This is a genomic window from Pseudoalteromonas rubra, from assembly GCF_005886805.2.
GTDB classification, from domain to species: domain Bacteria; phylum Pseudomonadota; class Gammaproteobacteria; order Enterobacterales; family Alteromonadaceae; genus Pseudoalteromonas; species Pseudoalteromonas rubra_D.
Map to the genome: position 1 here is coordinate 115,343 of NZ_CP045429.1, position 57,671 is coordinate 173,013.

Below are 57,671 nucleotides of genomic sequence, written 5' to 3' on the forward strand. Positions count from 1 at the left end.
TCTAATGAGCTGGGCAACGAAATGAGCATCGAAGCGCAGGTTGGTTGGGATAACTACCAGCTTGGTATCAGCACAGTAACTGACTCACTGACTGGTAACGCAATCTTCGGTACTTCAGCTGCAACGTTAGTAGATGCAGACGGCAACGCTGTAAGATCGCTAGCGCCGGGTGAAAAAGCGTATGTGAATACAGCAGCACCATTTGCAATTGCAGAAGCAAGCGGTACTGAAATTCTGGCTGCGGTAACTGAAGAAGTACTGGCGGGTCCAGATGCTGCGACGCCTCCTGCGATTGTAAGCATGATGCATGAGACGCCTGAGCACACTGAAACAGGTACCGTGTTAGGTCAGGTAGAGCTTGTAGAGCAAGAAGGCACAGTTGATGTTTCTGAATTCTATGTCCGCTTCCAGTCTAATGAAGGCATCACAGTAACTAAAGAAGGTGACATTGTTGTAACCAACGGTGACCTGCTAGATTACGATGCTGGCGTACACCAGGTTGAGCTGGTTGTTGTAGCGATTGACGTACAAGGTAACGTGTCTGAGCAAGGTTACATCACAGTGATGATTACCAACGAAGCAGATACTGTTGAAGAGCAGACGCCAGTTATTGCTCCTGACCAGACCTTTGAAGTGATGGAAAATGCAGAAGAAGGCACTGAAGTTGGCATGCTGATGGTGATGGATCAGGACGATGACCTGGTATCTTTCAGCGTTGAAGGCAGCTCTTCATTTGCAATCGATGAGGAAGGTTACATCACAGTTGTTGGTCCTATCGACTACGATGCAAGCGACATGATCACGATTAAAGTTACTGCGCACGATAAAGCGGGTAACATGTCTGAGCCTGTAGCGGTTGTTTTCTACATCCTTGAAGACGAGTATGAAGGCACGCCAGTTGTTGAAATGAACCAACGTTTCTCAGTGAACGAGAATGCTGCAATCGGTACTGAGATTGGCCGACTAGCATACTCTGATATTGATGGTGACGTGACTCAGTTCGTAGTGACAGGTACTAACCTGGTGTCTATTGACGAAGACGGTATCATCACTGTGGCTGGCGACATTGACTTTGAGTACGAGCGTGTAATCAAGTTCAACGTTGTAGCTGTAGATGAAATGGGTAAATCGTCTGAACCTGTGATGGTTGAAGTTCGTGTGAACGACCTGACAGGTGGTGATGACAATGATGACGACGACTCAGGTTCACTGGCTTGGTTGACGTTACTTGCAGCTCCGTTTGCAGCACTACGTCGCCGTAAGCGTAAATAAGCAGCTAATACATCATTAGTTGAAGAAACCGTCTCGGGGTAACCCGAGGCGGTTTTTTTATAGGGTTACTTTTATACTATTGGTGTTTTGGGCACCCTGATATTGGCTTTGTCGGTTGTGAGTAATACCCATTTGCTTAATTAAGTGTTCTATCTTGAGGCGAGACAATAGGGTCGATAATACTGCTATCGTTGAGGCACTTAAGTCCACATAGGCGAGGCAAAAATTTGCGAATTGATACCTTAGGTAAAGGTTTTAAATGAGAAACTTTTAACGCCGTTAGCGTGATAGGTGCTCCTTGAAATAGAACAGATATTGTTTGAGCTTGGTATAAAAGACGGTCAGGGCTTAAAGGAATGGCGTCAGGCTGTTTATAGCCTGACTTATGCGTTTACGGACACGTGCCTGGAGTGGCTGCGGGTACTCTGTGCCGGGTTATTCCCCGATATCTTTAAAGATCATACCCCGGCGCATACTCCGGGTGGCCAGAAATACTTCGGCGAGTAAGGCTAAAAAGGCGCAGATCAGTAATAGCATAGCGGCTATAAAGCAGCTCGACAGGGTCACGCCCAGCGACAACGAATAAAGGTGGGAAATAAACAACACCATGACGACGGCGCACACCAGCAGTGCAGAGAGTACACTCATGCTAAAAGCAATGTGAATATAGCGTGAGCGTTTGAGTAATGCGCGCATCTCGCGGGTGAGGTGACCTTTCAGCTCTTCGTCCGGACTGTTGTTTAACTTTCGATCCAATAATCTGGCTCTGTCGGTGATCCGTGCCAGCCGATTTGACAAGACACCCAATGTGGCTGCAATTCCTGTAATTAAAAAAACAGGTGCAACGGCCGTTTGGATCACCTTCGCCATCGTCAGTATGCTTACTACATCCGTATTCATTACCAACGTACCTGTTCAATAATACCCGCCTGTTCGCCAATCAGTGTTTTTACAACCTGATTTTGTTTATTTAGCATAATCAAACGTGGGATCCCCTTATTGGCATACTGACTGTAAATGGCTCTGTCGGGGTCGGCCACTATGTTAAAGTCGATACCAAAAGAGGTGCGGAAGGCCTTTAAGGTCTCGACATCTTCTTCGCGGCCTATGGCAATGATTTGTAATTGCGGATCGGCTAATAGTTCAGATGCTTTTAATTCGTTCAGCGTACGCTGAGAGTCCGAGCACCAGCTGGCAAACAGGATAATCAGCTTGTTTCCCTGAGCTAACTGGACGGGCTCACCGTCTATATTGATTAGCTGAGTGTGCCTGAAAGTGTCGCCGGGATTGATATAAGTTTCATATCCCTTGGGGTGAGCGTCTGGCAATGGGGTGGCGTTACAGGCACTCAGTTGACTGCCTAGCGCGGTTACGAGAGCGACGATAGTGAGAGGTTTTATCATTATTATGGTCCTTGCGGTACAATACCCTCATTAATGCGTATTTTTAAGGTGAGCGCAAGTTTCAGTGGTGTCTGAACTGCTGCGATGAGACAGGCTGTCATGGCATCCTGGCAGACCAGCACCGAGTGTAATTGCTATGTTGTATATCTCTTTGTTTTTTTCGGCCCTGATCTCCGCCACCCTGCTGCCAGCTTCTTCTGAGTTGTTGCTGTCCGGATTGGTGGTAAAGCAGCAGGGAGAGCTGTTTTTACTATGGCTCAGCGCAACCACCGGCAATGTGCTCGGTAGTGTGATTAATTATTACCTCGGTACCATTGTCAGCCGGGTAGAAGACAAGCGCTGGTTTCCTGTTTCCAAACCGGCAATGAGCAAAGCGCAGCATCAATTCGAAAAATATGGGGTATACAGTTTGTTGTTTGCCTGGGTGCCCGTAGTCGGAGACCCTCTGACTCTGGTTGCGGGCGTCTTTAGAACCCGGTTCAGTCTCTTTCTGCTGTTAGTCGCGGCAGGTAAGGGGTTGCGTTACGCGGTGGTGATAGGGCTGGCAGCCGGTTTTATGTAAGTGGCTGCCAGAGTATGATCAGACGGGTTTACGCCATTCGAGCGTCAGTGACACGGAATCCGCAAAGCGCAGCGCATGAGGCTTATCGACCTTCACTTTCGCATAGCTCACATCAGGGTGTTGGTGGCACTCTGTCAGAATGTCTGCGACCAGTTTTTCCAACAACAGAAAGTGGCCTTCCTCGACTTTAGCGATCACCGCTTTGGTAATGGTTTTGTAGTTCAGAGCATGGCCAACTTCATCGTGAAACAAACACTCCGCATCGGCCGGATAGTGGATCTCGATGTTGATCACAACATCTTGCTTTTTCTCTCTTTCTTCCTGATTGAACCCGATGAAGGTGCGTAACCTTAGGTTGGTAATATTGATGATCGCCGTGTGCATAAGCGGTCCTTAGCGTTTTAGTAGTTGTAAGAATTCATTACGTGTTTTGGCATCTTCACGGAAGTTACCCAGCATCACTGAGGTACGCATCTGCGAGTTTTGTTTTTCAACGCCACGCATCATCATGCACATGTGTTTCGCCTCAATAACCACACCAACACCACGGGCGCCGGTCACTTCCTCGACGGCTTTGGCGATTTGATGCGTAAGTTGCTCCTGGATCTGAAAGCGACGCGCATACATGTCCACGATGCGTGCAAACTTAGATAAGCCTAACACCTTGCCATTAGGAATGTAAGCGATGTGGGCGCGGCCAACGAATGGCAACAGGTGATGTTCACACATAGAATAAAGCTCGATATCCTGGATCAGGACCATGTCATCGGCATCAGAGCTGAATACGGCGTTGTTGGTCACATCACTGAGCTCCTGACGGTAGCCCTGAGTCAGGTATTCCATGGCCTTGGCAGCACGTTTGGGGGTATCAAGCAGCCCTTCACGGTCTTTGTCTTCGCCTACGGCGGTGATGATCTGTTGGAAACTGCTTTTTAATTCGTCATGCATAATAAAACTCACTGTAGTTAATTCGCTCAGGCCTGCTATTTCAGGTGGCGGCCTCCGTCCACGGCCAAAGTGCGGCCGGTGATGTAATTACTTTTACGCAGCAACTCTACGGCGTCGATCACTTCGCGACAGCCAGGTTCAATACCCATAATGGATTTTTTCAGGGTTTTCTCTTTGTACTCGTCGCTGTCATCGTCATTAAAAATGATCAGAGACGGGGCGACGGAATTCACTTTGATATGCGGTGCATACTTGGCGGCAAAAGAGCGGCTGAGGTTATCCAGCGCAGCTTTGCTCGCGGCATAGGCGATATGTTTCGGGCTGCCTTTTTCAACCACATAATCGGTGATATGAATAATGTCGGCCGTACCTGGGTAGTTTTGCAACAAAGGTGTCAGACCCATATTGAGCAGATACGGCACTTTGGCATGAATATGCATCATGGCATCGAATAAGGCATTGTGATCCAGGTTCAGCGCTTCACAATCCCAGCTTGAGGCATTATGTATCACCGCGCGCAATGTGTCGGTATGTTGCTTAACTTGGGCAATCAGCGACGCGATTGCGTCTGTTTGATTGAAATCTACCTGGATACAGATCACGCCTTGTTCTGTCAGGGTATCTATGATCGGGCGTTGTGTGCGATAGGTCATGATCACTGGAATGTCTTCAGCGATAAAGTGCTGAACCATTGCCAGACCAATACGCTGTGCGGCTCCGGTGATTAAAATGGGCGCTGTCATTGGCATGTGTCCTTTTTTGCAGAGTTAACGGGTGGCGGGTGACCCCGCGACTGTACCCGTAGTGCGTCTGGCCTTGTACGTGGTGTATCGCAGGCCAGATCACTGAGACTATGTCGGGGTATTACTCATCGTCGTAAATAGTGGGGATGGGCTGACGCTTGTGCTGGGTCTTTTGATAAATATCAATCAGCAGTTGCTCGACATCCAGGCTAATGGGCTTGCCTTCCAGGAAGTCATCAATGTCATCATAGCTCAGACCCAGGGCTTCTTCGTCCGCGAGGCCTGGGCGGTCGCACTCCAAATCTGCAGTGGGGGTTTTATGGACCAATGACTGAGGTGCACCCAGATGATCAGCCAATGCCCTTACCTGGCGTTTAGACAGGCCAAACAGTGGCGCTAAATCACAGGCACCATCTCCAAACTTAGTATAGAAACCGGTGATATTCTCAGCACTATGGTCAGTACCGACTACCAGGCCGCGTGTCAGGCCGGCGATTTCATACTGGGCAACCATGCGTTGTCTGGCTTTCACATTGCCTTTCACAAAGTCGACCAGGGCTGCGCTCGGCAGCTCGGTTTCAGTGGCTTGCATTGCTTGAATCGCTTGCTCATGCATGGCGTCAGCTGCAGCTTTAATATTGACCGTTAAGCGCTTTGTGGGTTGAATGAAAGACAGGGCCTGTTGGGCTTCATCTTCGTCAGCCTGGGTACCATATGGTAAGCGCATGGCAATAAACTGATAACCCTGTCGGCCTTGCTCGGCATTCAGTTCATCAATGGCCAGTTGGCACAAACGGCCACAGGTAGAAGAGTCAACACCACCACTGATCCCCAGTACCAGGCTGTGACAATGGGCTGAGATCAGCGTTTGTTTGATAAACTGAACACGTCGGGCGACTTCCGCCGCGACATCAATGGTTGGCTGAACTTTCATTTCAGCAATGATAGCTTCACGCATGGGATTTCCCTCTGGCCAACGTTATGTTATCTGGCTGGCCTAAATATGATTGATTGCCCTAAGTTTACTTGAAATTGTTACCAATTAGATCTGTTTCTTACCCTGATTGCGTGGTTACAGACCAAGATGTTGCTTGATAGTCTGAAGTTCCTGCTTAAGCTGATCGATTTCCTGTAACAGCTCATCCAGGTTTACAGCGGGTTCAGTCGCGCTGCTCTCGGCCTGTTCCAGGTCTTCTGTATCGCCGAATAAGTGTTGGTAGCGTGCCTCGCGTTTGCCTGGCTCTCTGGCCAGGCGAGTGGCGAGTTCTTGCTGTATGAGCTCATTCAGTGCGGTCTCAACTTCAACAACCGTGCTAAATTCGGCTAATCGGCCGCTGCGGGTACGTAGTTCGCCAGGCGTCTGTGGTCCGCGTAATAGCAGCAGACAGACAATGGCGCGTTGTTGCTCTGTGAGTTTCAGACTACCAAATTCGCTATTACAAAAGCGATGTTTGTACTTACTTACTCGACCGGATAAACCCTCATCACAAACGACAATACGTTTTTGTTCGAGTTGTGTCAGAGTGTCCAGAACGTCTGACTCAGACAAGGCCATGACCGGCTCGCGATTAGATTTTTGGTTACAGGCATTAGTCAGCGCGTTAAGTGATAAAGGGTACTGATCGGGGGTGGTGGTTTGCTTTTCCAGCAGACAGCCGATGATCCGTTGTTCAATCTTGGATAAGTTCATCTCTATTCCCTATATGAAGTGCTATGATACTTTGCAGCAGATCAGGTTGATTTTCATGACTTTACTCTATGCGATTTGCACGACCTTGCATAGTGGCCTCAGGTGAATAGCGGGTATTTTCAATGTGTGACTCGGCACGCTTTGGTTTCATCTACCCAACGCTGCAGCATTTTGCTCAGTGCGGCAAAGTTGATTGGTTTGCTCAGATAGGCATCCATACCGGCAGCCAGACATTTTTCTTCATCGCCTTCCATCGCATTGGCTGTGAGGGCAATGATAGGCGTTTGTTGGTGTTGTTCTCCTGCCACGCCGGCACGGATTTCTTTGGTCGCTGTGTAGCCATCCATTTCGGGCATCTGGCAATCCATCAAAATAATCGCATAGGCCTCTTCGCGGACTTTAAGGTGTTTAATGGCAGCAAGGCCATTATGTGCGCAAGTGACATGTGCCCCCAGCTTCTCAAGCAGTGTGGTTGCCACAGTTTGATTTATCTTGTTGTCTTCTACCAGTAGGATATCCACATCCAGGCAGACGTCCTCTGTGGTATTCGCTGCCAGCGGTTCTTTGCGTTTAACTAAGGATAGTGCGTTGGCAGGAGTGAGAGGACAGAGTAATAAGTTGTTCGCTGAGAACTGCGGCCAAGCCTGGGTTTCTTGCATGGTATGGCACAACAGGGCATAGCTGAGTTGTTTGGCTTTGATGTGTTTCAGCAGATTTTTGAGATCCGATTCAGGCGTCGTACTTAGTACCTCTGTGGCAATGATCAAAGCAGGTTTGTGTGAGGTATCTGCATCGTATGCTGCAAGCATCTGTGCAACGCTTTCAAAATGCTCTGTGGGTATATGCCAGGCATCCAGCATGTGTCGTGCAGCGAGATCGGACGGAGAGTGCGAATCTATCACATACAGGCTGTCATTGTTGGTATCGAGTGCCCGAATAGGCTGTGGCTCTTCGAGCGCAACATAAAATGTGAACGTGCTGCCTATATTTGGCTTACTATAGGCATTCAGTGCCCCACCCATTAGTTCGCACAATTGTCTGGCAATGGTGAGGCCTAGCCCGGTACCACCAAACTTGCGGGTGGTGGAGGGGTCGGCCTGAGTGAAGGAGTCAAAAATTTTGCTTAATTGTTGCTTGCTTATCCCGATCCCTGTGTCTTCAACACTGCACCACAGGCGAGACTGCTCACTGGTTCGTTCCGTATAACAGGTGAGAGTAACTTTCCCTCCTTCGGTAAACTTAACGGCATTGCTGATCAGGTTATTGAGGATCTGCTTGAGCCGGTGGGGATCTGTTTTGGCATATTGATACTGCATGTTTCGGCTATCAATGAACAACTCGGTCTGCTGGTCGTTTGCACGAGGTGCAAAGGCAGCAAAACAGTCGCTAATTATTTGGATCAGGTCACATTCGATTTGTTCAATATTGAGCTTGCCAGCCTCAATTTTTGAGAAATCCAGTATGTCGTTAATAATGGTGAGCAGAGATTCTGCTGAGCTTTGCGCCAGCGCCAGGTTACGTTGCTGTGTGTCGGTCAGCTGCGAATTGCCCAGGATCTCGAGCATGCCAATGATGCCATTCATGGGCGTGCGAATTTCATGACTCATACTGGCCAGAAAGTCCGCTTTGATTTTTGCGGATTGCTCTGCCAGCTCTTTTTCTATGATCGCTTTGCGTTTAGCCTGCTGTTGTTGCTGGCCACTAAACAGGCTGGCTAACATTGCAGCGATGGCCTGAACAAAGCGCCGATCACTGTCAGTCCAGTCGGGGTAAGGATCGCCGTATTCAGTGCACAAAATGCCACAAACAGCACCGCGATGAAGGATAGGGATGATCAGCATCGCTTCGACTTCAAACGGCTCAAGGTATTGATCAGCCAGAGGCCGGGTTATTGGGTGTTTAGTGGCGGTGCTTGCTTCTATGAGCTGCTTGCTGAGTACCGCCGAAAACAAGCCGGGTAGTGTCGCTTTGCGCCAGGGCGGGAAATGTTGCAGGCTGTCTCGTCGAGTATTGCTGAAGCACGTGGGGTAGAGCTGAGCATGATCTTCGCTAAGCAGCCAGATACTGGCACGTGATGCGCGGGCAGCCTGGCAAACCGCATCGGTGCACAGCTCCTGTGCGCGTTCTGTGTGATTGTTAAGGATGGCTTCATGCGTACTGAGTTGTGCCAGCAATTCATTGTTCCTGGCCACTTTTTCATGTTCTATCGCCATCAATTTACGGTCATTGATGTTTTGCACCGAGCCAAATACTTGTAACGTCCAGCCATTTTCTTGTTTTGCCTGCGCTTTAATGAGTACCCAGCATTCCAGGCCTTTTTGTGGCTGAACAATGAATTCATCCTCAAAGGGCCTGCCATGTTTGATTGCCTGGTTCATGTAATCCTGAAACTTCTTGCGATGGGGACCCTCTTTAAAGAACTCAGTGCTGCTCATCCAGGTTGGCTGATAATAGGGTGAGATGGCAAAAATCTGACGTGTGACTTCCGACAAAGTGATTTGATGACTTGCCAGATCAACAGACCAGGCACCAACCTGGGCCAGAGAGCCCATGTTGGTTAGTGCACTGGTTTTGCTTTTTAGCTCGGAGAGTAAGCGTGTGTAAAAGGAAAAGGCGAACAAAAAGAACAGCACTATGGTCAACAGTGCCAGGCGAAATGGCCATAAGGCGGCGGAAGAGGCTTTCCAGCCGTAACGCGGAGCAGCGTATAATACCCAGCTGCCCGATGGGACATGGATCGTGAAAGCGAGGGGGTTATGCTCTTGTATCGTGGGTGACCCATAGAAATATTCACCACTGTCACCCAGGCCATTTCTGCCCTGAATGGCAATCAGGTAATCACTCTCGAGGTTATTCAGCGACACTTGTTCGTACAGTTTGGGCATATCAATCACAACCGACAATAGCCCCCAAAATGTGTCATTATCAACATAGACCGGGATGCGGGCGATCAGCGCCACCCCGCCCTGTACCAGCTCAAGCGGGCCAGTCAGTACAATGGTGCGGGAGTCTCTGGCTTTGATGGCGTCTTTTTTTTGTTGTGGGTGAGTGAGGTAGTTGAGCCCTATCGCTTTTTTATTTTCTTCGAGCGGATATATCATTTGCAGCACCATGTCTGGCGCGGCGCCAACATTGCGGAGCACTTTGCTGGTCTCAAAGAGCGGCGCTGCAAAGCGTTCAAACTGCTTTTGATCGGGGTGTTCTTGAGGTGCCAGTGCAATGGCCAAACCCCGTACCAGTTGAATATTGGCGGCCAGTGTTCCTTCTAGTTGAGTCCGATAGACATTGAGCTCTTCAAATGTGCGGTTTTTTTCGACTTCGATCAGGCGACGTTCGTTCACCCCATCTATGTACCAGCCAGCTGCCAGGATCACCAATAGTAATCCCCCCACCATAAAACGGGTTAAAAAAGCTTTCCTTGACGACAGCACGTGTATGGTCTGCATGTGAACGTGAAAAAGTATCCTTGAATCATTTAACTATAGTTGTCTGTGTGAAAACTCGCCAAGACTCGGACGAATTTATGATGGAAAACCTTCCGCTTGCTAACCTTTGATACCTATCTGGCCGTCTTTGTTATTGATTAGACTTCGCGGGGTTAGATGTCACTGACATGTAATGCAATCGAGCTTAATTAACGCTAAGCTGGCTAAGGTCATTAATCAATCAAGTGAGGGAAAAATATGCTGATTTGGCTGAAACGCGGGATTGCGGTGCTGGTGTTACTCGCACTGGCTGCCAGTGCAGTGGTATATGGCATTTTATCACTGAGTTTGCCCGCGCTCGATGGGCAGGGTCAGTCGACGGCGTTGAGTGCAGAAGTGACACTGGAGCGGGATGCGATTGGTCAGGCGGTGATCACCGCGCAGAACCGGCAGGACGCTGCTTTCGCGCTCGGCTTTGCGCATGGTCAGGATCGTTTCTTCCAGATGGACTTGTTGCGCCGTAATGCGGCCGGTGAATTGAGTGAATTATTTGGTGAAGCAGCCCTTGGACTGGACAAGCGGTTGCGGTTTCATCGCTTTCGTGCCCTGAGCCAGCGTATATTACAACAGCTGCCAGTGTCAGAGCAGCATTTGCTGGCGAGCTACTCTCAGGGTGTTAATGAAGGGCAAGCGCAAAGTGGCGTGCAGGGCTTTGAGTACCTCCTGCTCGGTGCAGAGGTCCGGCCCTGGCAACCAGAAGACAGCTTGTTAGTTATTTTTAGTATGTACCTGGATTTACAAGAAAGCACACTAAAAAGAGATGAATCACTCATTCTAGTTGAATCCTTACTTGGGGAAGAAATGAAGCATTTTATTATCCAGCCAAGTAATTATCAGGCGGCACTCGATAATAGTGAAGTCATCAAAAGTGATGTTAAGGTGCCTTATTTAGACGACATTGCTAAATATGATAGTGTGACGCACATCGAAGAGCGTTCAATTTTTGGAAGTAATAACTGGGCTGTAACAGGACAGCATACTAAAACAGGGTCAGCAATGCTTTCTGATGATATGCACCTAGGCTTAAACACACCTGCTATCTGGTATCGCGCTCAGCTTAATTATGACACCGCCGAAGGCGAGGTGATCCAGGTGTCCGGGGTCACTTTACCGGGCGCGCCAGCCGTGGTTGTGGGCAGTAACAGCCAGGTAGCCTGGGGATTTACCAATGGTTATCTGGATACGGCTGACTGGATCAAGCTGGACCCAAAGGCCGACAAGACCTGGCAAGTCACAGAGCAGCTTAACTTACCGGATGGCAGGAGTGAGGCCTTTACCCTGACATTAAGCGAGTACGGGCCGGTTAAGCAGATCCGCGAAGAAGCGTATGCATTGAGTTGGGTGGCACATCAGGATTATGCGGTTAATTTAGGGTTGCTGGGACTGGAGTCCGCAGGGACGGTAGATGAGGCACTGGAACGCGCTGCGCAAATAGCTATTCCGGTCCAGAATATGGTGGTTGTGGACGCCCAAGGGAATGCGGCCTGGTATCCTACGGGGGCTGTGCCAGGGCGTGCTATACCGAGCGACACAGCCGTTCCCAGTCAGGCATACAGCGACAACTGGCAACGTAATGAAACGCATCGACCGATTGTTAAAAACCCAGCTCATGGCAAGATTTGGACCGCCAACTCACGGGTGGTATCGGCACCGCAGCATCAGCGTTTCGGTGATGGCGGCTATGCACTGGGCGCGCGGGCTGTGCAGATCCGTGATCGCCTGATGACGCAAAGTCAGTTTGATGAAGCGGATTTTATGCGTATGCAGCTCGATAATGAAGCGCGCTTTTTGGCTCCCTGGCATGAGTTGCTGAGTACGCTGCTTGCCAATCAGGGCGACAGTTATGCGCGAGATAGCGGTTATTTGTCTGACTGGCAGGCGTGTGCCTGTCCTGAATCGGTTGGTTATACCCTGGTTAGGCGCTTTCGAGATCATACCCTTGATCTGCTGTTTGCACCGGTAGAGCACACTCTGCAACAAGTGGATGGCAGTCTGTCGCCCCTGAAGCGCTATCTCGAGCCTGCAGCATGGCAATTGATCCACGAGCAACCCGCGCACTGGCAACAGCAGTACAGTGATTGGGATGCCCTGTTGCTGGCCGCTTATGAGTCGGCTAAAACGCAGCTACGTGAGACTGAGGGTCGGGATATGGCCGCGTGGCAATGGGGGCGGGTCAACCAGCTTGAAGTGAAGCATCCGTTTAGCAGGCAAATTCCGCTGCTCAGTGGCTTGCTTGATATGCCGGTGGTGGCAGGGTTTGGCGACAGTTATATGCCAGCGGTACAAAAGCCGGCATTTGGCGCATCTCAACGTTTTATCGCCCAACCTGGTCATCTGGATAAAGCGATAATGAGTGTCGCTGGTGGGCAAAGTGGTCATCCGCTGTCACCCTTTTACCGTGCTGGCTTCAGCGCCTATGCGCAGGGCGAAGCAGTCCCTTTATTACCCGGGGCCATTAATCACCGTATCACATTTACACCGATCAACTAGTTGGTGTGGGCCGCAGTCACTCGATTGCGGCCCTGTGCTTTACTGGTGTAGAGTGCATCATCGGCCAGCTGCAAAGTGACAGAAAAAGGCAAAGCGGTATGCCACAAAGCCACGCCAAAACTCATGGTTGCAGTGAGTTCTTCGCCATTAAAGCGTTGCTTCTCAAGGGTTTGCCGCAATGTTTCAATGCGTATGAGCGCTTCTTCCTGGGTACAATCAACCAGCACGAGCAAAAACTCCTCACCGCCCCACCTGACGGCGATATCCTGATCGGTGACATGTTCGCGCAAGATATCAGAGACGGTTTGCAGTACCTCATCCCCCATATCATGACCCAGTTGGTCATTAATCTGTTTAAAATGGTCGAGATCGGCCATGACCACACAAAGGCTTTGTCCGTTGTGTGCACAGCTGCTGTGCGCTCTGAGGATCAGTTCTTTGGCATAGCGGCGATTAAATAAATTGGTGAGCGGGTCTCTGGCTGCCAACTTAGCTAGCTGGCGACGCTGAATAAAGGTACTTTCGCGAACATGGCCAATGACATAGATCATAGGTAAGCCGCACACGAATACATTGATAAAGTGAATAGAGCGGGCATACTCCTGAAATAAAAAAGGGGTATTTACGGAGCTGTAAAGCTCAAACAGCAAGGCAAACAAGACAATCATGCTGAGAGACAGAACAATGGCCAGTCGTAACTTTAGCTTCATATCCAGCAGCAACATGCAGGCGATGGTCCACAGGTAATATTGGAAGCCATAATCCATCCCTAAGGTGGCACACACCAGCACCGAGTGTCCCGTGACTTCGACACAAAAAACCCGCAGTGCCAGGTGGCTGTGACCCCGGTTAAGCAGGTAAATCCCCGTTGCCCAGGCTGCAACGCTGGCGATGTTAGCGATGGACAGGATATAGACATGGCTGTACCAAAAAGCAAAGATAAACAGCAAATGTAAGCATAAACAATAGTATGCGACTTGCTTAAACAGCTTCACTTTGACCAGCTCTACTTCATCCGGCTGACTATAAAAATGTTGCGCAATCGGCACGTAAGGCACTCTGTTGTCATTGTTGCAATATCTTCAGTATAGAAAGTGCCGGCGTTTTTTCCCTGAAAATTTATGTCAGACCAGTCACCTAACTCATCATTACCAGGATTGCAGCCAGTGCGATGAGTAGTAACCCCAGGGTATCACGCCGGGCAACCGGGGCTTTTAGCCACCACACTGCGATGGCAAGCGAAAAGAATACTTCGATCTGACCCAATGTTTTAACATAGGCAACGTGCTGCAGACTCATGGCACTAAACCAGCCAACAGAGCCGATACAGCTGGTAGTACTGATGGCACAGGTGAGTCGGCGGTGTTGCCAAAGCTGACGCCAGGAGTCTGCCTCCGCATAGCTTAGGTAGCAGGCCAGTATTAAGGTTTGACAGGATAGCACCAGTAACAGCACCCAGGCCGCGCTATGCGGGAAGGGCAACTGGGTGGCGATACTGGCTTCTCGGACCCACAAAGAGGTGAGGGCAAAGGCACCGCCACAGGCAAGTCCTAACAGGGCTGTCGTCAATTGAAAGTGGCGCAGTGTCACACCGCTGAGTAACAGCACCGCAATACCCCCCAGCAAGACACCTATCCAGCCCAGCGCGCTCAGATGAGATCCGAAAAAGACCATCCCCAGGATAGCCGCCAATAGAGCCTCACTTTTTGCCAGTCCCACACCGACCGCATAATTATTGCGTTTGAATAATATCACCATGAGTCCGGTTGCAATGATTTGCATAATACTCGCGCCCGCAATATAGCCTACCAATGTCGGGTTTAGGGTGAGTGCCGGTGCTGTTTGCCAGTGATACAGGCCCAGCAAGTATAAAGCAGCCAGAGGGGTGGCCAGCAGAAAACGGGCCAGTGTGACACTGGCGACGCTGGCGTGCTGACTCAGGCGGCTTTGCAGCGCATTGCGCCAGGCCTGGCTGAAGGCGGCGAGGCAGGTAAAGGCAATCCATTCCATATTTTTCGGCTTTGATGAATATCGGAACACTGAAACTAACCGGAGCCGCAGAGAAATGCCAGACCCTTGAAAAATATTCAGCATAACGAGCATAAATAATGGTGCGACAATATGCCGCAGTGTGTCACGCTCGGCCACGCGCTATACTGTTTATCGATGCTACTTTTACCGCCCAGAAAGCCGGTTGGGCGGTACTATTTTTCTTGCTCTTCGAGCTTAAGCTGTGTCAACGCTATGGGTTGATAGTGACCCGCTGGCAAAACTTGTGCATCAAGTTTTAGGTTGGCTATTCGCACCCGGTATAAATCCACCACCCGATAACCGCAGTAGCGCGCCATTTTGCGGATCTGACGATTTAATCCCTGCTTGAGGACGATGGTAAAGGTATCTGCTGTGATTGGCTCAACCCGACAGACCTGGGTTGTCGTGCCATCAACCGGCACACCTGCACTCATTCGGGCACAAAACTGTTCATCAAAGGGGCGGTCCACCACCACTCGGTATTCTTTTTCCTGATGATGTTTGGGGTGGATCAGGCGGTTACAAAGCTCACCGTCATTGGTTAGTAGTAACAATCCACGGCTGTCTTTGTCTAATCGGCCAATGGGGTAAACACGTTCACCAGGTGGCAAATGATGGCTCAGGCTATTTGGGTCGTCCGGGCGCAATTTACAGTCGATGCCAACTGGTTTGTGATACATGTAGAGTTGTTTGGGGGCAGGCCCCTTAACCAACAGACCGCTGACGAGAATATGATCAGTCTCTGTGACATGATCTATGTGGTTGGCCGGGCGACCATTAACCGTGACTTCGGCGGCTTCGATTAATCGTGACGCCTGACGGCGGGAACAGACACCACAGTGGCTCAGATATTTGGCTAGGCGCATTGGCTGCATACAAAGGAAAACCGGGAAGCAAAAGCGCAGTATATCAATTCTGACTACGGGGGCGCAAAATCAGTACGGCATTACGCTGATCGATGTCAAAATCAAAGTAACGCAAAAAATTCATGCCTAGCAAACCCGGTCCGGCGCGCATTTCATTCATGACGGCAAACTGTATGGGCCCGCGAACCTGATCGCCAATCTGCATTTGCTCACTTTGGTAAAATTCCACATTAGCCAGCCCATTGGCGGTTGATACAGTTCGGGTATCTAGGTAATCAACAGCCTGATTTAGAATTGAAAATTGTTGCTGGGTCAGCGAGGTGACGCTGGCACCTGTGTCGATCATCAATTCGATGGTGGTGCCTGCCAGCTGGGCTTCAAGCACAAAATGGCTACCGAGACGACGCAGTGGTACGTGTGTAACCCCTTGTTGCAACGCCTGTGCTTGCTGTTGCAATGCTTCTGTTTCCTGATGATGGCGTAAGGTGTCGTCTGCTTGTGCAATTAAAAACAGGGCTTCGTCTGGCTGAGATAAGGCCAGGTGCGCTTTGACCTGATGCGTCAGCAGTGGCAGCAGGTGCGGCTTTTCATCGTACCAGGGCGCGGCCAGAGTCAACAGCTCATGCCATTGTTGTTGTTGGCTCAGCTCGATCAGGCGCGAGATTAACAGGGTGTCGACCAGAGATTGCCAGTCTGCGTAATGGGGGTTGCGTCGATACGCAATGAGGAGTCGGTTGAGTGCTTCATCGGGCTGCGCTAGCGCCTGATACAAGAGAATTTCAAGGCGCTGTGCTGCCAGTGCTTGTGGCTCAGCTCTGAGGAAACCCTGAACCAGGGCGAGTTGTGCAAACAGCTGAGCATGTGAAGCCTGGTCCAGCTGTGCGTTGATCCAATGCCACCACTGCTTGATGGCCTGGCTCGCGGCGTCAGGGTGTGTCCCTCGCGCTTGCAGCAGGCTGGCCAGAGCCTGTTCATAGTGAGCCTGTTGAAATGCTTGCTGTGCCTGGGTAATTAGTAATGGCGTCTGGCGTTCATTGGACTGGCTTGTAATGACAGCTGGGACGGTTGGTATGGTGGAAGAATGATCTGACATAGCAGGTGAAGGGCGATAGAGCTGCCAACCCAAATACCCATTGAGTAGCAAAGACAGCCCTAAGAGTATCGATTTCACCTGCATTGTGTGTCGCTCCTATCCGTGCTGATTCAGTATAGCTGCTATCGCGGAGCCAAAGTCCCGCTGATGGGTGATACCCAATAGATGCAGGCGAGTGTCCTGAAGCGCACAGTTGTGTGGCCGGGCTGCGCTTTGGGTTGGTTCTGGCAAAGCGATGAGTTGTTCTCCATCTATGCCCACCAGCGGTGCCATGATCCGTGCCATTTGATACTTGGTCATCGCCTGGTTATCTGACATGTGGTAGATACCGCCTAGTTTTTTTGCTGGTAGCGCTACCAGGTCTGCCAGTGTCAGAGCAATGTCTTCAACATGGGTGGGATAGCGGATTGCCCAGTCGTCATGGGCACTTGTTGCATTCAACTTGAGTTGCTCAGCAATCACAGTGACAGCTGACTCTGCCAGGTATTCAACATCCCCATACAGCACCGGCACTCGGACCACACAATGTGTAGGGTCGCTCGATAGCACGGCTTGTTCAGCTTGTTGCTTACTTTGGCCATAAAAGTTTAGCGGGTTGGTGTGCGCCTGTTCAGTGTAAGGCGGTTGAGTGCCATCAAAAACGTAATCGGTGCTGATAAAAAATAAGCGGATGCCTCTTTGGCTACATTGTGTAGCCAGGTGTTCACTGGCTGCTACATTCAGCGCGAGTGTTTGAGCATGGTCGGTTTCACAGACATCAGGTTTTCGCTCTGCCGCAGCGTGGATTAGCACGTCCGGTGCATACTGATCGAGAAAAGCGTTGATGGCTTGCTGGTCGGATAAATCAAGAGACACCAGTGGCGGGGCGGCACGACGGAAGCCACACCCTATGATTGTGTATTGCGTCTCCAGTATTTTGACAAGTGCGCGTCCCAGTAGTCCGGTTGCACCGGTAATGGCGATGGTTTGCATAGCAACTCCGTTGATTGTCTGACTGTTTTATACAGGGAGTGAAAATAATTACACTCGCAAACGGGGCATCGTGTCACGCGCATTTTATTTTACTAAATAGGCGCTTCATATCGGCAAGGTCGGATGCATGCGCAGTGATTTCACCAATTGCCGTGGCGTGTGACAACAACCTTGTCAGCTTACCCAATTTCCAGACAGTGTCCAGATGCGATGTTTGGTTTTTCATTGTCTCTGTGACAGGAGCTTAAATCCGGGCCGGCTGAGGCCGGCCCGGATCCACTAAGCGGCTTGTTGCTGAGTCTGACCTTCCCAGATTTTGGCTCGCAAGCCAAACAGGCCAACCAGGATCCCCACACCAATACAGAACAGGCTGATCTGCAGATACAGATTAGGCATCTGCTCAACATTATTGGGGTCAAAGTTACCGGCCAGCAGGCCAGAGATGATGTTTCCGATAGAATAAGTTAACACAAACACGCCCATCATCTGTCCGGCAAAGCGCTTTGGTGACAGCTTGCTGACGGCACTCAGTGCTACGGGGCTCAGGCATAACTCACCAACCGTATGCAGGAAGTAAGTGGTTACCAGCCACATGGGGGCGACCTTAAGACCTTGAGCAGCATATTGCGCAGCAAAGAACATGACAATAAAGCCGCTGGCCATAATCACCAGACCAATGGCACATTTTACTGTGTATGATGGGGAGATCATGCGCTTTGCCAGGTTGATCCACAGGGCTGCAAAGAAAGGAGACAAGATAATGATAAAAAAGGAGTTGGTCGACTGGAACCAGGCTGTTGGAATACTGAAGTCACCAATAAGTCGGTCAGTGTAATCGCGCGCAAACAGATTCAGTGAAGATCCGGCCTGCTCAAACCCTGACCAGAAGCAGGCTGAGGCCACACAGACCAAAAAGAGTGCCCACATTTTGCGTTTCTCATCGTGCGCCAGTTCGCCGGCGAAGTAGATGAATCCATAGTAGGCGAAGAAGATAAGGGTAAATGCCACTGCCACGTATTGAGCAACAACAACCGGGTTAATGATGATCAACCCTGTATAGGTCAGCGCCACGACGCCAGCGACGGCAGCCACCACTGCTGCTATGACCGACCAGGCCTTGCGTGCCTTAGCTGCAGATAGCGGGTTGCTGGGTTGGTCGCCGACATGGGCAATATTACCCAGGGTCTTGCGATACTGAATAAGACCAACGCCCATACCCACAGCGGCAGCACCAAATGCCCAGTGCCAGCCCAGGTTTTCCATGAAATAGCCACAGATGGTATATCCCAGCACTGAGCCTAAATTGATACCCATGTAATAAAGTGCATAGCCACCATCGCGTCGTTCGTCTTCATCACGATAAAGCTGACCAACCATCGCGCTGATATTGGGCTTTAGCAGACCAGTGCCTGCAGCCACCAGGATCAGCCCAATGAAAAAGGTCTCATGGGCGGGAATGGCCAGTACAATATGACCACACATAATGATGATCCCGCCATACCAGACGGTACGTTGTCCGCCTAGCAAACGGTCCGCTATCCAGCCACCGGGTAAACCCAGAAAGTACACAGCGCCTGTGTATAAACCGTAGATGGCAGCCGCTGCGGCGACGGTAAATTCAAGGCCTTCCTCTTGTAAAGACGCTGTCATAAACAGTACTAATAAGGCGCGCATACCATAATAGCTCATGCGCTCCCACATTTCGGTGAAGAAGAGGGTAGAGAGGCCCCGAGGGTGGCCAAAAAACCCGGTATCCTGATGGGTATCCAGTGATGACATAATAGACTTCCGATTGTTGTTTTATTATACGAAAGTATTATTAGTACGTGATTTGTTAAAATTTTGCAACTGACGACGAGGTCGCCAGCCCGTTGCAGCAAACGTGCTTGTGAGTTTAGTCAGCCAGCACTGACAGGGCGTGTATGTCTGAGATCTCAAGATCAGCAAGGCCCTGATAATGGTAGGAAGTATCCTGGTTATTCAGCCATACGCTGCGACATCCAGCCAGGTTTGCACCCTGTACGTCTGTATCCAGGCTATCCCCAATGTGCAGCAACTGGTGCGGCGCTACTGCGCAATGCTGACACGCGGCGTCAAACAGATCGGCATGGGGTTTGGCGCGACCATCTCGGCCTGCCATGAGCACGTATTCGAACTGGCCGGCCAGATTGAAGCGCTCTATTTCCACATTACCATTGGTGATGGCGATGAGCCGAAAGCGCTTTCTCAGGCTTGCTAACAGCGCCAGTACCGACGCATCGACCACGATTTGACTGCGAGCTGTAGCAAAAGCCTGGTAGGCTGCCTCGGCATGCGTGTCTATTTCTGAGGCGCTGAATCCAGCTTGTTGTAAACCATAGCGCAGTGCAACTTGACGCCAACGAGTGACATCATGGGTAAGCTCTGGTTGTTGTAAAGCGACGTGTTGGCGACATGCGAGCCAAAACTGTGGACCTTGAGCATGCCAGGGAGCCAGTGCGTTGACATAATCGTTCATCGCTTGAACCGCGGCTGCGATCACTGGGTGGTTGTTATACAGCGTATCATCCAGGTCAAAGCTCAGCACCTGAATCTTATCAATGGCACGGTTAAATCGCATAACATCTCTCTTTGTTTTTGGCCCACTTGAGTGTACCTAAAGAATGCCTGAAAGCCCACTCAGTCTTTGCGTTGTTTACGAGCTCTGGGATGTGCGTTGTCGTACACTTTGGCAAGGTGGCCAAAATCGACATGGGTGTAGACCTGGGTGGCGGATAAACTGGTGTGACCTAACATTTCCTGTATGGCCCGCAGATCACCACTGGATTCGAGTAAGTGCGTGGCAAAGGAGTGACGCAGTTTGTGCGGGTGAATGGTACCCGTTATCCCCTGGCGGATCCCCCATTGCTGCATTCTGGCGCGCACATGGCGCACCGAAATACGTGTTTTACGTTTGCTGACAAACAACGCAGTTTCATCGGCATGGGCAAATTGCGGACGGTGTTTTAACCACTGCGCAATGGCGTCCAGGGCTTTGGAGCCCACCGGTACAACCCGTTCCTTGTTACCTTTACCCAGTACCCGGATTTCGCCATCGCGGATATCATGCAGGTTGGCGTTGACCAGTTCACTGATCCGCAGCCCGCTGGAATACATTAGTTCCATCATGGCTTTGTCGCGCACGGCGAGTACATCGTCATCCTCAATATCCAGCAGCTGCGCCATTTGATCCACATCCAGACTCTTAGGGAGCGGCTTTTGAAATTTTGGCCCTTGTAGCCCTTGCGCCGGATTATGTGTGTCATGGTTGATGGATTGCTTATGCTGTAAAAACTTGTACAAACTGCGCACACAGCTGAGCTTTAGATTAATACTGCGTGGGTTATATTGTCGGGTGCGCAGTTGCACTGAGTAACGCCTGACCAGCTCGCTGCTGACTTCCAGCCAGTGATCACAGTGTGGGGCAAAAAACGCGGCGGCTTGCAATAACTGACGCTGATATTGTCCGAGTGTGTGTGCCGAGTACTGGCGCTCAAACTTCAAATAGGCGGCAAAGTCAGCGATTGGCTCGAGCCAGCGCGGGTCGAGTGTATTGGGGTTAGCATCAAGGTGCGGCTTACTCATGCCAGGTGTTGCAACCTGAGTTGCAAAGAAGACACCAGTTCACTGACGAACAGATCGCCATTGCCGGGAGCAAAGTGATCGGCGCAATGACTCGCAAATAGCAATACTGTGTGTGGGTTATCGTTTTCCCCGAGTGTGTAGAGGGCGAATGACTGGCAACGGGTATCCGTGATCAGGCTGCTACGTTCTGAAGCACTCAGGCGACCCAGGTAACGGTTACACGCTTTCAGACGGTTTTGTCTGAGGGCGTTGACCGCACGGGCCTGCTCACTGTCGTCAGTGAGATTGATCAGTTGGCAGTGACTGACGTTGGGCAACTGTGTTAGTTCATCGCTTAAGAGCTCACTCAGCGCACCGACGTCCTGGCATTGCCAGAGGCGTCGCTGACATTCGCTGAACAAGCGATAAATCTGTTCATTCTCTTGTGCATGCGCGACCATCTGTGCAATTTGCTTTTGCTGTTGCTGGTTTTGCTCACGTAATGTGCGTAGTTGTAACAATGCCAGGTTAGGCGCACCTTGCGTCTCGTTATACAGGTTCAGCTCCAGTAACAGGTAAGGGTGCGTCAGCAAAAAATCGGGGTGCTGGTGGAGAAACGCTTGCACCTGTTCGGGTGTCAGTGAATTTGAGGAGCGGCTCATAATGCAATTTGTCCGTCGAAGACGTGCTCTGCAGGACCCGTCATTTTGACGCTTTGCCCTGGCCCATTCCAGCGTACCTGAATACTCCCACCGGGTAAGTCGACTCGCACTGTACTGGCTAGTTTATCCTGAGCAATGCCGATCACCGCAGCGGCGCAAGCCCCACTGCCGCATGCGAGGGTTTCCGCAGCACCTCGTTCCCAGACACGTAACTTGATGTGTTCACGATTAATGATTTGCATAAAGCCAATATTAGCACGTTTTGGAAACCGTTCGTGTTGTTCCAGTAAGGGTCCCAATGTGTCGACGTCTGCTTGCTCAATGTCTTCGACTTCTATCACACAATGGGGGTTACCCATGGAAACTACGCCACAAAAAACGGTGTGTTCTTCGGCACGTAAAATATAGGTTTGCTCTTGTTGCTTTGCCTTAAACGGGACCTGTGCAGGCGCAAATTCTGGTTTGCCCATGTTGACAGTGACTTGTCCATCCTTTTCGGTGAACAGGGTAATGTTGCCACCTTTGGTGGAGACACTCACTTTATGCTTATTGGTCAGGCCTTTCATGCGGACAAAGCGGGCAAAGCAGCGCGCGCCATTGCCGCATTGTTCTACTTCGGTGCCGTCGGCATTAAATATGCGGTAGTGGAAGTCCAGGTCCGGGGAATAGGGCGGTTCAACCAAAAGCAGCTGATCGAAACCGATGCCAAAATTACGGTGTGCCAGTTTACGGATCTGGTCTCGTGACAAAAAGACATTTTGGGTCACGTTGTCCACGACGACGAAGTCATTGCCCAAACCATGCATCTTAGAAAAATTTACAAACATAAAGCCTTATCTATTTTGGTGTCGGCGGCCAGTATGCGCCGCACCTATTTATGATTGTGATAACCCTACTTTGCCATGCTGTGCGCCATTACGGAAGCACTTGCTCACCCTGCCACAGTGATTCTAAGGTCTCTCTTTTGCGGATCAAGTGACAAGTATCGCCGTCGACCATGATTTCTGCAATCCGAGGGCGTGAGTTGTAATTTGAGCTCATGGTAAAGCCATAGGCACCTGCACCGCGTTGCGCCAGCAGATCACCAGGTTGAATCGCTAACGGCCTGTCTTTACCGATAAAGTCACCGGTTTCGCACACCGGACCTACCACATCATAGGTGTGTAACGGGGTATCATCCTGTCTGGGGGCAACGGCAATAATTTGTTGCCAGGCCTGATACAGCGAGGGCCGCAACATATCATTCATGCCTGCATCAACAATGGCAAAATGCTTTTCTTTGGTTGGCTTGAGGTACTCCACTTTGGTGACCAACAGCCCGGCGTTGGCGGCAATCGCACGACCAGGTTCAAAAATTAGCTCCAGATGTTGATACTCAGCCAGCCGTGCTTTGACTTCAGCGGCATAGGCACTGGGGTGAGGTGGTTTTTCACTGTCGTACGGCACGCCCAGGCCACCCCCAATATCCAAGTGCTTCAGTGTGATACCGGCTGATTCCAGGGTCTGAACCAAAGCCAGCACTTTGTCTAGTGCGGCAATAAAGGGGGCAACCTCAGTAAGCTGTGAGCCGATGTGGAAGTCTATCCCCACTACTTCCAGACCTGGCAAAGCACAAGCCAGCTGATAAACATCAAAGGCTTCTTTGATATCGATACCAAACTTGTTTTCTTTTAATCCGGTAGAAATGTAGGGGTGTGTTTTGGCATCTATATCCGGGTTCACACGAATTGAAATAGGCGCACGTAGATTGAGCTCACTGGCGACTTCGCTGATGCGATGCAATTCAGCTGCGGACTCTACATTAAAGCATTTGATGCCTGTATTGAGTGCATAAGCTATCTCCTGTGCGGTTTTAGCGACACCAGAAAACACAATTTTGGTGGGATCGCCGCCTGCTTTGAGCACCCGTGCTAACTCACCCTGGGACACGATATCAAAGCCTGCGCCGAGTCTGGCAAGTACATTGAGTACCGCCAGGTTACTGTTGGCTTTGACGGCATAACACACCAGATGTGGATGTCCCTGTGCGGCATCGGTGAATGCATGATAATGACGCTCCAGCGTCTTGCGTGAATACACATAACAAGGTGTACCATATTGTGCAGCGATGTCGCTTATGGGCACCTGCTCGGCATGCAATTGGTTATCCTGATAGTGAAAGAAATCCATTTACGACTCCTGTTTCGTATCATCGTTTTCAGACGGTGTAGTATCCTGGGCAGGCTGAGGTGCTTGCTCGGGCGCATTGGTCGGTTGGGGACGTTGCTCGGGTAAATACAAAGGCCCACTTTGACCGCATGCACTTAGTAGCAAGAGGCTGGTCAAGATCAGGGTAAATAGGCTAAATTGAGTGTATGTCGCTTTCATTAGATTAATGATGTCAGTGCCTTTATAATCGCAGAGTAACAGAATTGGTAAAAAAAGCAGCTTAGAAAGTAAATTTAATTCCGCCTGAGCGGCGGACTTTCGGGGTTTGCACAGTAAGGATCAAGCTATGACAGATCATGAATATCACGAGTTAGCCGATGCGTTAATGTTGACCATTGAGGAACAAATTGATGACTGCGAGGTCGACCTGGATTATGAATCGGCATCCGGGATCCTGGAAATTATTTTTCCGGACCGTAGTAAAATTGTGATTAACAAGCAAACCCCGCTGCACCAAGTGTGGGTCGCCACTAAATTTAATGGGCATCATTTTGAGCTGCGCGATACGCAGTGGATAGACAACCGCAGCGGCGCTGAGTTCTGGCAGTTTATGAGTGATGCAGCCACGCGTCAGGCCGGTCAGACTATTGAATGGCAGCACGACTAATGCTGCCGTTCGTAGAATACCCAGCCCAGGGAACCCACAGGGCAAGCGTGATTTGGTTACATGGTCTTGGTGATTCAGGAGAAGGCTTCTTGCCGATTGCCCCTGAGTTACGATTACCTGCTGAACTGGGCGTGCGGTTTATTTTTCCGCACGCGCCTGAGCAGCCTGTCACTGTGAACAATGGCATGGTGATGCGCTCCTGGTATGACATCAAATCCTTTGATCTGGATAAAAGAGCCGACGAAGCGGGTGTGAGAGACTCTGCGAAGTTGGTTGAGGCGCTTATTGAGGCTGAACTGGTTGCAGGGATCCCTGCAGAGCGTATTATTTTGGCTGGTTTTTCTCAAGGCGGCGTGATGGCCCTGCATGTGGCACCGCGTTTTAAGGCGCACTTGGGTGGCGTGATGGCGTTATCTTGCTACATGTGCGCTCCGGAAAAACTTGCGCAACAAGCAGTCCAAACCGACCTGAACGTGTTTATGGCTCATGGCAGCCTTGATCCCGTGGTGCCTATGGTCGCAGGGCGACAAGCATTTGAGACCTTACAAGCACAAGGCTATGAAGTAAGCTGGCAGGATTACCCGATGCAGCATCAGGTTTGTCAGGAAGAGCTGGAGGCAATTCGCACCTGGTTACTGGCCAGATTAACGTGATAACAGAGTGATCCCCCATGACACAACGCATTGTGATTAAAACAGCGGTAACGAAAGCAAGTGAAGCCCCGGCTAAGTCCGTAACATACCAGTACCACTGGCGCCGCATTGGTGTGGTTGGCAGCGCGGCAGCATTTGGCCTGGCCGCTTTGTTTTATGGGATCGTGAATTCGGTCAGTGCCGATGAGCAGCCTGTGACAACGATGAATACCTACCAGCAACCGGAACAGGCTGACGGTGTCATTGATACTGCTGACTCTGACTTTTTAGAGCCTGCCAGTGAGACTGAAAGGCGCCTTGCCTCTGAGCCTGTCTCTGCGACATTGGTATCCGAGCCGGTGGCGGCTGAATTGCCGCAAGCCACAGCGAATTTAGTTGTGTCGGCAGCAGTGGTAAAGAGCCAGGATGAGCCTGAGTTGACCGATGAAGAAGCGGTGGTAGCTGATGAGCAGGAGACTGCTGATTTGACCGTTGACTACGATAATAGCAATGCACCGACTAAGCGTTTTGCTGAGGACGCGCAGGTTGCCAGTGTCGCCATGGCAGCCCAGGTTGATACTAAGCATATTAGCCGTGCCGTGTTGACCACCGAAGTGATGAACCGGGAGCCGGTGAATGTACTCAAAGACAGTGTTGAGCAATCGGCCTTTGCGGATAAGCTGTATTTCTTTACCGAAGTGCGAGGCTTACAGGGACAAACCATTCGCCATTTATGGTTTCATCAGGATCAATTGATGGCGGAGATTGATTTGGCTATCAGTGCTTACCGGCATCGCACCTACTCCAGCAAAAACATAATGCCCAGCCAAAGTGGTCAATGGCGTATTGAAGTGATCACCGCAGATGATCGGCTACTGGCACAAAAAACCTTTAGAATTATCGCAACCGCTCAATAGTGAGCAGACTGAGTAAAGCATGACGACGAAAAAAAATGTGTTGCGCATCGCAACAAGAAAAAGTGCGCTGGCCTTATGGCAGGCCGAGTATGTGAAAGCTGAACTGGAAAAGTTCCACACCGACCTGACGGTTGAACTGGTCCCTATGTCGACCAAAGGTGACAAGATCCTGGACACACCACTGGCAAAAATCGGCGGTAAGGGGCTGTTTGTGAAAGAGCTGGAGCAAGCCATGCTGGAAGGTCGTGCGGATATTGCCGTACACTCGATGAAAGATGTCCCTGTTGATTTCCCTGATGGTTTGGAACTGCACACCATTTGTGAGCGTGAAGATCCCCGTGATGCATTTGTTTCGAACCGCTACAAGTCGCTGTCTGAACTTCCGGCTGGTGCTGTAGTTGGCACCTCAAGCCTGCGTCGTCAATGTCAGATCCGCGCCCAGCGCCCGGACTTGGTGATCAAAGATTTACGTGGCAATGTGAACACGCGCCTGGCGAAGTTGGATGCTGGTGAGTTCGATGCCATTATTCTTGCGGCTGCGGGATTGATCCGACTGGAGATGGCCGAACGGATCGCCAGTTTTGTGAGTGTAGAAGACTCGCTGCCTGCCAATGGTCAGGGGGCCGTGGGTATTGAATGTCGCAGTGACGATGCGCAGGTTCAGGCCTGGCTTGCCCCGCTTGAGCACAGCGAAACACGCATGCGTGTGCTGGCTGAGCGTGCAATGAACCGCCGTCTGGAAGGTGGCTGTCAGGTGCCAATTGGCGCTTATGCAGAAATCGACGGCGAGCAACTTACCCTGCGTGGGCTGGTAGGTGCCATAGACGGTAGTCAGATTTTACGCGGCGAGCAAAGCGGGCCGGTTGCCGATGCTGAGCAATTGGGAGTCCGCCTGGCGGAATCTTTGCTGGCACAAGGTGCGGACCAAATTTTGGCTGAGGTTTACCGGGACAACTAATGTGAAACTAGCCATCACCCGCCCGGCAGGCAAAGGAGCGTTGCTTGGTGAACAGCTTGAGGCACAGGGGATCAGCTGTGACTGTACCCCAGTGCTGGAGCTAGTAAAGCTGCCAGTCAGTGATACTGAACTGGCACCTATCATGGAAGCAGAACAGCTTATTTTCATTTCTCAGGATGCGGTGTATTACCTGGCACAGCATCAGCCTACCTTTTCACCCGACTGTCAGTTTTTTGCTGTAGGTGACAAAACTGCAGCGGCCATAGAAGCCTGTTTTGACCGCCGCGCCATCGTACCTGAGCAGCATGACTCTGAGGGGGTACTTGCCTTACCCGCACTGCAACAGGTTGAAGATAAGAGAGTGGTGGTAGTGAAAGGGCGTGGAGGGCGTACGTTGATCAGTCAGATGCTGAAGCAGCGTGGCGCCCGGGTATCACATTGTGTGGTGTATGAGCGGATCCCGGCTGCCACCGGGTCTGATATCTGGTTGGACCACTGGCAAAGGCAAGGCATTGACGGTATAGTGATCACCAGTAATGCGGCCATCGATGCCATCTTTAATACCCAGCAGAGCGAATTACTAAACTGGCTGAGCAGTCGACGGTTTTATTTGGTTAGTCAGCGCTGCGCAGAATATCTTCGCGAACAATACGCGATAAAGGACAAACAAATCGCCATCAGTGCAGGCGCAGATAACGATGCGTTACTGGCCTGCATAATGGATAATCAGCCCCGCCAAGGTGGAACTATGACAGAACAACAACAAAGTCAGTCAAGCCCTCAGTCTTCGGACAAGTCATCCAATCCCGCCGCTGTGTCGGGCAAAATCAGTAAAACGGCGATCCTGGCTCTGCTGGTGGCGCTGACTTCCGGAGTGGGTGCTGCGGGTGTCTATTATCTGGGACAACAGCAGCTGACTCAGTATCAGCAAACGCTGGCGCAGGTGACTCAGGATAATCAGCAATTACACGCCGAGCTGGCGTCCAGTAAACAGGCACTGACTGAGTTACATGGGCAGTTGGCTCAACGCGAACAAGCAGTCGCACAGCAACTCCAGGCGCAAACGCGTGAGCTTGAACAGCGATTACAGGCGACCTTGCAGACAGCCAAGCAGCAGCTTGGGAGCGCTCAAAAAGCAGAAATTGCAGCTCTGACACGCAGCGCCGAGTTTCAGGCCAATATTCAGCGCCATTATCTGGCTGCTGCCGCGACCCTGACACGCTTGCACTCACTGGTGCGTGAACAAAGTAATACAACGACTGTGCAAACCGCCATTGCCGCTGATCTGGCGCTCTTGAAGGCTCAGCCTAAACCGCAGCTGGAAGCCTTGTATTTGGACTTGCACGGTTATGTGACTCAGGCTGACGATTTACCGTTACAGATCATGACCAAGCCGGCAGATCCACAAATCAAACAGCGTGAATTAACGGAGCAGGTGAGTGACTGGAAAGCCAATGCCTGGCGCTCATGGTTAAAAATCCAGGATCAATTTATTAAGTTTCGCACCCACGATAAACCAGTCATTGATCCGATACTGGATGCTCAGGAACAGCAGCTTATTCGCGCTCAGCTGAACAGTTATCTGCGTCAGGCGCAGACCGCTCTGATGCAGCAACAGCAGAGTGTGTATTTCACCGCACTGGAAGGTGCCGGCATGACCTTAGCGCGTTATTACCGCTCTGATAACAGTGCAGTGGTTGCGATGCAGGCAGGTTTGAAAGCGCTGCAACAAAAAGAGTTTGCAGCTCAGGCAACGCTTGAGTTACAGACCCCACAGGCGGTGAAGGAGTGGTTACAATGACACGTACACTGATCTCGATCATTGTGCTGCTGGGTGTGCTGGCAGCAGGCCATTTGTTGATTGATGAAAAAGGCTACTTGTTGATTGCGGTGAACAACCACACCATAGAGACCTCTTTGTTTGCGCTGGCTGTGATTGTGATTTTTGCTGTGTTGCTCGGCGCTTTGGTATTGAGCGTGCTGGGTGCACTTTGGCGGACATTCGCTCGTAGCCGTGGCTGGCTAAAAGGGCGCAAAAATAAGCGTCAGCAACACGCTTTGGAAGCGGCTGTCTGGGCATGCATTAATGATGATGACGCGCAGTTGCAGCAGGCTCTCAGCATCGCTGAGTTGCCAGCACAGTGGCAGGATCAGCAGCGCGCCATGGCGGCGCGGGTTGCGTTGCAGCAGCAACAGTCTACACAGGCGTTGGCACAGTTGCAGGGGATGTCTCCAGAGTCACAGGGGCAGGTCGCCAAGTTATGGCTGCAAGCCAATCAGGGGGAGCAGGCATTGTCTTTACTGGGTGCACAAATGGATGAGAAAAAAGTCCCAGACAATGTGATTGCCAGTTACCTGGAAGCGCTGATCCAGGCCGAGCAGCGTGAACAAGCGTTGACGCTGATCCAGCAAAAACATAAACAATTGCGCTGGTCTGAAGCGCGCTGGAAAAAGCACCTTAATGCGTTGTTTGCTATAGATGATAACTCGGCGCAGGCTACCTTTAACGCGCTACCCAAAGCGCTGCGTCCTATGGCGGCTGGCGCTTTGACTCAGCAAGCCTTGCGACAGGGACAATTTGATGCCGTGCGCGGTGACTTATTAAAATATCTGAAAAAAGGTCAGTACCTGCAGCTCGCTGAGGCGTTGCAGTATGCTGGCAGCTCAGATCCAGAGTTGCGTAAACTGATACAGACCGCATTACACAAGCAGCCGGAGCAACCAGAGTTGTTATTTAGTCTGGCTTGTTTGGCCAATGCTGAGGGAGAGTATGAACTGGCAGCCAAGATTTTCGACACGCTGGCAAAGTCACCCTGGCAAACGTTGTGGCAGCAGCAAGCACAGCGCGCTTATGCCCAAACCGGGCAATTTGATAAAGCCTACCTGCTGGCCACTCAATAATACCAAGACACAGTCAAAACACCGGTCACCTGACCGGTTTTTTTTGCTATGAATATTCTGCTTTGCGGATATTTGTCCTTGAAACTACACTTAAGCTGCGTATGATCTGAAAAATTTTATCTGCAATCCGAGTGCCTTATGATCAATACCAAACTACCTTTACTTGATTTACACCGCCACTTAGACGGTAACGTGCGTGCTGAGACCATTTTAGACCTTGGTCAGCAGTTTAATATGCCGCTGCCTGCTCACGACGTGGAAGGGTTAAGGCCACATGTTCAGGTCATTGACAATGCACCAAACCTGATGGCCTTTCTGGCCAAGCTGGACTGGGGCGTTAAAGTGCTGGGTGATTACGATGCGTGTCGCCGTATTGCAGTTGAAAATGTGGAAGACGCCATTGCACAGAAGATGGATTACACTGAGCTACGCTTCAGTCCTTACTATATGGCTAAAACCCATAACTTACATCCACAAGGCGTGGTCGAGGCGGTGGTCGACGGCATAAAATCGGCCACGCGGGGTCGGGATATCAAGGTGAATTTGATTGGTATTATGTCGCGCACCTTTGGCGTTGAAAAATGCCAATATGAACTCGATGCCCTGTTGGCGTTCAAAAACGATTTAGTGGCTGTGGATTTGGCCGGGGATGAAATAGGCTTCCCGGGTGCTTTGTTCATTGATCATTTTAAACAAGTCCGTGACGCGTATTTGGGCGCAACAATTCATGCCGGCGAAGCCGAAGGAGCCAGCAGTATTTGGCAGGCTATCAACGAGCTGGGCGCGACACGGATTGGCCATGGTGTGAAAGCCATTGAAGATCCTAAACTGATGGACTACCTGCGTGATAATCGCATTGGTATTGAGTCTTGCCTGACCAGCAACCTGCAAACCAGCACCGTGGCGAGCATTGAGACGCATCCGCTCAAACAGTTTCTAGATCATGGTATTTTGGCTACCATCAATACAGATGATCCTGCGGTACAAGGCGTGGAGCTGGACAATGAATTTGAACGTGCTGCACCACAGGCAGGTCTCAGTGGAGCAGATATCCTTCAGGCACAAAAGAATGCGGTTGAGATTGCTTTTTTGAGTGATTCAGACAAACAGGCGTTGTTACAAAAGTATGTGTAATCCGCGATAGCCGTTCGGTGAGCTGCTCAGTGTGCTGAGCAGCTTAAGTAGTTTTCTTTTAGTGCACTCAGCACCTGGCTGCGGGTAACCACCGCTATCACCTTATCATTATCAACAACCGGATAGATTTTCGGTTTGTCTTGTTGCATTTGCGTCGCTAAATCCACGACCGTGGTTGTTTTGCTGACCGACAAAGTGTCCTTACGCATCAACTGACCAACCTGAGTGGCACCATCACAGAAATAGCTACTTTGTAGCAATGGCGCAAGCAGTTGTTGTTCGGAAATAAAGCCGACCAGTTTACCATTACAGTCCTGGACCGGGGCGCCAAAAAGGGCAAATTTTTCTAGCTGTGCGATGGCCTGCGTGATTTCAGTATCAGGGGTGATCAGCGGAAATTGTGTGGACATGATGTCTGAGATAAATTGTTTAGCCATGGGGGTTCTCCTGTTAAGTGACAAACCCAGTATGGATAACTATCATCAATTTTTAAAATGGATTATTTGTATCAGAGTGATTGATTTTATGAATTGAATGCGCGGTTGGGCAACCGCGCACCACAGGGCATTATTTGATAAATGCAAAAGCGTCCGCGAACATGAACTCACGTTGCGCGCCATGATTGATGAAGTCGTCGCGCACTATGCCTATCATGTCAAAACGGCCCGCCATGTAGACACTGTATGGCTCAAGTGAGACGATGTCTTTCATGACCGCCTGGTGGACATAACCGGTATGGCCTTTCCATTGCTCTGATGCATGTTCAACCACAGGAATAAACTGAAAGTTTGCTTTGCTATTTGCCCATGCTTCCATGTCCGCCTTAGCATACAGCGCAGACTCTTCTTTAACACCCCAGTAGAATAGTACCGGCTGATCGTAGTTAATTTCAGAAAGGTGGTCTGCCATGGATTTAACGTACGAAAATCCTGTACCGCCTGCCAACAATACCAGGGGTCTTGCCTGTTCAGGGCGAACCTGAGAAACACCCAGGCCCACTTCCAAATCAACTTGCGTTTGGTTCGTGTGGGCGGCTTTTAAATGATCCAATGCTTGCATCGCATAAGAGTCGGCACCTGAAGCGCCAATATGCAGCTCGAGGGCATTTTTCTTCGATGGGCTGCTGGCGATTGAGAAGGCACGCTTGTCTTTTTCACCCAGTACTAATTGCAGGTAATGGCCAGCTGCAAATTCGGCATCCTGCTCCGGTGTTAAGACAACTTTAGAGACGTATTCGGTCAGTGGCGAAATCTCGGCCACTGTGGCTTTGAGTACTTGCATTTTTTACCTTAGAAAATAAGCACGGTGGTGAAAGTGTGTGCACTTTAGCACACTCAGGTTGACCCTGTAACCGCTTTCACACCAAGACAGACAGATTCCCAGTTAGCTTATCGTCGCATGCCAGAAAAAAGTCTGTCGGATTCATTATGTCTTAATGATTTTCAGGCTATCCCAAATTTCATCAACGCGTTGTTTGGTTGCCTCGTCCATCACAATGGGCTCTCCCCACTCCCGATCGGTTTCACCCGGCCACTTGTTGGTGGCATCCATCCCCATTTTCGAGCCAAGGCCCGACACGGGTGATGCGAAGTCGAGGTAATCAATTGGCGTGTTCTCTATCATAGTGGTATCCCTGGCTGGATCCATGCGCGTGGTAATTGCCCAGATCACATCATTCCAGTCTCTGGCATTGACATCATCGTCACACACAATCACAAATTTGGTGTACATAAACTGGCGCAGGAACGACCACACCCCCAGCATCACGCGCTTGGCATGGCCTGGGTATTGTTTTTTCATAGTGACGACCGCCATTCGATACGAGCAGCCTTCTGGTGGCAGATAAAAATCGACAATTTCTGGAAATTGTTTTTGTAAAATCGGCACGAAGACTTCGTTGAGCGCAACCCCCAGGATGGCCGGTTCATCGGGTGGGCGGCCGGTGTAGGTGCTGTGGTATATGGGATCTTCGCGGTGTGTGATATGTGTCACTGTCATCACCGGGAAATCATCTACTTCATTGTAGTAGCCAGTATGGTCGCCATAAGGGCCTTCCGGCGCGGTTTCACCCGGCTGAATGTAGCCTTCCAGGATAATTTCAGCGGTGGCCGGGACATGTAGGTCATTGGAAATAGACTTGACTACTTCGGTTTTACTGCCGCGTAACAGGCCTGCAAAGGCGTATTCGCTCAAGGTGTCGGGGACCGGGGTAACGGCACCCAGAATAGTGGCAGGATCAGCACCCAGGGCAACAGACACAGGATATGGTTCTCCCGGATTTTGCTGGCACCACTCCTGGAAATCCAGTGCGCCGCCTCGGTGGGAGAGCCAGCGCATAATAATCTTGTTTTTTCCGATCAGCTGTTGGCGGTAAATGCCCAGGTTCTGGCGCTTTTTATGCGGTCCACGGGTGATGGTTAGCCCCCAGGTGATAAGTGGTGCTGCATCACCAGGCCAGCAATGCTGGATAGGGAGGCGGGTGAGATCGACCTCATCGCCACTCATTACTACTTGCTGACATGGGGCTTTTTTGAGCTCCTTCGTCGGCATATTCAGTACTTGCTTAAAGACCGGTATTTGCCCAAGAGCTTCTTTGATCCCCTTAGGTGGTTCAGGTTCTTTTAGAAATGCCAACAGCTTACCGACTTCGCGTAATTCACTGACGTCATCCTGGCCCATGCCCATTGCAACACGTTTGGGGGTGCCAAATAGATTAGCCAGTACTGGCATATCAAAGCCAATGGGGTTTTCAAACAGGATAGCCGGTCCACCGGCCCGTAATGTACGGTCGGCAATTTCAGTCATCTCCAGTTTTGTGGAGATGGGCTGGCTGACCCGTACCAGTTCGCCCTGCTTTTCCAGCAGAGCAATAAATTCTCTCAAATCTTTATATTTCATCATTAATTTGGGCTGCACAGACTTTATGGCGCTAGTATAACAAGTCGCCAGATGTAGAACAGAGATTTACGACTGGTTTGCCGGTTTGGTTTACTGGCAGGGGGAACTTAGGTGAAAAAGGGCATACTGTGGGTGTATCAAAGTTCTATTAGCGACTATTATGCTAACAGAGGAAATAATTGATTCGGCGCAATAGTCTGAACTGGGTATATATCTTTGCTTTTGGCTTTCAGTTATAGTCAGTTGCATTGCGCAGTATTTGTTTGGAGGCGGCTTGAAGATAACAACCATAATAGCCAGCTCATGTATTGCCATTCTGGCCTTGTTTTGCTCCGCTGCGAGTAGTTCAACCGTGCAGCCATTTTTGCCTGCGAGTGCGTTTGAGCAGCATAGTGCTGTGATGTTACTCATTGAGCCAAAAACCGGCAACATCGTTCAGGCGAATGAGGCCGCGGCGCGCTTTTATGGCTACTCTCAGGCCCGGCTGGAAACCATGCAGATCCAGCAGATCAATCAGTTTACACCCCAGCAGGTTGAGCAGGAGAGAATGTCTGCGCTCAGCGAAGGGCGCAATTATTTTATCTTTCAGCATCAGCTGGCCAGCCAGGAAATCAGAACCGTGAGTGTGTATTCTGCCCCGTTTAGCAATGAACAGGGTCAGCCACTGTTGTTGTCGGTGATCCAGGATATCAGTGCACAACGCAGTCTGGAGCGCGACTTATGGCATTACCAGTCTAACCTTGAGCAGCAAGTCGCCCTGCAAACTGCTGAGTTGAAAGAGGCGAATACGGTGCAGTTGATCTTGCTCGGCAGCGTGATTGCGATTCTTGGTGGTTCTATTTTAGTGCTGGTGTTATTTACCTTGCGTTTACGCCGCGCCAAACGCCGCACCGAACTACAGAAAAACCGCTTCAGTGCTATTTTTAATGCCATTGGTGATTATCTCATCTATACCAATTCGAGTAATGTGGTGGCCTCGGCCAATCAGGCTGCCCGGCGAGATTTAGGCAGCATTCAGGGGCGCCCAATGGCGCTTATTATGGAGGACTGTCGCTGCCTGGATAACCTGGGTGCTGAGCCTGTGGAATGTCAGGTTACGCTGGCGGGTAAACGGCGCGATGTTGAGATTAGTAAAACTCCAGTGCTGGATAATTCGGGCACGGAGACTGGATCAATTTATTTGATCCAGGACATCAGCAAGCGCCTTGCGGGCGAAAAAGAACAGCGCCTGGCCAGCACGGTATTTGCGACAACCAGTGAAGGGGTATTGGTGTCGAATCGTGACAATCAGATCCAGATGGTGAATCAGGCTTTCACCGACATCACTGGCTTCTCGGCTGCAGAGGTACTGGGTAACACACCATCGATATTCAATTCAGGCCGGCACGATGCGGCCTATTTTGCTCAGTTGTATGATGCGCTAACCTCGCGTGGACACTGGGAAGGTGAGATTTGGAATAAACGTAAAAATGGTGAGGTTTATCCAAGCTGGTTGCAGGTGTCAGCGGTGTTTGATGCCGCGGGCGAAATCGATATGTATGTGGCATTGTTTAATGATATTACGTCACGTAAGCGCAATGAACAGCTGATGTGGCAGCAAGCCAACTTTGACAATCTTACCGGGCTGGCAAATCGTCACCATTATCACACTAAGTTTGATTTGGCGCTGGCACAAGCGAAACAAAAGCAAACTCGTCTGGCGGTGTGCTTTATCGATCTGGACCGCTTTAAAGCTGTGAATGATACGCTGGGACACCATATTGGCGACCAATTATTGATTGAAGCGGCCAACCGGATCCGAGAGTGTACCCGTAACTCGGATACCGTTGCGCGATTAGGTGGTGATGAATTTGCGCTGCTGTTGCCCGATATGGCGAAGATCAGTGACATGGAAAAACTGGCGACCAAGGTACTGCATGCGTTGAGTGAGCCGTTTTTTCTGGAAGGCCATGAAGCGTTTGTGTCTGGCAGTATGGGGATCACCTTCTATCCCGATGATGGCGCAGATCGCAAAGTGTTGCTCAGGAATGCCGACAGCGCCATGTATAAAGCAAAAGAGCATGGTCGTAATTGTTTTCAGTTCTTCACCTCTGCGATGCATGAGCATGCAAAAGCACGCAGTGCGCTGGAAGGGGCGTTACACCGCGCGCTGACAAATCGTGAGCTCTACCTGGCGTACCAGCCGATTGTCGGGCAAAAGCGACTGGGTTGTGAAGCCTTATTGCGATGGCACAATCCGCAGCTGGGATTGGTGTCGCCTGCTGACTTTATCCCTATCTGCGAGGAGCTGGGATTGATCATCACTATCGGTGAATGGGTGCTTTATCAGGCTTGTGCGCAGGCGAAGTCCTGGATCACACAAACGGGTCAGCCCTTGTTTGTTTCCGTGAATGTGTCGAGTACGCAGTTTAAGCGACAGGACATCGCCAGTCTGGTTGCTAAGGTACTCAAAGAAACCGGGTTAGCGGCCGATGCGCTGACATTGGAGATCACTGAAACCGTATTGGCGGACAACTCGGGCCATATTCAGCGTCAGCTGGAGACCTTGCGTGCAATGGGGGTTGGTCTGGCTATTGATGACTTCGGGACGGGTTATTCATCATTGAGCTATCTCAAACGTTTCCCGCTGTCAAAACTGAAAATTGATCGCGCATTTATTCGAGACTTGCCTGAGGACGAGGAAGACCGAGCCCTGGTGAGTGCCATTATATCCATGGCCGGACAGCTTAACCTGACGGTGATTGCCGAGGGGGTTGAAACCCCGGCCCAGCTGGCGTTTTTACAGTCGCTCGGATGTGATTACACACAAGGCTTCCTGCATGCGAAACCCGCTGATGCGGCACAATTTGAAGCTTTTATTCATCGCTATGCAGAGCAGCCTGACGGAGAGGCTAAGCAGGTAACAGTGGCGCGCTAGCTAGTCACAGGCTTTGTTACCAGGACACAGCTCGCTGAGCAGTGTTTGTGCTTTGGGGTTGCCTTTTGTCGCGGCCTGACGCAGTAATTCGATTGCCCGCTTAGGATCTGCCTCTCCCCCTTCGCCACCAAGTAGCATGGTTGCGAGATTATACTGCCCCCAGTGATCATCCTGTTGCGCTGAAAGAGCAAAGGCCTCGCGTGCCTGCTGCAGTTCACCCATTTGATAGTGCGCTATGCCGCGTTGGTTGTCGGGCGAGAGCCGGTGTTTGGCTGTTGGTGTATGCAGGCGCGGTATCACTCTGGGCTTGACTATCCCACCCATGACATAAATGTCATTGGGGCGGTGGATGGCGTAGATCGCACCTTGCTCAAAATAGTGTGCCAGTTCAGTGCGGGGCCATTGCAGTGGCGTGGCATCAAAATAATTGTCCAGCATCAGGTTATCTAACTGAATTGCTCGTTTTACATCTCGTTTGCGACCATAAGTATATCGCCCTTGTTTGACGGTGATAATGTTGTCGGTCGTCGCCACAACCTGAGTGATCCGATATTGGGCCTGGTAGACTCGTTGCGTATCAAAGCGACCTAAATCAACCAAAATCAGGTCATCTGTTTTGGGCTCGAGTAACAGCCGCTGAAACTGCGCTGTTTGCTGAGCATGCTGGAGCCAAAAATACCCGATAACGCTCAGTACAGTCGCAACCAGCAATGCATTTTTGAAGCGGATGAGAAAGCGGGTGATCAGGTCATGGGATGTAAACAGGCCTGCGGTGAGTTTATCCATGGGCATTCCTTGATTGGGATGAGGCACCGCCCAACTCAGTCCGGTGCCTGTGCGGAAATCACTTACTGAACAATGCCGGCATTATTTGCCTTGCATCGATGTTTTGCCATTAGCAGCCATTAAAGCAAAGACAGCATAGGCTGCGGTATTTTGCTTGAGTTTTTCCGGATCCACTTTATCCAGCGTATCGTCGGCTGTGTGATGATAATCAAAATAGTCTGTACCATCCTGGTGCAGGTCGAAAATGGGCGCTGATGTCATGTTATTTAACGGTATCAAGTCCGGACCGCCACGCGCGCGATTAGCGCCAATATAGGTAATGCCGAGCGGCTTAAGCTGTTCCGCAATAGCACGTACCAGTGGCAGAGACGCTGCATTCACTTTTGACTCGAACGCATACACTACGTCAGCACCAAAGTCTGACTCAGCGGCGGCTACAATCTGCGCCAGTTTGTCTTCATGGCGTTTAAAGTAGGCTTTCGCTCCCCACAATCCAAGCTCTTCCGCGGCAAACAGGACTACCCGAATACTGCGCTTGGGGCGAGTGACTGACGCAATGTGTTTGGCCGCAGCCATGGTCAGCGTCATACCAGCGCCGTCGTCCAATGCGCCGGTCCCAAGATCCCAAGAGTCGTGATGGCTGCCAAGCAGCACATATTGATCAGGAAACTCTGAACCGGTGATTTCGCCGATCACGTTAAAACTGGTTCCTTCGCCCAGATCTTCGGTCTGAATATTGATCTCAACCTGAGGCGTGTGGCCATGCTTGAGCAGACGCGCGATTTGGTCGGCGTCCGGATTCGCAATGGCGGTTGCGGGTATTTTGGTAACTTGCTCATCGTAGTGACTGCCGCCGGTGTGGGCAAAGCGATGATGGGCAGTACTGACGGAACGCATCATGTAAGCGATAGCCCCTTTTTTCGCCGCTTCTACAGCCCCCTTATTGCGTGCCTGAACCGCCGGGCCGTAGCCATTACCATCGATGTCCCGATTCATTCGGTAGTTGATGAAGGCAATTTTACCTTTCAGGCTGCCAACCGGTGCGGCTTTGAGTTCATCAAAAGTTTCAAACAGCACGACTTCACCACGTAACCCTTGTTGTGGGGTGCTGATACTGTTACCCAGCGCCGTGATATGCAGGGGCTGCTCACTGGGCGCGATTAGTTTTGCCGATTCATGATAGCGTCGCCACTCAGGGAAGGTCGCGGCTTCCAGCCAGACTTTATCAAAGCCCAGGCGCTTAAACTGTTTCTCCGCCCAGGCCACGGTTAATTTATCGTTTTCTGTGCCGGGCAGGCGTGGGCCAATTTCTGTGGTGAGTGATTCCAGTAACTGCCAGCTTAAGTCGCTCTGACTTGCCAGCGTGCGCACTTTGGCGACGTCTTCGAGTTGTTTTTGTGTGAATTCATCAGCCTGACCCACAAAGCTGGCGGTTAACGCACAAAGTGGCAATAGCCAATGTCTGGCGGCGCTGGTTAGCCTGCCAAAAGGCGCAAAGCGTATTATCTGATCCATAGTAACCCTTGGTAATTTACATCGACGGAGATTGTCGCAACAATTGTTGTTAAATTAAACTGTTTCGGGGTGAATGGGCGTTTTTGCTTACTGAAGTGACGGCGCTATGGGGGATTTGCTAAACTTGGCGGATTGAATTCATCCGAGGTAATAGTGTGACTCAGTCGTTTAATCAAGTGTCGTTGACCCGGCACCTTCAAAGTGGTTTACAGCAAGCCGGTTTTACTACCATGACGCCCATTCAGGCGCAGGCATTGCCCGCCATTATTGCCCGCCAGGATGTGATTGCGCAGGCAAAAACCGGGTCGGGGAAAACACTGGCATTTAGCCTTGGCCTGCTGAATAAATTGGTGGTCGAAGAGCAGGTGATCCAGAGTTTAGTACTGGCGCCGACTCGAGAGCTGGCGCAGCAGGTAGCTACTGAGATCCGCAAGCTGGCGCGTAGTATGCAAAATATCAAAGTACTGACCGTGTGTGGTGGTGAGCCTATCGGGCCCCAGATCAGCTCATTGGAGCATGGTGCGCACGTGGTGGTTGGCACCCCAGGGCGGATTGAAGAACATTTGTACAAAGGAACACTCGACCTGACCCAAGTGCAGACCTGGGTGTTGGATGAAGCCGATCAGATGTTGGCCATGGGGTTTGTCGAAGCGCTGGAAAATATCGCGATATACCTGCCGCCAGAGCGCCAGACCTTGATGTTTAGTGCCACTTATCAGAAAGACATTGAAGCGCTGACACAGCAGTTTATGCGTGAACCTGTGATGGTGAAAGGAGAAGAAGAGACTCTCAACAGGCAGATTAAGCAGCAGTTTTTTGCACTCAAAAATAACAAGCTGAGATTGAATACTTTGCGGCTGTTGCTCCAGCATTACAAACCCGTCAGTTGCATTGCCTTTTGTAACACCAAAGTGGAAACGAAAAAGCTGTACAGTGAGCTGAAGAGTAGTGGTGTCAACGTCGTGACCTTACATGGCGACCTGGATCAAGCTGAGCGGGTCCGTGCACTGATCCGCTTTGCCAATAAAAGTGCATCGGTATTGGTTGCCACGGATGTCGCTGCCCGGGGCCTGGATATTGAAGACGTTGATATGGTGATCAACTACCATATGGCGCTGGATCCGCAAACTCATGTACACCGGGTAGGTCGAACCGGGCGGGGTGGCAAAAAAGGCCTTGCGTGCTCCTTGTACGGTGAAAACGAGGCGTTTAAAGTCGCTAAATTGGGCGAAATTTATGAGCATACCTTTGAGCCAGCGACTCCTCCGCCACTGAGCCTGCTCGACAAACCTGTGTTTAAGCCTCCTATGGTGACTTTGCAGGTTGATGGCGGTAAAAAAGATAAACTTCGTGCGGGTGATATTGTCGGTTGTCTGACTTCTGAGCAGGGGGTAGGTGCAAGTCTGATCGGTAATATCGATGTGTTGGATCATCAGGCATTTGTCGCGGTAGCCAGAGAAGGGGTCAAGCCTGCGCTGAGGAAGTTACAGGAGAGCAAGCTAAAGGGGCGTAAATTTAAAGCCAAGCGAATGAGCCTGTAGGGTTATCAATGCACATTAAGCGAAGGGAAATCTGTCGATAATAGGGTTAAAAATCGCTAATTTAGCCGAGCTAAATCGCTAAATAATTGCTGTGTTATCGCGAAGATTTTTCCGTTTTATGTGAGTTGCTTGAGTTTTCTACTTTCGCATAGTGTTTGAGTTGCTCGTATTCGTGCTGAAGCTGTTGAAACTCGGAGTTGTTACCTTGTTGATCCGGGTGGGCTGCAAATGCCAGTGTGCGCCAGCGCTTACTGAGTTGGCGCCGGCAATATGGAGTCGGCAGCTGCCATTTTTTAATTAACTCGGCGTGTTGTTGCGGTGCCAGTTGCGGTAATTTGAGGTAGCGTTGCCAGAACTGATCGAGTAACGCAATCACGTCGTCCTTGCTGGTATCATAATTGCGCCAATCTAAATAATAATCTCTGAGCGGATCCTGTGTTTGCAAAGCTGATTTGGCAGGTTGCTCAGTCAGGCGGATATCCATGGCCTCTACCTGAAGGTGGTAACCTTGTTCCGCACCCTCGTGCTGTAGCTGATACAGTGCGTTCATCAACAAAAAGTTACGTTTAAAAAGGTCCTTGTCCGGATCATTATCTAGTTTCGGCAATCCGATTTCAGCATCCAGCGCGGCGGCCAATCGATGCAATTGGGTTGCGCGTTCACGGGTGATTATTCTAAAAGTGGCATCAAGGAGGGGGTTCAACATTGTTCCGCCTGTAAACATAGTGTATCTTCTTTGTTCAATTCTTATTTTTTAACACGTCTATTGCAAGTAATACGGGGCAGACAGGGATGATTAAGGGGTTTAAGTGGGCTGTGGCCACTGTGTTACTGGTGGGGATCTGGTCGGCGCAAGGCCGTGCTGAGTCTACTGCCAAACCTGCGATTACATCACAAATTGAGGCCTTATCAGACCTGTCCAGCTGGCAGGAGCAGGTACTCAGTGCCGAACGATTGCTACAGGTCACTGAATTAAGTCCGCAGCAACGTGCGGCGACCCTTAAGACCATAGGTAAAATTGCACTCGAAAGCATGCGCTATGAGATGGCGATCCGTTATTTTGAGCAACTGGAATCTTTTAGTCGTGATGAGCGTTTGTCTGACAGTTTGTATCATGCACTTAAGATGCAGGGGATCAGTGCGTTTTATCAGGGAGATTACGCTGCATCTGTGGTCGATTATCAGCAGGCACTCGCAGTTGCTGAACAAAGAGATAACCCGATTGAGCGCGCAGACATCCACAATAATCTGGGCATGTCATTTATTCAGATCCATGATTTAGAAGCCTCACTGGAACAGTATCTGGCAGCATATATGCTGTATGAACAGCATGGAAATGAGCAGGATAGGGCTGATATGCTGCTGAATCTTGCCGGAGTTTATATTCGTCAGTTTCGCTACGATAAAGCAGAAGAGTTACTCAAGCGTGCCAGGACGTTATTTGAGCGGCTTGAAGATCATTATGGTGTGGCTTTAGTACAGGGTAATCTGGGGGTCATTTACACCGAATCAAATCGTCCTGAACTAGCCCGTGGTGCGGTTAAAGCTGCTGTTGATTACTACCACAGTATCAATGATACGCGTCATCTGGCATTTGAATATGTCAATATGGCGAAACTGAGCCTGCTGGTCCGTGATTACACGACAGCAGAGCAGGAGGTCAATTTTGCCATGTATTACGCTGAAAAAGCCGACAATCAGGCTGGCGTAATGCATGCCTTACATCCGATGGCCAGGTTGCAGCTGATGCGCAATGATATCGCCGGTGCAAAAGCCAGCATTGATCAAGGGTTAATGCTGACTCGCAAACTGGGAGATAGGCTCAGGGAACGTGAGTTTTTACACTTGCTGGCGCTGGTTCAGGCGGCAACAGGCAAGATGCAGTCTGCGGCTGAAACGCTCGATTACTATCGGGACTTGCAATTCTCGTTGCTCAATGAGGGGCTTATTACACGTCTTAATAAGTACCAGAGTAAGTTTGAAGAAAGTCAGTTAAGCCAGGAGCTTGCTAAAATGAAGCAAGCGCAGGAGCTACAGCAACTGCAAGATGAACAACGTAATCAACTATTGTGGATGAGTGGGCTGATCTTATGTCTGGCGCTGATCTCCGTGTTTGCTTTTTATCATCGCGCGACCGAGCGACGGGCAAAAATTGAGCTTAGTAAAAAAGTGGCACAGCGAACGGCACAGTTGCAGCAAAGCGCCGATGAGCTGCGTAATGCAAACCAGGTAAAAAGTCAGTTTTTAGCCAACATCAGCCATGAAATTCGCACCCCGCTGACTGCAATTTTGGGCCATGCCGAAAGCTTGCAGCAGGATTACACGCACGACGCCCATCTTATGTCGTCATTGGCCGTTGTGACGCGACAGGGCAATCATCTCAAAGACCTCATTAGCGATGTACTGGACCTGAGCAAAATAGAGGCGCAGCGACTGGAGCTGGAGTACACCGAATTTACTATTGAGAATTTATTGGCAGATGTCTGCGATATGTTTCAGCGTCCTTGTATGGAAAAGTCACTTGCCTTGTTAGTCGAAAATGAGTTGCCTGTCCCCTATTTGGTTCGGCTTGACTATGTGCGCCTGAAACAGATCTTAATAAACTTACTCAGCAATGCGGTTAAGTTTACGCAGCATGGGCAGGTAGAGCTGATTATTCGGCAATATGAAGATGGTCTCACCTTTCTTGTCCGGGACAGTGGCATTGGCATGTCACCGTCGCAGGTTGCCAGGATTTTTGAGTGTTTCCAGCAAGGAGATAACAGTATTACGCGTCGGTTTGGCGGCTCCGGATTAGGGCTTAGCCTGTCACAGCATTTGGCTAAGATGATGGGTGGTGAGATTTCGGTACATAGTGAAGTCGAGAAAGGGAGCCAGTTTAAGTTGGTTGTCCCTTGTGCCCGGCTGAGTCACACCAATGGAATAGAGTGCCTTAATGAGGCGCAGCCCGCCCTCAATCAGGAACCAGGTACACGCTTGTCCGGCACGGTATTGCTGGCGGAAGATCATGATGATAACCGTGCTTTGATCGTTCGTTTACTGGAAAAAATGGGCCTGGAAGTGGATGCCGTCAGTAACGGAAGGCAAGCTGTAGAACGCTGTCTCAGTGCTTATCCTGATGTAGTGTTGATGGACATTCAGATGCCAGAAATGGATGGCCTTGAAGCATTGCAACTATTGCGTCAGGCTGGCTTTGAGGGTGAGGTCTATGCACTGACGGCAAACGTGATGGAGCATGAAATTAAAGGTTACCTGGCTCAGGGGTTCAGTGGTCATCTCAGTAAACCGATCAACAGTGATGTGCTATATCAAACGCTTGCTCAGTCCTTGCAGCGCACCAATGCGGCTCAGGCACTGGACTTGTCGATAGACATGAGCGATCTCAAACAGAGTTTTGCACAGACCCTGGAACAGGAAAGGTATAAGCTGATCGATTTATGGCAAGAGCAGGATTGGCAGGCATTACAGCATCACTGCCATAAATTAAACGGGGCGGCGAGTATGTTCGAGTTTGTGCATATTGCAGATATTGCCTCACAGTTTGAAGCGGCGTTAAAGCAAGAGCAAACTGCCCTTTATCAGGATTTGTTTCTGATCCTGTGTGATGAACTCAAAGTGTGCAGTTACTCAGAACAGCTCGATGTCTCCTAATTTACTGTGTTCTTCAGCTTGGGGGCTGTGGGGCTTATTGGAGACTGCGTTAGTATCAACATTGCTGTTATAGCGACTGGTGTCGGTCCTGTGAGACATGTCAGGATGTGGTCGCTCTGCGGTAAACATAGATAACTTTTCATGAATACATGCGGCCAGGTTGATCAGATCACTGCTCGATACAGCCTGAATTTTTGACGCGGACAGCGCATCTGAATTGAGTTCAACCATAGACTCAATGCTGGATTGCGCTTCATCAGAGACGGTTTTCTGTTGGCTCACCTGGTCATGGATGCTGTGCGACATAGCATTAATATCAATCATAGCCCGTTCAATCTGATCGACCTCTTTCGTTGAGGCTTCTGACAAACTAACCGTTTTATCGGTTTCTTCCAGTGCGGTTAACATCAGAGCATGTGCACTGTCTGTACCTGCCTGGATCTTGTTGACCATGTTGCGTACTTCTTGCGTCGATTGGCTGGTGCGAGCTGCAAGGCTGCGCACTTCGTCGGCTACTACGGCAAACCCTCGACCTTGTTCACCCGCTCTTGCGGCCTCAATAGCGGCATTCAGTGCTAACAAGTTGGTTTGATCTGCAATGGCATTAATCACATCAATGACGGAGCTAATGGCATCGCTGTCTGTTTTTAGTATCGCTATTTGTTCGCTGGTCGCCTGAATATTGCTTGCCAGCGTCATCAGGCTTTGTTGGCTTTTGTCAGTATCCACTCGGGTTTTTTTGACTGCCTGCGTGGCATTTTCAACGGAGCTGTAGATTTTCTCCAGGCTGTCATCCAGCTCTCTTGAAACTGTCAACATATGGTTGATGGCTGTGGCTAGGTCTTCTCCATGTGCATGTTGAATGGTGGCTTTTTGTGTCATGGAGGCATAGGTATCACGTAGGCTATCGGCCATGGGGGTCAGTCGCGATGAAGAGGCATAGACTTCTCCAATAATGTGTTCCATCATCGCCATACTGGCGTTTATCGCTAGGCAAGCTTTGGGGAGTGATTTGTCTTTTTCGTCAAAGCGAAAAGTCAGGTCAATCGTGTCCTGGTGATGAAGCGCACTGACAAAACTTTGCAGGTAGGCGCCCTTTTCTTGCTTCTTGTCTACCCAGAGTGTGATCACAACAGATGAAATCAGCATCATGACAATCAGTGAGGCGGTGGCTATTAGAGGTAGGGAGAATATGGCTGCACAGACCAGCACGGCAGCTATGTTCACCGCAGTCACGGCCATGGCACTGGCTACTAAACGCATTGAAGTGTTCTTCCTTATCAGGCTTACTAAATAACACGTGTCGTAATGCAATTGCAGGCCCTGGTTGTGAGCCGTGCGGTCGGGAGAGGAGCCTTTCCCTGACATACAAACATGTGTCTTTGTACACTTCCTAATATATAGAACACCAATCAGAGAGTTCCAAGCTATGACGCCATAAAAAAAGCCTGCATAAGCAGGCTTTTTCTGAAGTGGAGGGTTATTTTCGCTTCATCGAGTCAAAGAACTCGTTGTTGGTTTTGCACATTGAAAGCTTATCGATCAGGAACTCCATTGCATCGATTTCGCTCATTTCATGAACAATTTTGCGTAAAATCCACATCTTTTGCAGCTCATCTGGCTTAGTGAGTAGCTCTTCACGACGGGTACCTGAGCGGTTAAAGTCGATCGCCGGGAAGACACGCTTTTCAGCGATCTTACGGTTTAAGTGCAATTCCATGTTACCGGTGCCCTTAAACTCTTCGTAAATGACTTCATCCATCTTAGAGCCTGTATCAATCAGGGCAGTAGCGATAATAGTCAGACTGCCACCTTCTTCTACATTACGTGCAGCACCGAAAAAGCGCTTCGGCTTGTGCAGTGCGTTGGCATCAACACCACCTGTCAGGACTTTACCTGAAGATGGGATGACTGTGTTGTAGGCACGTGCAAGACGGGTGATTGAGTCCAACAGAATGATGACGTCTTTCTTGTGCTCGACTAAACGTTTCGCCTTTTCAATGACCATTTCTGCAACCTGTACGTGGCGGCTTGCTGGTTCATCGAAGGTTGAGGCGACTACTTCACCCTGCACCAGGCGCTGCATCTCTGTTACTTCTTCCGGACGCTCGTCAATCAGTAGTACCATGAGCGTTGCGTCTGGGTTGTTGTAAGAAATAGACTGCGCAATATTCTGTAGCAGCATGGTTTTACCAGCTTTAGGTGGTGCAACTATCAATGCACGCTGACCTTTACCGATAGGAGAAGCCAGGTCCAGAACTCGGGCAGTGATGTCTTCTGTACTGCCGTTACCGCGTTCCATCACCATACGCTCGTTGGCGTGAATAGGCGTCAAGTTTTCGAACAAAATTTTCGTTCTGGAGTTTTCCGGCTTATCAAAGTTAACTTCATTCACTTTCAACAGTGCGAAGTAGCGCTCACCATCTTTAGGTGGGCGGATCAGACCGCTGATACTGTCACCGGTACGTAGGCTAAAGCGTCTGATCTGGCTGGGCGAAACATAAATGTCATCCGGGCCTGCCAGGTAGGAGGCTTCCGATGAGCGTAAAAAGCCGAAGCCATCCTGAAGAATTTCCAGCACGCCGCCACCATAAATGTTTTCGCCGCTTTTCGCGTGCGCTTTCAAGATGGCGAAGATGATGTCTTGTTTTCTCAGACGGGCGACGTTTTCGAGTCCCATAGACTCGGCAAGTTTTACAAGCTCATTGATTGACTTGTCTTTCAGTTCGCGTAAATGCATATTGGTGGGTTCTTTATTTAAAAGTTGTTCTCTCGTGGTACGAGGGATTGAATTGAAATTGCTTAAGGTTAGTGGCTCTATAAGTTAGCAGCTAGGGGAGCAGTCGTCCAGTCTTTATACAAATTTAATCAGGTAGTGCTAACACAGCACTACCTGTTACATTCAGACTGTGACTTATCAGCGACCAGCTTACGCTGATGCTGGTAATAAGTGTTCAGTTAGATGTTGTTCTCAAGGAACTCGATCAGTTGTGTTTTAGACAACGCACCAACTTTAGTGGCTGCAACGGCACCGTCTTTGAATAGCAGCAGAGTTGGGATACCACGGATACCAAATTTAGGTGGTGTTAGTGAGTTTTGATCGATGTTGAGCTTAGCTACAGTTGCGCGACCTTCGAACTCGTCTGCAATTTCGTCCAGGATAGGTGCAATCATTTTACATGGACCACACCATTCAGCCCAGAAATCTACCAGTACAGGGGTATCCGACTTAAGCACGTCTGCTTCGAAGCTGTCATCAGTTAATTGAATAATTTTGTCGCTCATTGCGCTCTCCGTTAGAATTAGGTCAATTATTTAATGCGTATTTAAACACTCTTGTTTCTTATTGCAAGTTTAAACGTTATGCTTAATCGCTATGACTAAGACACATTTGACCAATAAAAAATTTATCGACTTTGCTTTAGCGCCGGAAGTGGTCGCCGGTTTGACAGCGAGTGGCTTCGAATACTGTACGCCAATCCAAGCAAAGTGCATGCCCTACATTAGTGAGGGCAGAGACATTGCCGGTCAGGCTCAGACAGGTACAGGTAAAACGCTGGCGTTTTTAACTGCGACTTGTCACAGGCTGATGCAAAGCCAATCTGACGCTCAGGTTGCCGGTCAGCCACGGGCATTGATTATGGCACCGACACGAGAGCTTGCGATCCAAATCCACAAAGACGCACAAATCATGGCGCCGGCGTGTGGGTTAAAGCTTGGTTTAGTATATGGTGGCGAAGAATACGAAAAACAACGGTCACAACTAGAAAAAGGGGTGGATATCCTCATTGGTACGACCGGACGCCTGATCGATTTCTATAAACAAGGTGCCTATAACCTTAATAATATTGAAGTTGTTGTACTAGATGAAGCAGACCGAATGTTTGATTTGGGCTTTATCAAAGATATTCGTTATATGTTTAATCGCATGCCGGATACACAACAACGTCTGAATCTGCTGTTTTCTGCAACTCTGTCTTATCGTGTTCAGGAGCTAGCTTTTGAACATATGCACAATCCGATTCATGTACAAATTGAACCGGATGTTAAAACAGGCAAACGGATCAAAGAAGAGTTGTTCCATCCCTCGCAAGAGGACAAAATTCCTTTACTCCTTACCTTGATTGAGGAAGAGTGGCCAGACAAGGCGATTGTATTTGCCAATACAAAGCACAGTTGTGAAAACGTGTATGAGTGGCTGAAAAATGATGGGCATCGGGTTGGGTTGTTAACCGGTGACGTTAATCAGAAGAAGCGTTTGTCGATTTTGTCTAAATTCACTAAGGGCGAATTAGACCTGCTGGTTGCAACGGATGTTGCCGCGCGAGGTTTGCATATTCCTGAGGTGAGTCATGTACTCAATTTTGATTTGCCAGACGACTGTGAAGATTATGTGCATCGCATTGGCCGTACTGGCCGAGCAGGCGCGTCAGGGCATGCAATAAGTTTTGCCTGTGAGCAATATGCATATAACTTACATGAGATTGAAGAATACATTGACCATGCAATTCCGGTTTCACACTACGATAAGTCAGCTCTGCTCGACGATATTAAAGCGCCAGCCAGACAACAAAGGCGCAGAAATACGTCCGGTCAGCGCGGTAATCGCAGCGGTAATAACCGTCGACAAGGTAGTTACCAAAAATCGCGCCCGCGCAATTAATTGGGCGTTTTGGTAGAGGTAGATAGAGGTTAGTAAGCGTGGTTCAGAGATCTCCACATGAAAATGTGTATGCGGTGATTGATTTAGGATCAAACAGCTTCCATATGTTGATCGCAAAACATATGGCCGGTGGCGTGCATACAATTGGTCGGGTCAAACGTAAAGTAAGGCTGGCAGCAGGCCTGGATGAGCAAAATTTGCTGAGTGAAGAAGCGATGCAGCGAGGGTGGGAATGTTTATCCTTGTTCGCTGAACGACTTCAGGATATCCCGGCTAACAATATACGTATTGTGGCCACCGCAACCTTGCGCCTGGCAACCAACGCTGATGTCTTTAAGAATAAAGCCGAGCAAATTCTGGGTCACTCTATTTCTATTATTAGTGGGGAAGAAGAGGCCCGGTCTATATACAAGGGCGTCGCACATACCTCAGCCTGCCAGGGTCGACAGCTTGTTGTTGATATCGGTGGCGCGAGCACCGAAATTGTCATTGGTCAGGGCTTTGAAGCACAGCTGTACCATAGCCTGAATATGGGATGTGTCACCTATTTAGAGCGCTATTTTTCAGATGGTACACTGAGCGAGGCCAATTTCTCTGCTGCAACGGCTGCAGCACACGAGGTTGTTGCTCCTTATGCTGCTCAATATAAGTCGTCTGGCTGGGAGCTTGCCATTGGCGCATCTGGAACAGTCCAGGCGATTCAGGAAATTTTTGCGGCGCTGGGCCTGGATGAGATGCTGACGCTGGATAAGCTTCAGGCAATTCGTGCGCAAGCCATTCAGTTTGAAAATATAGAGCAGCTTGAGTTGCCCGGCCTGAGTGAAGAACGCCGTTTGGTGTTTGTTTCTGGGTTGGCAATTTTAATTGCGCTATTTAAAGCATTAAAGATTGAACGAATGGGCCTTGCAGGCGGTGCACTGCGTGAAGGTATTCTATACAGTATGATTGATCAGTTGAACCAGGCTGATATTCGTAAACGCACACTCGATGGCTTTATGTCCCGGTATCATGTTGATGCCGGACAAGCGGCTCGTGTGTTTGATATATGCAAAATTTTTCTACAGCAATTGAAAGCACCAATGCAGTTTGATTTTCAAAGCGCCTGTAGTTTATTGAGTGCCGCTGCATCTATGCACGAGATTGGTCTGGTAATTGACTATAAGTCTTATCATCTGCACAGTGCGTACATTTTAAAACATACTGGTATGCCGGGATATTCCCGAGTACAAAAGCAGATGGTGGTAACTTTAGTAGGTAACCACCGACTCGACGTAGAAGAAGATACCTTTCTTCAGTTTGGTCATCATCAGGGATTCATTGAGTTACTTGTCAGGATCTTCCGGGTTGCGGTTATCTTATCTATGCGCCGTCAGGATGATGTCCTGCCAGATCTATACATCACAGCGACTGAACCTGAAACGCTTACCCTGACTTTGCCTGATGAGTGGTTGCACGAGCACCCTTTGATGCGCAGCGAATTAGAGTTAGAAGCTGGGTATCAGGAAAAAGCCGGTTGGATATTGAAAATTGAGCGCGATTAAGCGCTCTTTTTGTACAAAAAAGGCCTAAAAAAGCGCGTTTTGTTTGAATCTTGTTCGAACGCGCTGTTTTTCTCACTTTTCTTCAAAAAAAGGGTTGCGCTGGGTTTCGATTTCCCTATAATTCGCATCCACCGACACGGGGCACAACGCTGAAAAGCAATGAGCCAACGAGTTGGGAGTCAAATAAAACTTGATTCTGAAATTTCTCAAAATTAAGTGTTGACATAAAATGGGAAGTGATTAGAATGCACAACCCTCAGCGCTAACAGCGCGGCGACATTAAGTCGCACCGGGTAACCGGATTATGTTCTTTAAAAATATGAAGCAATCATCTGTGTGGGCACTCGTACAGATTGAGTTCTAACAGCGAAATTCAGTTTACTGAATGACGCACAAAAATTTAGAGTCTCAACTGAACTGAGTGACTAACATAGTCAATTCGTTTTGATTTTACTTTTTTAAAAGTAGAAACAGACAAAATCAGAATTCATTGAGCACGAATCTTCGGATTCAAAAAACTTTTAATTGAAGAGTTTGATCATGGCTCAGATTGAACGCTGGCGGCAGGCCTAACACATGCAAGTCGAGCGGTAACATTTCTAGCTTGCTAGAAGATGACGAGCGGCGGACGGGTGAGTAATGCTTGGGAACATGCCTTGAGGTGGGGGACAACCATTGGAAACGATGGCTAATACCGCATAATGTCTACGGACCAAAGGGGGCTTCGGCTCTCGCCTTTAGATTGGCCCAAGTGGGATTAGCTAGTTGGTGAGGTAACGGCTCACCAAGGCGACGATCCCTAGCTGGTTTGAGAGGATGATCAGCCACACTGGAACTGAGACACGGTCCAGACTCCTACGGGAGGCAGCAGTGGGGAATATTGCACAATGGGCGCAAGCCTGATGCAGCCATGCCGCGTGTGTGAAGAAGGCCTTCGGGTTGTAAAGCACTTTCAGTCAGGAGGAAAGGTTAGTAGTTAATACCTGCTAGCTGTGACGTTACTGACAGAAGAAGCACCGGCTAACTCCGTGCCAGCAGCCGCGGTAATACGGAGGGTGCGAGCGTTAATCGGAATTACTGGGCGTAAAGCGTACGCAGGCGGTTTGTTAAGCGAGATGTGAAAGCCCCGGGCTTAACCTGGGAACTGCATTTCGAACTGGCAAACTAGAGTGTGATAGAGGGTGGTAGAATTTCAGGTGTAGCGGTGAAATGCGTAGAGATCTGAAGGAATACCGATGGCGAAGGCAGCCACCTGGGTCAACACTGACGCTCATGTACGAAAGCGTGGGGAGCAAACAGGATTAGATACCCTGGTAGTCCACGCCGTAAACGATGTCTACTAGGAGCTGGGGTCTTCGGACAACTTTTCCAAAGCTAACGCATTAAGTAGACCGCCTGGGGAGTACGGCCGCAAGGTTAAAACTCAAATGAATTGACGGGGGCCCGCACAAGCGGTGGAGCATGTGGTTTAATTCGATGCAACGCGAAGAACCTTACCTACACTTGACATACAGAGAACTTACCAGAGATGGTTTGGTGCCTTCGGGAACTCTGATACAGGTGCTGCATGGCTGTCGTCAGCTCGTGTTGTGAGATGTTGGGTTAAGTCCCGCAACGAGCGCAACCCTTATCCTTAGTTGCCAGCGATTCGGTCGGGAACTCTAAGGAGACTGCCGGTGATAAACCGGAGGAAGGTGGGGACGACGTCAAGTCATCATGGCCCTTACGTGTAGGGCTACACACGTGCTACAATGGCATATACAGAGTGCTGCGAACTAGCGATAGTAAGCGAATCACTTAAAGTATGTCGTAGTCCGGATTGGAGTCTGCAACTCGACTCCATGAAGTCGGAATCGCTAGTAATCGCGGATCAGAATGCCGCGGTGAATACGTTCCCGGGCCTTGTACACACCGCCCGTCACACCATGGGAGTGGGTTGCTCCAGAAGTGGATAGCTTAACCTTCGGGAGGGCGTTCACCACGGAGTGATTCATGACTGGGGTGAAGTCGTAACAAGGTAGCCCTAGGGGAACCTGGGGCTGGATCACCTCCTTATCGACTTAGAACTGATTTGTTCGAAGTGTCCACACAGATGATTGTTGATTAGAATTAGAGAACACAAACATTGTTTGGGTCTGTAGCTCAGCTGGTTAGAGCGCACGCCTGATAAGCGTGAGGTCGGTAGTTCAAGTCTACTCAGACCCACCACTTCTTCCCGATGCTGCGTTATTAAGCTCGTCGTTTAGAAAACACTAAACGTCCTCACTTAATGCCTGGCCTCGAAAAGAAGCTCGGTTCAAAGCAATGTTATTCCTAGTAATGTGGGGCTATAGCTCAGCTGGGAGAGCGCCTGCCTTGCACGCAGGAGGTCAGCAGTTCGATCCTGCTTAGCTCCACCACTTTACTACTCCTTCTCATAGATAAGCACTCTTAAGACAGTTACTTAAAATAAGAAACTGAGAGTTTTTAACTCTGAGAAGCAATTCTCTTGCTCTTTAAAAATTTGGAAAGCTGATATTAAATTCTCGGAATGACAATGAAAATTGTTGTTCTATAGAGTTTTCGAAAGAAAAATGCCGATTAATCATTTAGTTGATTAATTAGCGTCTACTTTAGTATTACTTAACTTCTGGCGAAGTTAAAACTGTCTTTAGCAGTACAATTCAAAACTATTTTGGGTTGTATGGTTAAGTGACTAAGCGTACACGGTGGATGCCTTGGCAGTTGGAGGCGATGAAGGACGTACTAACTTGCGATAAGCCTAGTTGAGCCAGTAAGAGGCACTTGAGACTAGGATTTCCGAATGGGGAAACCCGGCCCTTTGGGTCATCATGCAGTGAATACATAGCTGTATGAAGCGAACGCGGAGAACTGAAACATCTAAGTACCCGTAGGAAAAGAAATCAACCGAGATTCCGAAAGTAGCGGCGAGCGAAATCGGATTAGCCCTTAAGCTTTAATGTAGTTAGTGGAACATTCTGGAAAGTATGACGATACAGGGTGACAGTCCCGTACACGACAACTTATTTAAAGTGAAATCGAGTAGGTCGGAGCACGTGAAACTTTGACTGAATATGGGGGGACCATCCTCCAAGGCTAAATACTCCCAACTGACCGATAGTGAACCAGTACCGTGAGGGAAAGGCGAAAAGAACCCCTGTGAGGGGAGTGAAATAGAACCTGAAACCGTGTACGTACAAGCAGTAGGAGCCCCTCGAGGGTGACTGCGTACCTTTTGTATAATGGGTCAGCGACTTATATTCTGTAGCAAGGTTAACCATTTAGGGGAGCCGTAGCGAAAGCGAGTCTTAACTGGGCGCTTAAGTTGCAGGGTATAGACCCGAAACCCGGTGATCTAGCCATGGGCAGGTTGAAGGTCAGGTAACACTGACTGGAGGACCGAACCCACTAACGTTGAAAAGTTAGGGGATGACCTGTGGCTAGGAGTGAAAGGCTAATCAAACCGGGAGATAGCTGGTTCTCCCCGAAATCTATTTAGGTAGAGCCTCGGACGAATACTTACGGGGGTAGAGCACTGTTAAGGCTAGGGGGTCATCCCGACTTACCAACCCTTTGCAAACTCCGAATACCGTAAAGTACTATCCGGGAGACACACGGTGGGTGCTAACGTCCATCGTGGAGAGGGAAACAACCCAGACCGTCAGCTAAGGTCCCAAAGTGTATGTTAAGTGGGAAACGATGTGGGAAGGCTAAAACAGCTAGGAGGTTGGCTTAGAAGCAGCCATCCTTTAAAGAAAGCGTAATAGCTCACTAGTCGAGTCGGCCTGCGCGGAAGATGTAACGGGGCTAAACATACCACCGAAGCTACGGCTGCGAACTTAGTTCGCGGGGTAGGGGAGCGTTCTGTAAGTGGCTGAAGGTGTGCCGGGAGGCATGCTGGACATATCAGAAGTGCGAATGCTGACATGAGTAACGATAATGCGGGTGAAAAACCCGCACGCCGGAAGACCAAGGGTTCCTATCCCATGTTAATCAGGGTAGGGTGAGTCGACCCCTAAGGCGAGGCTGAAGAGCGTAGTCGATGGGAAACGGGTTAATATTCCCGTACTTGGTATAAATGCGATGGGGGGACGGAGCAGGCTAGGCAAGCATGGCGTTGGTTGTCCATGTGAAAGGCTGTAGGCTGGTGACTTAGGAAAATCCGGGTCGCTAAGGCTGAGAGTCGAGACGAGCCACTACGGTGGTGAAGTTGTTGATGCCCTACTTCCAGGAAAAGCCTCTAAGCTTCAGTTTATATCGAATCGTACCCTAAACCGACACAGGTGGTCAGGTAGAGAATACTAAGGCGCTTGAGAGAACTCGGGTGAAGGAACTAGGCAAAATTGTACCGTAACTTCGGGAGAAGGTACGCTCTTACTTGTGAAGACTTCGCGTCGTAAGCAGGCGAGAGCCGCAGTGACCAGGTGGCTGGGACTGTTTATTAAAAACACAGCACTGTGCAAAATCGTAAGATGACGTATACGGTGTGACACCTGCCCGGTGCCGGAAGGTTAATTGATGGGGTTAGCTTAGGCGAAGCTCTTGATCGAAGCCCCGGTAAACGGCGGCCGTAACTATAACGGTCCTAAGGTAGCGAAATTCCTTGTCGGGTAAGTTCCGACCTGCACGAATGGTGTAACCATGGCCACGCTGTCTCCACCCGAGACTCAGTGAAATTGAAATCGCAGTGAAGATGCTGTGTACCCGCGGCTAGACGGAAAGACCCCGTGAACCTTTACTACAGCTTGGCACTGAACATTGACCCTACATGTGTAGGATAGGTGGGAGGCTTTGAAGCGCAGTCGCTAGATTGCGTGGAGCCGTCCTTGAAATACCACCCTTGTAGTGTTGATGTTCTAACTTAGGCCCCTAATCGGGGTTGAGGACAGTGCCTGGTGGGTAGTTTGACTGGGGCGGTCTCCTCCCAAAGAGTAACGGAGGAGCACGAAGGTTGGCTAAGTACGGTCGGACATCGTACGGTTAGTGTAATGGTAGAAGCCAGCTTAACTGCGAGACAGACACGTCGAGCAGGTACGAAAGTAGGTCATAGTGATCCGGTGGTTCTGAATGGAAGGGCCATCGCTCAACGGATAAAAGGTACTCCGGGGATAACAGGCTGATACCGCCCAAGAGTTCATATCGACGGCGGTGTTTGGCACCTCGATGTCGGCTCATCACATCCTGGGGCTGAAGTCGGTCCCAAGGGTATGGCTGTTCGCCATTTAAAGTGGTACGCGAGCTGGGTTTAGAACGTCGTGAGACAGTTCGGTCCCTATCTGCCGTGGGCGTTTGAGAATTGAGAGGGGCTGCTCCTAGTACGAGAGGACCGGAGTGGACGAACCGCTGGTGTTCGGGTTGTCATGCCAATGGCATTGCCCGGTAGCTACGTTCGGAATCGATAACCGCTGAAAGCATCTAAGCGGGAAGCGAGCCTCGAGATGAGTTCTCACTTTGACTTTAAGTCAACTGAAGGGCCGTTGAAGACTACAACGTTGATAGGCGAGATGTGGAAGTGGTGTGAGCCATTGAGCTAACTCGTACTAATTACCCGTGAGGCTTAACCATACAACGCCAAAGTGGTTTTGTTCGTTAGAAGTTAAGAAATAAAGTAGACGATAAGAATTTAATACGCTTTTCCAGATTTTAGTGAGATGTTGATAAACATCTTGCGCAACAGTTTATGCTTGGTAACCATAGCATTTTGGAACCACCTGACTCCATGCCGAACTCAGTAGTGAAACGAAATAGCGCCGATGATAGTGTGGGGTTTCCCATGTGAAAGTAGGACATTGCCAAGCTCCAAATAAAAGAAAGCCCGATTCGAAAGAGTCGGGCTTTTTTGCATTTTGAGTAGTTTAAAAAGCTGTAGACAGAGCGGTGTTGTCTATTCATCCATGAAGCTGGTATCTAGCAGTCTTTGGGGGCACTTCCCTGTGGAGGGCTCCTTTTTGCGCTGTGAATAGGTCTGTGTTCTCTACAATAGCTCTTTTCACCTTGCGCTAAGTAAATGTACTCGCGTTGCTCGCTGTCATTGTACTTTGCACTTAATTCATCCATGAATATCATCTACATTCGTACCTCCTTGTACATCAAAGCCCGATTCGAAAGAGTCGGGCTTTTTTGCGTTTTGGGTAGTTTAAAAAAGTTGTATAGCTGCCCGAACACAAAGTCCACACCACCGTCATCCCGCACTTGATGCGGGAACTGCCAACAGGCCACACGATTAATATGAATTGTCCTTCCACCTTGCAATCATGATCAGGTATTAAGTGAAACTGGTATAAATATGTCTCTTTGCAAAGAGCGAACAATCACTGGGTACTAATCGCAGAGCAATTTTCTTGATATTGCGCCAGATAAGGTTTGTTTGAAATAAGCGTTTGGAGTGCGTTATTAAAAAGCGCCACATATTTTTCGTTATGTTGGTTAATCAGTAAAAAACCCTGATTAACGAATGCTGGTTTAGGCTGTCGTACCAGGCGTTTTACCTCAGAGTTAGACAGGGCTTTTGCGTATTCCCTTTCTGTTTGCTCATCCAGAACGACAATATCCGCGCGTTGACGCAGCAGAAATTGCAAGTTCTTGGTCGTGTAGGTCGCCTCCATCACCTCTATTTCATATTCTTTTATCGCTTGCCATAGTGTTTTCGGATACGTTAAACCTTTATTAATCAAAAGTCTGAAGGGTTTTAAATCAGCGTAGGAGTTAAACTTAAAGGGGATGCTATCCAGGTGGTAAAAGTGGGAAACTTCTGAAGTGAGCGGGTACGATGTATACAGGTACTCGGTTGCTCTTTTTTCATTGTAATACCAATAAGCGCTGCCAATAAATTCCGTTTTTTTTCCTTCTTCGTATGCGCGTTGCCAGGGCATAAATACAAACCGAACACGGATCCCGTGCAAAGCAAAGGCATCTCGGATAAGCTGAGCGGTACACCCTTGATCCTCACGATGCCTGTCTACGTATGGAGGCCATTGACCAGTCGTAATATGCACTGTTTCAG

45 protein-coding genes, 2 tRNA genes and 3 rRNA genes (2 of these 50 running past the window's edge) are annotated in these 57,671 nt (G+C 49.7%); 20 read left to right on the top strand and 30 right to left on the bottom strand.

What is annotated here, in order from left to right; genetic code table 11:
• Positions 1-1,272 carry the 3' end of a S8 family serine peptidase gene (locus tag CWC22_RS00445; protein ID WP_138538817.1) on the top strand. It extends 2,799 nt beyond the left edge of the window, so 1,272 of the gene's 4,071 nt are visible here — the last part of the coding sequence; its start codon lies off the left edge, out of view; its stop codon occupies positions 1,270-1,272.
• A 435-nt stretch (positions 1,273-1,707) separates the two neighbouring features.
• On the opposite strand, the gene CWC22_RS00450 is transcribed toward CWC22_RS00445, so the two are convergent.
• On the bottom strand, positions 1,708-2,172 hold the full coding sequence (locus CWC22_RS00450) for a DUF2721 domain-containing protein (RefSeq protein ID WP_125564180.1): 465 nt from the start codon (positions 2,170-2,172) through the stop codon (positions 1,708-1,710).
• Positions 2,172-2,675 carry a TlpA family protein disulfide reductase gene (locus CWC22_RS00455; RefSeq protein ID WP_138538816.1) on the bottom strand — a complete coding sequence of 168 codons (504 nt, stop codon included), beginning with the start codon at positions 2,673-2,675 and terminating at the stop codon, positions 2,172-2,174. Before CWC22_RS00455 ends, CWC22_RS00450 begins: the two co-directional genes overlap by 1 nt.
• A 136-nt stretch (positions 2,676-2,811) precedes the next feature.
• On the opposite strand from CWC22_RS00455, the gene CWC22_RS00460 reads away from it, so the two are divergent.
• Complete coding sequence (locus CWC22_RS00460; protein WP_125564177.1) at positions 2,812-3,237, top strand: YqaA family protein; 426 nt, start codon at positions 2,812-2,814, stop codon at positions 3,235-3,237.
• 18 nt (positions 3,238-3,255) lie between these two features.
• Here CWC22_RS00460 and folX read toward each other — a convergent pair whose 3' ends face one another.
• The 6 genes from folX to CWC22_RS00490 form a co-directional block, all read right to left on the bottom strand.
• Positions 3,256-3,621 carry a dihydroneopterin triphosphate 2'-epimerase gene (gene folX / locus CWC22_RS00465; protein ID WP_125564175.1) on the bottom strand — a complete coding sequence of 122 codons (366 nt, stop codon included), beginning with the start codon at positions 3,619-3,621 and terminating at the stop codon, positions 3,256-3,258.
• Between the two features lie 9 nt (positions 3,622-3,630).
• Entirely contained in the window at positions 3,631-4,185 is a 555-nt protein-coding gene (gene folE, locus CWC22_RS00470; protein ID WP_058796844.1) for a GTP cyclohydrolase I FolE, read from the bottom strand.
• 35 nt (positions 4,186-4,220) lie between these two features.
• Positions 4,221-4,928, bottom strand: coding sequence for a dihydromonapterin reductase (folM, locus tag CWC22_RS00475; RefSeq protein WP_138538815.1), 708 nt, complete (start codon positions 4,926-4,928; stop codon positions 4,221-4,223).
• 121 nt (positions 4,929-5,049) lie between these two features.
• On the bottom strand, positions 5,050-5,886 hold the full coding sequence (nadE, locus tag CWC22_RS00480; protein ID WP_125564171.1) for an ammonia-dependent NAD(+) synthetase: 837 nt from the start codon (positions 5,884-5,886) through the stop codon (positions 5,050-5,052).
• 114 nt (positions 5,887-6,000) lie between these two features.
• Complete coding sequence (locus CWC22_RS00485; protein WP_125564169.1) at positions 6,001-6,618, bottom strand: YceH family protein; 618 nt, start codon at positions 6,616-6,618, stop codon at positions 6,001-6,003.
• Positions 6,619-6,737: 119 nt separating this feature from the next.
• Entirely contained in the window at positions 6,738-9,992 is a 3,255-nt protein-coding gene (locus CWC22_RS00490; protein WP_230090605.1) for an ATP-binding protein, read from the bottom strand.
• A 309-nt stretch (positions 9,993-10,301) separates the two neighbouring features.
• Between CWC22_RS00490 and CWC22_RS00495 the strand changes: the two genes are divergently transcribed.
• Positions 10,302-12,593: a penicillin acylase family protein gene (locus CWC22_RS00495; protein WP_138538814.1), complete on the top strand. Its 2,292-nt coding sequence runs from the start codon at positions 10,302-10,304 to the stop codon at positions 12,591-12,593.
• Here CWC22_RS00495 and CWC22_RS00500 read toward each other — a convergent pair.
• The 12 genes from CWC22_RS00500 to lptM all read right to left on the bottom strand — a co-directional run bounded on the left by CWC22_RS00500 (position 12,590) and on the right by lptM (position 24,166).
• Positions 12,590-13,642, bottom strand: a complete 1,053-nt coding sequence (locus CWC22_RS00500) for a sensor domain-containing diguanylate cyclase (protein ID WP_230090606.1) — start codon at positions 13,640-13,642, stop codon at positions 12,590-12,592. The genes CWC22_RS00495 and CWC22_RS00500 overlap by 4 nt on opposite strands.
• Before the next feature lie 88 nt (positions 13,643-13,730).
• The gene (locus CWC22_RS00505) at positions 13,731-14,603 is read right to left on the bottom strand and encodes a multidrug transporter (RefSeq protein WP_138538813.1); all 873 of its coding nucleotides are present in this window, start codon (positions 14,601-14,603) and stop codon (positions 13,731-13,733) included.
• 194 nt (positions 14,604-14,797) lie between these two features.
• Complete coding sequence (locus tag CWC22_RS00510) at positions 14,798-15,490, bottom strand: pseudouridine synthase (RefSeq protein ID WP_125564161.1); 693 nt, start codon at positions 15,488-15,490, stop codon at positions 14,798-14,800.
• Positions 15,491-15,533: 43 nt separating this feature from the next.
• Entirely contained in the window at positions 15,534-16,667 is a 1,134-nt protein-coding gene (locus tag CWC22_RS00515; protein WP_138538812.1) for a retropepsin-like aspartic protease, read from the bottom strand.
• A gap of 12 nt (positions 16,668-16,679) precedes the next feature.
• Complete coding sequence (locus CWC22_RS00520; RefSeq protein ID WP_138538811.1) at positions 16,680-17,555, bottom strand: dTDP-4-dehydrorhamnose reductase family protein; 876 nt, start codon at positions 17,553-17,555, stop codon at positions 16,680-16,682.
• A gap of 279 nt (positions 17,556-17,834) precedes the next feature.
• Entirely contained in the window at positions 17,835-19,334 is a 1,500-nt protein-coding gene (locus tag CWC22_RS00525; protein WP_138538810.1) for a peptide MFS transporter, read from the bottom strand.
• Positions 19,335-19,449: 115 nt separating this feature from the next.
• Positions 19,450-20,154 carry an HAD-IA family hydrolase gene (locus CWC22_RS00530; protein WP_125564153.1) on the bottom strand — a complete coding sequence of 235 codons (705 nt, stop codon included), beginning with the start codon at positions 20,152-20,154 and terminating at the stop codon, positions 19,450-19,452.
• A 59-nt stretch (positions 20,155-20,213) separates the two neighbouring features.
• On the bottom strand, positions 20,214-21,158 hold the full coding sequence (gene xerC, locus CWC22_RS00535; protein ID WP_138538809.1) for a tyrosine recombinase XerC: 945 nt from the start codon (positions 21,156-21,158) through the stop codon (positions 20,214-20,216).
• Positions 21,155-21,799, bottom strand: a complete 645-nt coding sequence (locus CWC22_RS00540) for a DUF484 family protein (RefSeq protein ID WP_138538808.1) — start codon at positions 21,797-21,799, stop codon at positions 21,155-21,157. The genes xerC and CWC22_RS00540 overlap by 4 nt, the downstream gene beginning before the upstream one ends.
• Positions 21,796-22,626, bottom strand: a complete 831-nt coding sequence (gene dapF, locus CWC22_RS00545; RefSeq protein ID WP_125564148.1) for a diaminopimelate epimerase — start codon at positions 22,624-22,626, stop codon at positions 21,796-21,798. The genes CWC22_RS00540 and dapF overlap by 4 nt, the downstream gene beginning before the upstream one ends.
• Before the next feature lie 88 nt (positions 22,627-22,714).
• Positions 22,715-23,968 (bottom strand): diaminopimelate decarboxylase, encoded by a 1,254-nt coding sequence (gene lysA, locus CWC22_RS00550; RefSeq protein ID WP_125564146.1) that lies wholly within the window; start codon positions 23,966-23,968, stop codon positions 22,715-22,717.
• Positions 23,969-24,166, bottom strand: a complete 198-nt coding sequence (gene lptM / locus CWC22_RS00555) for an LPS translocon maturation chaperone LptM (protein WP_125564144.1) — start codon at positions 24,164-24,166, stop codon at positions 23,969-23,971.
• Between the two features lie 127 nt (positions 24,167-24,293).
• Between lptM and cyaY the strand changes: the two genes are divergently transcribed.
• From cyaY to add, 7 genes are all read left to right on the top strand, one after another.
• Entirely contained in the window at positions 24,294-24,614 is a 321-nt protein-coding gene (cyaY, locus tag CWC22_RS00560) for an iron donor protein CyaY (RefSeq protein ID WP_138538807.1), read from the top strand.
• Positions 24,614-25,267 (top strand): alpha/beta hydrolase, encoded by a 654-nt coding sequence (locus tag CWC22_RS00565; protein WP_138538830.1) that lies wholly within the window; start codon positions 24,614-24,616, stop codon positions 25,265-25,267. The genes cyaY and CWC22_RS00565 overlap by 1 nt, the downstream gene beginning before the upstream one ends.
• A 17-nt stretch (positions 25,268-25,284) precedes the next feature.
• The gene (locus tag CWC22_RS00570; protein ID WP_138538806.1) at positions 25,285-26,163 is read left to right on the top strand and encodes a DUF2914 domain-containing protein; all 879 of its coding nucleotides are present in this window, start codon (positions 25,285-25,287) and stop codon (positions 26,161-26,163) included.
• A 19-nt stretch (positions 26,164-26,182) separates the two neighbouring features.
• The gene (gene hemC / locus CWC22_RS00575; RefSeq protein WP_138538805.1) at positions 26,183-27,121 is read left to right on the top strand and encodes a hydroxymethylbilane synthase; all 939 of its coding nucleotides are present in this window, start codon (positions 26,183-26,185) and stop codon (positions 27,119-27,121) included.
• Between the two features lies 1 nt (position 27,122).
• On the top strand, positions 27,123-28,922 hold the full coding sequence (locus CWC22_RS00580) for a uroporphyrinogen-III C-methyltransferase (RefSeq protein ID WP_171045095.1): 1,800 nt from the start codon (positions 27,123-27,125) through the stop codon (positions 28,920-28,922).
• The gene (locus CWC22_RS00585) at positions 28,919-30,022 is read left to right on the top strand and encodes a heme biosynthesis HemY N-terminal domain-containing protein (protein WP_138538803.1); all 1,104 of its coding nucleotides are present in this window, start codon (positions 28,919-28,921) and stop codon (positions 30,020-30,022) included. The genes CWC22_RS00580 and CWC22_RS00585 overlap by 4 nt, the downstream gene beginning before the upstream one ends.
• A gap of 138 nt (positions 30,023-30,160) precedes the next feature.
• Entirely contained in the window at positions 30,161-31,156 is a 996-nt protein-coding gene (add, locus tag CWC22_RS00590) for an adenosine deaminase (protein ID WP_125564134.1), read from the top strand.
• A gap of 26 nt (positions 31,157-31,182) precedes the next feature.
• Here the strand turns inward: add and CWC22_RS00595 are convergent, their stop codons facing one another.
• From CWC22_RS00595 to ubiD, 3 genes are all read right to left on the bottom strand, one after another.
• Positions 31,183-31,593 carry a CBS domain-containing protein gene (locus CWC22_RS00595; RefSeq protein WP_138538802.1) on the bottom strand — a complete coding sequence of 137 codons (411 nt, stop codon included), beginning with the start codon at positions 31,591-31,593 and terminating at the stop codon, positions 31,183-31,185.
• A gap of 130 nt (positions 31,594-31,723) precedes the next feature.
• Entirely contained in the window at positions 31,724-32,437 is a 714-nt protein-coding gene (fre, locus tag CWC22_RS00600; RefSeq protein ID WP_138538801.1) for an NAD(P)H-flavin reductase, read from the bottom strand.
• Positions 32,438-32,581: 144 nt separating this feature from the next.
• The gene (gene ubiD / locus CWC22_RS00605; protein WP_138538829.1) at positions 32,582-34,054 is read right to left on the bottom strand and encodes a 4-hydroxy-3-polyprenylbenzoate decarboxylase; all 1,473 of its coding nucleotides are present in this window, start codon (positions 34,052-34,054) and stop codon (positions 32,582-32,584) included.
• A gap of 274 nt (positions 34,055-34,328) precedes the next feature.
• Here ubiD and CWC22_RS00610 point away from each other — a divergent pair, with 274 nt between their 5' ends.
• Entirely contained in the window at positions 34,329-36,971 is a 2,643-nt protein-coding gene (locus CWC22_RS00610) for an EAL domain-containing protein (RefSeq protein ID WP_138538800.1), read from the top strand.
• Here CWC22_RS00610 and CWC22_RS00615 read toward each other — a convergent pair whose 3' ends face one another.
• Together CWC22_RS00615 and CWC22_RS00620 are read right to left on the bottom strand one after the other, a co-directional pair.
• Positions 36,972-37,757: a tetratricopeptide repeat protein gene (locus CWC22_RS00615; protein ID WP_171045094.1), complete on the bottom strand. Its 786-nt coding sequence runs from the start codon at positions 37,755-37,757 to the stop codon at positions 36,972-36,974.
• An 81-nt stretch (positions 37,758-37,838) separates the two neighbouring features.
• Positions 37,839-39,272, bottom strand: coding sequence for a M28 family peptidase (locus CWC22_RS00620; RefSeq protein ID WP_230090607.1), 1,434 nt, complete (start codon positions 39,270-39,272; stop codon positions 37,839-37,841).
• Between the two features lie 155 nt (positions 39,273-39,427).
• On the opposite strand from CWC22_RS00620, the gene dbpA reads away from it, so the two are divergent.
• Positions 39,428-40,813: an ATP-dependent RNA helicase DbpA gene (gene dbpA / locus CWC22_RS00625; RefSeq protein WP_125564126.1), complete on the top strand. Its 1,386-nt coding sequence runs from the start codon at positions 39,428-39,430 to the stop codon at positions 40,811-40,813.
• 94 nt (positions 40,814-40,907) lie between these two features.
• On the opposite strand, the gene CWC22_RS00630 is transcribed toward dbpA, so the two are convergent.
• Positions 40,908-41,519 carry a DNA-J related domain-containing protein gene (locus CWC22_RS00630; RefSeq protein WP_164517628.1) on the bottom strand — a complete coding sequence of 204 codons (612 nt, stop codon included), beginning with the start codon at positions 41,517-41,519 and terminating at the stop codon, positions 40,908-40,910.
• Positions 41,520-41,605: 86 nt separating this feature from the next.
• Here CWC22_RS00630 and CWC22_RS00635 point away from each other — a divergent pair, with 86 nt between their 5' ends.
• On the top strand, positions 41,606-44,464 hold the full coding sequence (locus CWC22_RS00635; RefSeq protein ID WP_125564123.1) for an ATP-binding protein: 2,859 nt from the start codon (positions 41,606-41,608) through the stop codon (positions 44,462-44,464).
• Here CWC22_RS00635 and CWC22_RS00640 read toward each other — a convergent pair.
• From CWC22_RS00640 to trxA, 3 genes are all read right to left on the bottom strand, one after another.
• A complete protein-coding gene (locus CWC22_RS00640) occupies positions 44,441-45,727 on the bottom strand; it encodes a methyl-accepting chemotaxis protein (RefSeq protein WP_138538798.1) in 1,287 nt (428 codons plus the stop codon). The two genes, CWC22_RS00635 and CWC22_RS00640, sit on opposite strands and share 24 nt — an antisense overlap.
• 217 nt (positions 45,728-45,944) lie before the next feature.
• Entirely contained in the window at positions 45,945-47,204 is a 1,260-nt protein-coding gene (rho, locus tag CWC22_RS00645; RefSeq protein WP_010387091.1) for a transcription termination factor Rho, read from the bottom strand.
• Between the two features lie 218 nt (positions 47,205-47,422).
• Positions 47,423-47,749, bottom strand: coding sequence for a thioredoxin TrxA (gene trxA, locus CWC22_RS00650; RefSeq protein ID WP_010387092.1), 327 nt, complete (start codon positions 47,747-47,749; stop codon positions 47,423-47,425).
• A gap of 91 nt (positions 47,750-47,840) precedes the next feature.
• Between trxA and rhlB the strand changes: the two genes are divergently transcribed.
• The 7 genes from rhlB to rrf all read left to right on the top strand — a co-directional run bounded on the left by rhlB (position 47,841) and on the right by rrf (position 56,466).
• On the top strand, positions 47,841-49,127 hold the full coding sequence (rhlB, locus tag CWC22_RS00655) for an ATP-dependent RNA helicase RhlB (protein WP_010387093.1): 1,287 nt from the start codon (positions 47,841-47,843) through the stop codon (positions 49,125-49,127).
• A 38-nt stretch (positions 49,128-49,165) separates the two neighbouring features.
• On the top strand, positions 49,166-50,668 hold the full coding sequence (gene gppA / locus CWC22_RS00660) for a guanosine-5'-triphosphate,3'-diphosphate diphosphatase (RefSeq protein WP_138538797.1): 1,503 nt from the start codon (positions 49,166-49,168) through the stop codon (positions 50,666-50,668).
• Positions 50,669-51,190: 522 nt separating this feature from the next.
• A 16S ribosomal RNA gene (locus CWC22_RS00665) occupies positions 51,191-52,723 on the top strand.
• 76 nt (positions 52,724-52,799) lie between these two features.
• A tRNA-Ile gene (locus tag CWC22_RS00670) sits at positions 52,800-52,876 on the top strand.
• Positions 52,877-52,991: 115 nt separating this feature from the next.
• Positions 52,992-53,067 (top strand) — tRNA-Ala (locus CWC22_RS00675).
• A 286-nt stretch (positions 53,068-53,353) separates the two neighbouring features.
• Positions 53,354-56,233, top strand: a 23S ribosomal RNA gene (locus tag CWC22_RS00680).
• Positions 56,234-56,351: 118 nt separating this feature from the next.
• A 5S ribosomal RNA gene (gene rrf / locus CWC22_RS00685) occupies positions 56,352-56,466 on the top strand.
• The 16S, 23S and 5S rRNA genes sit together here with 2 tRNA genes alongside, the layout of an rRNA operon.
• Positions 56,467-56,979: 513 nt before the next feature.
• On the opposite strand, the gene CWC22_RS00690 is transcribed toward rrf, so the two are convergent.
• Positions 56,980-57,671, bottom strand: the 3' portion of a protein-coding gene (locus CWC22_RS00690; RefSeq protein ID WP_125562999.1) for a substrate-binding periplasmic protein. Its footprint extends 46 nt past the window's final position; only the last 692 of its 738 coding nucleotides appear in the window; its start codon lies beyond the right edge, outside the window; its stop codon occupies positions 56,980-56,982.

What these genes read in the sequence shown, in the direction of transcription:
- CWC22_RS00450 (WP_125564180.1), bottom strand. Translation starts at nt 2,172, where the DNA reads ATGAATACGGATGTAGTAAGCATACTGACGATGGCGAAGGTGATCCAA.
- CWC22_RS00455 (WP_138538816.1), bottom strand. Translation starts at nt 2,675, where the DNA reads ATGATAAAACCTCTCACTATCGTCGCTCTCGTAACCGCGCTAGGCAGT.
- CWC22_RS00460 (WP_125564177.1), top strand. Translation starts at nt 2,812, where the DNA reads ATGTTGTATATCTCTTTGTTTTTTTCGGCCCTGATCTCCGCCACCCTG.
- folX (WP_125564175.1), bottom strand. Translation starts at nt 3,621, where the DNA reads ATGCACACGGCGATCATCAATATTACCAACCTAAGGTTACGCACCTTC.
- folE (WP_058796844.1), bottom strand. Translation starts at nt 4,185, where the DNA reads ATGCATGACGAATTAAAAAGCAGTTTCCAACAGATCATCACCGCCGTA.
- folM (WP_138538815.1), bottom strand. Translation starts at nt 4,928, where the DNA reads ATGACAGCGCCCATTTTAATCACCGGAGCCGCACAGCGTATTGGTCTG.
- nadE (WP_125564171.1), bottom strand. Translation starts at nt 5,886, where the DNA reads ATGCGTGAAGCTATCATTGCTGAAATGAAAGTTCAGCCAACCATTGAT.
- CWC22_RS00485 (WP_125564169.1), bottom strand. Translation starts at nt 6,618, where the DNA reads ATGAACTTATCCAAGATTGAACAACGGATCATCGGCTGTCTGCTGGAA.
- CWC22_RS00495 (WP_138538814.1), top strand. Translation starts at nt 10,302, where the DNA reads ATGCTGATTTGGCTGAAACGCGGGATTGCGGTGCTGGTGTTACTCGCA.
- CWC22_RS00505 (WP_138538813.1), bottom strand. Translation starts at nt 14,603, where the DNA reads ATGGAATGGATTGCCTTTACCTGCCTCGCCGCCTTCAGCCAGGCCTGG.
- CWC22_RS00510 (WP_125564161.1), bottom strand. Translation starts at nt 15,490, where the DNA reads ATGCGCCTAGCCAAATATCTGAGCCACTGTGGTGTCTGTTCCCGCCGT.
- CWC22_RS00515 (WP_138538812.1), bottom strand. Translation starts at nt 16,667, where the DNA reads ATGCAGGTGAAATCGATACTCTTAGGGCTGTCTTTGCTACTCAATGGG.
- CWC22_RS00520 (WP_138538811.1), bottom strand. Translation starts at nt 17,555, where the DNA reads ATGCAAACCATCGCCATTACCGGTGCAACCGGACTACTGGGACGCGCA.
- CWC22_RS00525 (WP_138538810.1), bottom strand. Translation starts at nt 19,334, where the DNA reads ATGTCATCACTGGATACCCATCAGGATACCGGGTTTTTTGGCCACCCT.
- CWC22_RS00530 (WP_125564153.1), bottom strand. Translation starts at nt 20,154, where the DNA reads ATGCGATTTAACCGTGCCATTGATAAGATTCAGGTGCTGAGCTTTGAC.
- xerC (WP_138538809.1), bottom strand. Translation starts at nt 21,158, where the DNA reads ATGAGTAAGCCGCACCTTGATGCTAACCCCAATACACTCGACCCGCGC.
- CWC22_RS00540 (WP_138538808.1), bottom strand. Translation starts at nt 21,799, where the DNA reads ATGAGCCGCTCCTCAAATTCACTGACACCCGAACAGGTGCAAGCGTTT.
- dapF (WP_125564148.1), bottom strand. Translation starts at nt 22,626, where the DNA reads ATGTTTGTAAATTTTTCTAAGATGCATGGTTTGGGCAATGACTTCGTC.
- lysA (WP_125564146.1), bottom strand. Translation starts at nt 23,968, where the DNA reads ATGGATTTCTTTCACTATCAGGATAACCAATTGCATGCCGAGCAGGTG.
- lptM (WP_125564144.1), bottom strand. Translation starts at nt 24,166, where the DNA reads ATGAAAGCGACATACACTCAATTTAGCCTATTTACCCTGATCTTGACC.
- cyaY (WP_138538807.1), top strand. Translation starts at nt 24,294, where the DNA reads ATGACAGATCATGAATATCACGAGTTAGCCGATGCGTTAATGTTGACC.
- CWC22_RS00565 (WP_138538830.1), top strand. Translation starts at nt 24,614, where the DNA reads ATGCTGCCGTTCGTAGAATACCCAGCCCAGGGAACCCACAGGGCAAGC.
- CWC22_RS00570 (WP_138538806.1), top strand. Translation starts at nt 25,285, where the DNA reads ATGACACAACGCATTGTGATTAAAACAGCGGTAACGAAAGCAAGTGAA.
- hemC (WP_138538805.1), top strand. Translation starts at nt 26,183, where the DNA reads ATGACGACGAAAAAAAATGTGTTGCGCATCGCAACAAGAAAAAGTGCG.
- CWC22_RS00585 (WP_138538803.1), top strand. Translation starts at nt 28,919, where the DNA reads ATGACACGTACACTGATCTCGATCATTGTGCTGCTGGGTGTGCTGGCA.
- add (WP_125564134.1), top strand. Translation starts at nt 30,161, where the DNA reads ATGATCAATACCAAACTACCTTTACTTGATTTACACCGCCACTTAGAC.
- CWC22_RS00595 (WP_138538802.1), bottom strand. Translation starts at nt 31,593, where the DNA reads ATGGCTAAACAATTTATCTCAGACATCATGTCCACACAATTTCCGCTG.
- fre (WP_138538801.1), bottom strand. Translation starts at nt 32,437, where the DNA reads ATGCAAGTACTCAAAGCCACAGTGGCCGAGATTTCGCCACTGACCGAA.
- ubiD (WP_138538829.1), bottom strand. Translation starts at nt 34,054, where the DNA reads ATGAAATATAAAGATTTGAGAGAATTTATTGCTCTGCTGGAAAAGCAG.
- CWC22_RS00615 (WP_171045094.1), bottom strand. Translation starts at nt 37,757, where the DNA reads ATGGATAAACTCACCGCAGGCCTGTTTACATCCCATGACCTGATCACC.
- CWC22_RS00620 (WP_230090607.1), bottom strand. Translation starts at nt 39,272, where the DNA reads ATGGATCAGATAATACGCTTTGCGCCTTTTGGCAGGCTAACCAGCGCC.
- CWC22_RS00630 (WP_164517628.1), bottom strand. Translation starts at nt 41,519, where the DNA reads ATGTTGAACCCCCTCCTTGATGCCACTTTTAGAATAATCACCCGTGAA.
- CWC22_RS00635 (WP_125564123.1), top strand. Translation starts at nt 41,606, where the DNA reads ATGATTAAGGGGTTTAAGTGGGCTGTGGCCACTGTGTTACTGGTGGGG.
- CWC22_RS00640 (WP_138538798.1), bottom strand. Translation starts at nt 45,727, where the DNA reads ATGCGTTTAGTAGCCAGTGCCATGGCCGTGACTGCGGTGAACATAGCT.
- rho (WP_010387091.1), bottom strand. Translation starts at nt 47,204, where the DNA reads ATGCATTTACGCGAACTGAAAGACAAGTCAATCAATGAGCTTGTAAAA.
- trxA (WP_010387092.1), bottom strand. Translation starts at nt 47,749, where the DNA reads ATGAGCGACAAAATTATTCAATTAACTGATGACAGCTTCGAAGCAGAC.
- rhlB (WP_010387093.1), top strand. Translation starts at nt 47,841, where the DNA reads ATGACTAAGACACATTTGACCAATAAAAAATTTATCGACTTTGCTTTA.